The organism is Pseudomonas sp. E6002 (assembly GCF_013385565.1).
Lineage (GTDB): Bacteria > Pseudomonadota > Gammaproteobacteria > Pseudomonadales > Pseudomonadaceae > Aquipseudomonas.
Genome location: NZ_JACAPT010000057.1, coordinates 1 through 49,273 on the forward strand (window position 1 = coordinate 1; position 49,273 = coordinate 49,273).

Annotated in this window: 45 protein-coding genes and 2 riboswitches; of the genes, 23 read left to right on the plus strand and 22 right to left on the minus strand. The window is 61.9% G+C overall.

Going from position 1 to position 49,273, the window contains the following annotated elements; translation table 11 throughout:
- Positions 1–116: 116 nt before the first annotated feature.
- The 5 genes from cobM to fabF form a co-directional block, all read right to left on the minus strand.
- A complete protein-coding gene (gene cobM, locus HX815_RS30805) occupies positions 117–863 on the minus strand; it encodes a precorrin-4 C(11)-methyltransferase (RefSeq protein WP_177029456.1) in 747 nt (248 codons plus the stop codon).
- An 82-nt stretch (positions 864–945) separates the two neighbouring features.
- The gene (locus HX815_RS30810; protein ID WP_177029457.1) at positions 946–1,338 is read right to left on the minus strand and encodes a cobalamin biosynthesis protein; all 393 of its coding nucleotides are present in this window, start codon (positions 1,336–1,338) and stop codon (positions 946–948) included.
- The gene (locus tag HX815_RS30815) at positions 1,335–2,033 is read right to left on the minus strand and encodes a CbtA family protein (RefSeq protein ID WP_008431977.1); all 699 of its coding nucleotides are present in this window, start codon (positions 2,031–2,033) and stop codon (positions 1,335–1,337) included. The genes HX815_RS30810 and HX815_RS30815 overlap by 4 nt, the downstream gene beginning before the upstream one ends.
- An 11-nt stretch (positions 2,034–2,044) precedes the next feature.
- A complete protein-coding gene (locus HX815_RS30820) occupies positions 2,045–2,233 on the minus strand; it encodes a CbtB-domain containing protein (protein ID WP_003217883.1) in 189 nt (62 codons plus the stop codon).
- 96 nt (positions 2,234–2,329) lie between these two features.
- A riboswitch (cobalamin riboswitch) is annotated at positions 2,330–2,546 on the minus strand.
- Positions 2,547–2,582: 36 nt separating this feature from the next.
- Complete coding sequence (gene fabF, locus HX815_RS30825; protein ID WP_177021151.1) at positions 2,583–3,851, minus strand: beta-ketoacyl-ACP synthase II; 1,269 nt, start codon at positions 3,849–3,851, stop codon at positions 2,583–2,585.
- Between the two features lie 113 nt (positions 3,852–3,964).
- Between fabF and HX815_RS30830 the strand changes: the two genes are divergently transcribed.
- From HX815_RS30830 to HX815_RS30850, 5 genes are all read left to right on the plus strand, one after another.
- Complete coding sequence (locus HX815_RS30830; RefSeq protein WP_177029458.1) at positions 3,965–4,483, plus strand: helix-turn-helix domain-containing protein; 519 nt, start codon at positions 3,965–3,967, stop codon at positions 4,481–4,483.
- Positions 4,480–4,682: riboswitch (cobalamin riboswitch) on the plus strand. (Overlaps the previous gene by 4 nt.)
- A gap of 92 nt (positions 4,683–4,774) precedes the next feature.
- Positions 4,775–5,836 (plus strand): cobalamin biosynthesis protein CobW, encoded by a 1,062-nt coding sequence (gene cobW / locus HX815_RS30835; RefSeq protein WP_003217887.1) that lies wholly within the window; start codon positions 4,775–4,777, stop codon positions 5,834–5,836.
- A gap of 3 nt (positions 5,837–5,839) precedes the next feature.
- The gene (cobN, locus tag HX815_RS30840) at positions 5,840–9,613 is read left to right on the plus strand and encodes a cobaltochelatase subunit CobN (RefSeq protein WP_177029459.1); all 3,774 of its coding nucleotides are present in this window, start codon (positions 5,840–5,842) and stop codon (positions 9,611–9,613) included.
- Positions 9,613–10,611 carry an ATP-binding protein gene (locus HX815_RS30845; protein WP_177029460.1) on the plus strand — a complete coding sequence of 333 codons (999 nt, stop codon included), beginning with the start codon at positions 9,613–9,615 and terminating at the stop codon, positions 10,609–10,611. Before cobN ends, HX815_RS30845 begins: the two co-directional genes overlap by 1 nt.
- 53 nt (positions 10,612–10,664) lie before the next feature.
- Positions 10,665–11,267: a VWA domain-containing protein gene (locus HX815_RS30850; RefSeq protein ID WP_032898884.1), complete on the plus strand. Its 603-nt coding sequence runs from the start codon at positions 10,665–10,667 to the stop codon at positions 11,265–11,267.
- On the opposite strand, the gene HX815_RS30855 is transcribed toward HX815_RS30850, so the two are convergent.
- Positions 11,224–12,210: a DUF1853 family protein gene (locus HX815_RS30855; RefSeq protein ID WP_177029461.1), complete on the minus strand. Its 987-nt coding sequence runs from the start codon at positions 12,208–12,210 to the stop codon at positions 11,224–11,226. The two genes, HX815_RS30850 and HX815_RS30855, sit on opposite strands and share 44 nt — an antisense overlap.
- A 143-nt stretch (positions 12,211–12,353) precedes the next feature.
- Here HX815_RS30855 and HX815_RS30860 point away from each other — a divergent pair, with 143 nt between their 5' ends.
- The 6 genes from HX815_RS30860 to pepN are packed head-to-tail and all read left to right on the plus strand — an operon-like array spanning position 12,354 to position 18,861.
- Entirely contained in the window at positions 12,354–13,244 is an 891-nt protein-coding gene (locus HX815_RS30860) for an NAD(+) kinase (RefSeq protein ID WP_003217892.1), read from the plus strand.
- Complete coding sequence (locus tag HX815_RS30865) at positions 13,241–14,215, plus strand: metallophosphoesterase (RefSeq protein WP_161635726.1); 975 nt, start codon at positions 13,241–13,243, stop codon at positions 14,213–14,215. Before HX815_RS30860 ends, HX815_RS30865 begins: the two co-directional genes overlap by 4 nt.
- Positions 14,212–15,087: a rhomboid family intramembrane serine protease gene (locus HX815_RS30870; RefSeq protein WP_008431996.1), complete on the plus strand. Its 876-nt coding sequence runs from the start codon at positions 14,212–14,214 to the stop codon at positions 15,085–15,087. Before HX815_RS30865 ends, HX815_RS30870 begins: the two co-directional genes overlap by 4 nt.
- Positions 15,088–15,102: 15 nt before the next feature.
- Positions 15,103–15,363: a YeaC family protein gene (locus tag HX815_RS30875; RefSeq protein ID WP_003217900.1), complete on the plus strand. Its 261-nt coding sequence runs from the start codon at positions 15,103–15,105 to the stop codon at positions 15,361–15,363.
- Complete coding sequence (locus HX815_RS30880) at positions 15,360–16,190, plus strand: DUF2797 domain-containing protein (protein WP_003217902.1); 831 nt, start codon at positions 15,360–15,362, stop codon at positions 16,188–16,190. The genes HX815_RS30875 and HX815_RS30880 overlap by 4 nt, the downstream gene beginning before the upstream one ends.
- Before the next feature lie 13 nt (positions 16,191–16,203).
- Positions 16,204–18,861 (plus strand): aminopeptidase N, encoded by a 2,658-nt coding sequence (gene pepN, locus HX815_RS30885; RefSeq protein WP_087694365.1) that lies wholly within the window; start codon positions 16,204–16,206, stop codon positions 18,859–18,861.
- Between the two features lie 121 nt (positions 18,862–18,982).
- On the opposite strand, the gene HX815_RS30890 is transcribed toward pepN, so the two are convergent.
- Positions 18,983–20,038: an aldo/keto reductase gene (locus tag HX815_RS30890; protein WP_177029462.1), complete on the minus strand. Its 1,056-nt coding sequence runs from the start codon at positions 20,036–20,038 to the stop codon at positions 18,983–18,985.
- A gap of 183 nt (positions 20,039–20,221) precedes the next feature.
- Here HX815_RS30890 and HX815_RS30895 point away from each other — a divergent pair, with 183 nt between their 5' ends.
- From HX815_RS30895 to HX815_RS30910, 4 genes are all read left to right on the plus strand, one after another.
- Positions 20,222–20,938 (plus strand): YafY family protein, encoded by a 717-nt coding sequence (locus HX815_RS30895; protein ID WP_032898885.1) that lies wholly within the window; start codon positions 20,222–20,224, stop codon positions 20,936–20,938.
- Between the two features lie 52 nt (positions 20,939–20,990).
- Positions 20,991–21,332, plus strand: coding sequence for a nuclear transport factor 2 family protein (locus HX815_RS30900; RefSeq protein WP_008432007.1), 342 nt, complete (start codon positions 20,991–20,993; stop codon positions 21,330–21,332).
- Positions 21,333–21,354: 22 nt separating this feature from the next.
- Positions 21,355–22,488 (plus strand): cell division protein ZapE, encoded by a 1,134-nt coding sequence (zapE, locus tag HX815_RS30905; RefSeq protein ID WP_177029463.1) that lies wholly within the window; start codon positions 21,355–21,357, stop codon positions 22,486–22,488.
- A 91-nt stretch (positions 22,489–22,579) separates the two neighbouring features.
- The gene (locus HX815_RS30910; protein WP_008432012.1) at positions 22,580–23,071 is read left to right on the plus strand and encodes a GNAT family N-acetyltransferase; all 492 of its coding nucleotides are present in this window, start codon (positions 22,580–22,582) and stop codon (positions 23,069–23,071) included.
- Between the two features lie 98 nt (positions 23,072–23,169).
- On the opposite strand, the gene HX815_RS30915 is transcribed toward HX815_RS30910, so the two are convergent.
- From HX815_RS30915 to HX815_RS30930, 4 genes are all read right to left on the minus strand, one after another.
- Positions 23,170–23,385 (minus strand): hypothetical protein, encoded by a 216-nt coding sequence (locus HX815_RS30915; RefSeq protein WP_003217916.1) that lies wholly within the window; start codon positions 23,383–23,385, stop codon positions 23,170–23,172.
- Between the two features lie 150 nt (positions 23,386–23,535).
- Positions 23,536–25,785, minus strand: a complete 2,250-nt coding sequence (locus HX815_RS30920; protein ID WP_177029464.1) for a TonB-dependent siderophore receptor — start codon at positions 25,783–25,785, stop codon at positions 23,536–23,538.
- Between the two features lie 155 nt (positions 25,786–25,940).
- A complete protein-coding gene (locus HX815_RS30925; protein WP_087694370.1) occupies positions 25,941–27,680 on the minus strand; it encodes a phosphoethanolamine transferase CptA in 1,740 nt (579 codons plus the stop codon).
- Between the two features lie 154 nt (positions 27,681–27,834).
- Positions 27,835–28,011, minus strand: a complete 177-nt coding sequence (locus HX815_RS30930; RefSeq protein WP_023658901.1) for a DUF6026 family protein — start codon at positions 28,009–28,011, stop codon at positions 27,835–27,837.
- A gap of 244 nt (positions 28,012–28,255) precedes the next feature.
- On the opposite strand from HX815_RS30930, the gene gnd reads away from it, so the two are divergent.
- Genes gnd through HX815_RS30945 form a run of 3 tightly spaced genes read left to right on the plus strand, consistent with a single transcriptional unit; the run spans position 28,256 to position 31,604 of the window.
- Complete coding sequence (gene gnd / locus HX815_RS30935) at positions 28,256–29,263, plus strand: phosphogluconate dehydrogenase (NAD(+)-dependent, decarboxylating) (RefSeq protein ID WP_256579633.1); 1,008 nt, start codon at positions 28,256–28,258, stop codon at positions 29,261–29,263.
- Positions 29,260–30,783, plus strand: coding sequence for a glucose-6-phosphate dehydrogenase (zwf, locus tag HX815_RS30940; protein WP_003217928.1), 1,524 nt, complete (start codon positions 29,260–29,262; stop codon positions 30,781–30,783). The genes gnd and zwf overlap by 4 nt, the downstream gene beginning before the upstream one ends.
- Positions 30,780–31,604, plus strand: coding sequence for an HAD family hydrolase (locus tag HX815_RS30945; RefSeq protein ID WP_003217930.1), 825 nt, complete (start codon positions 30,780–30,782; stop codon positions 31,602–31,604). The genes zwf and HX815_RS30945 overlap by 4 nt, the downstream gene beginning before the upstream one ends.
- A 137-nt stretch (positions 31,605–31,741) precedes the next feature.
- Here HX815_RS30945 and HX815_RS30950 read toward each other — a convergent pair whose 3' ends face one another.
- Positions 31,742–32,002: a hypothetical protein gene (locus HX815_RS30950; protein ID WP_003217933.1), complete on the minus strand. Its 261-nt coding sequence runs from the start codon at positions 32,000–32,002 to the stop codon at positions 31,742–31,744.
- 343 nt (positions 32,003–32,345) lie between these two features.
- On the opposite strand from HX815_RS30950, the gene HX815_RS30955 reads away from it, so the two are divergent.
- Positions 32,346–33,674 carry a sigma-54 dependent transcriptional regulator gene (locus tag HX815_RS30955; protein ID WP_003217935.1) on the plus strand — a complete coding sequence of 443 codons (1,329 nt, stop codon included), beginning with the start codon at positions 32,346–32,348 and terminating at the stop codon, positions 33,672–33,674.
- A gap of 65 nt (positions 33,675–33,739) precedes the next feature.
- Here HX815_RS30955 and HX815_RS30960 read toward each other — a convergent pair whose 3' ends face one another.
- The 7 genes from HX815_RS30960 to HX815_RS30990 form a co-directional block, all read right to left on the minus strand.
- Positions 33,740–35,053, minus strand: coding sequence for an autotransporter domain-containing protein (locus HX815_RS30960; protein ID WP_043224814.1), 1,314 nt, complete (start codon positions 35,051–35,053; stop codon positions 33,740–33,742).
- Positions 35,054–35,102: 49 nt separating this feature from the next.
- Entirely contained in the window at positions 35,103–35,852 is a 750-nt protein-coding gene (locus HX815_RS30965) for a hypothetical protein (RefSeq protein ID WP_003217939.1), read from the minus strand.
- 37 nt (positions 35,853–35,889) lie between these two features.
- On the minus strand, positions 35,890–36,570 hold the full coding sequence (locus HX815_RS30970) for a C39 family peptidase (protein ID WP_003217941.1): 681 nt from the start codon (positions 36,568–36,570) through the stop codon (positions 35,890–35,892).
- Positions 36,571–36,631: 61 nt separating this feature from the next.
- Complete coding sequence (locus HX815_RS30975; RefSeq protein WP_177029468.1) at positions 36,632–37,327, minus strand: hypothetical protein; 696 nt, start codon at positions 37,325–37,327, stop codon at positions 36,632–36,634.
- Positions 37,328–37,406: 79 nt separating this feature from the next.
- Positions 37,407–37,964, minus strand: coding sequence for an adhesin (locus tag HX815_RS30980; RefSeq protein ID WP_102369254.1), 558 nt, complete (start codon positions 37,962–37,964; stop codon positions 37,407–37,409).
- A 1-nt stretch (position 37,965) separates the two neighbouring features.
- A complete protein-coding gene (locus tag HX815_RS30985; RefSeq protein ID WP_003217947.1) occupies positions 37,966–38,412 on the minus strand; it encodes a hypothetical protein in 447 nt (148 codons plus the stop codon).
- A gap of 318 nt (positions 38,413–38,730) precedes the next feature.
- The gene (locus tag HX815_RS30990) at positions 38,731–39,726 is read right to left on the minus strand and encodes a FecR family protein (RefSeq protein WP_087694374.1); all 996 of its coding nucleotides are present in this window, start codon (positions 39,724–39,726) and stop codon (positions 38,731–38,733) included.
- Between the two features lie 152 nt (positions 39,727–39,878).
- Between HX815_RS30990 and HX815_RS30995 the strand changes: the two genes are divergently transcribed.
- Entirely contained in the window at positions 39,879–40,148 is a 270-nt protein-coding gene (locus tag HX815_RS30995; protein ID WP_003217951.1) for a PepSY domain-containing protein, read from the plus strand.
- 41 nt (positions 40,149–40,189) lie between these two features.
- Here the strand turns inward: HX815_RS30995 and HX815_RS31000 are convergent, their stop codons facing one another.
- Positions 40,190–45,304 carry a dermonecrotic toxin domain-containing protein gene (locus HX815_RS31000; protein ID WP_177029465.1) on the minus strand — a complete coding sequence of 1,705 codons (5,115 nt, stop codon included), beginning with the start codon at positions 45,302–45,304 and terminating at the stop codon, positions 40,190–40,192.
- A gap of 170 nt (positions 45,305–45,474) precedes the next feature.
- Between HX815_RS31000 and HX815_RS31005 the strand changes: the two genes are divergently transcribed.
- Positions 45,475–46,512: an Ldh family oxidoreductase gene (locus tag HX815_RS31005; protein WP_177029466.1), complete on the plus strand. Its 1,038-nt coding sequence runs from the start codon at positions 45,475–45,477 to the stop codon at positions 46,510–46,512.
- 40 nt (positions 46,513–46,552) lie between these two features.
- Here HX815_RS31005 and HX815_RS31010 read toward each other — a convergent pair whose 3' ends face one another.
- Positions 46,553–46,873 (minus strand): YqjD family protein, encoded by a 321-nt coding sequence (locus HX815_RS31010; protein ID WP_003217958.1) that lies wholly within the window; start codon positions 46,871–46,873, stop codon positions 46,553–46,555.
- A gap of 175 nt (positions 46,874–47,048) precedes the next feature.
- Here HX815_RS31010 and HX815_RS31015 point away from each other — a divergent pair, with 175 nt between their 5' ends.
- On the plus strand, positions 47,049–47,300 hold the full coding sequence (locus tag HX815_RS31015; protein WP_003217960.1) for a hypothetical protein: 252 nt from the start codon (positions 47,049–47,051) through the stop codon (positions 47,298–47,300).
- Here HX815_RS31015 and HX815_RS31020 read toward each other — a convergent pair.
- On the minus strand, positions 47,275–48,192 hold the full coding sequence (locus HX815_RS31020; protein ID WP_087694394.1) for a LysR substrate-binding domain-containing protein: 918 nt from the start codon (positions 48,190–48,192) through the stop codon (positions 47,275–47,277). The genes HX815_RS31015 and HX815_RS31020 overlap by 26 nt on opposite strands.
- 92 nt (positions 48,193–48,284) lie before the next feature.
- On the opposite strand from HX815_RS31020, the gene HX815_RS31025 reads away from it, so the two are divergent.
- Positions 48,285–49,211, plus strand: a complete 927-nt coding sequence (locus tag HX815_RS31025) for a carbon-nitrogen hydrolase family protein (RefSeq protein WP_177029467.1) — start codon at positions 48,285–48,287, stop codon at positions 49,209–49,211.
- Positions 49,212–49,273 lie beyond the last annotated feature (62 nt).

The window sequence follows — 49,273 nt, forward strand, 5'->3', positions numbered from 1 at the left end:
CGAGTGGTGGGGCAAGAGCGTTTTGCTTACTTTTGCGCTTTTCAAAAGTGAGCCGCTGTAAGAGCGGAACCATAAGCCGCCGTTACCTAAATAACGGATATGTACCCCATCCCCCCTCAGGGCCGATACAAATGCGCGTGCCCCGCGCGATACAACGACGACTCACCAAAACTGTCACTGGCCAAAACCCGACCCACCAGAATCAACGCCGTACGCCGAAACCCCTTGGCTGCCACCTTCCCGGCAATATCCGCCAGCGTACCAATGGCCCAATCCTGATCCGGCCAGGTCGCCCGATGCACCACCGCAATCGGACAATCCTCCCCATAGTGAGGCACCAACTCAGCCACGATCTTCTCCAGATGACTCACCCCCAGGTGAATCGCCATGGTCGTCCCATGCTGCGCCAAACTACTGAACACCTCACCCTCAGGCATCGCCGTCTTATCCGCATACCGCGTCAAAATCACACTCTGCGCAATGTCCGGCAACGTCAGCTCAGCCTCCAACAACGCCGCACACGCCGCCACCGCCGTCACCCCGGGAATGATCTGAAACCCAATCCCAAGCTCCCGCAAAAGCCGAATCTGTTCCCCAATCGCCCCGTACAAACTCGGATCCCCGGAATGCACCCGCGCCACATCCTGGCCTTTCTCATGGGCCGTCTTGATCAGCCCAATGATCTGCTCCAGATGCAACTCCGCACTGTTGACCACCAGCTCCGCCTGATGCCCCTCAAGCACCGCCGCCGGTACCAGCGAGCCGGCATAGATAATCACCGGGCAACTGCGAATCAGCCGCTGCCCCTTGACCGTGATCAATTCCGGGTCACCTGGGCCTGCGCCGATGAAAAAGACAGTCATGGATACATTCCTGTGAAAAAAGCACGCGAGCAGCCTTCCAGATGAAGATTGCTCATGATCGAGGCTGACGATTATCGGGAATTCAGCCGGCGCAAGCCAATGCAAAGGTGGCCTGGGCGGTTTTTTTGCGGGTGATCAGCAGGGTGGCAGGGCTTTGAGACAGCTGTTCTGCCAGGGCCAGGGCGGCACTTTCAGCAATGCCGTAGCAACCGGTATGAGCAAAAACCGTCTCGGACTTATGGCTCAGTCGATATTCATAGGGCGCCAATTGCTCCGCACTGAAAAATACCAACGGCAAATCCAGAACCTGAGCCAGTGCCAGCAACCCCGGCTCATCCCGCTTGCGATCAAGACTGGCCAACGCAGTGATGCGCTGACGCTCAATGCCACCCTCGACGAGGGCGGCGTTGAACAGTTCACGCAGGATGTCGACAGAACAACCCCGCTGACACCCCAGGCCAACCGCCAGGATCATGCCGAATACTGACCATCACGGTTACGGCGAAACAGCCAGGCACTGATCAAGCCCAGCGCCAGCCAGAAGGCAACGTTGGTCAACTGCGAGGCGATCTTGAATTGAGCTTCCAGAGCCTCCGGCGCCAGCATCGAGTGGACTTCCGGCTGTGGTGCGCCAATCACATGGGGCACAGCCAGGATCGCCACGCCCAGGATTTTCAGCAGCCAGTTACGACCGAACACGATCAGCGCGATACCGGCAGCGGTAGAGGCGGCAGTGCCGATCCACCAGATTTGCCGTTGCGCCAGGTCTGCCGCCGCAGTCCCCGGCAATTCAGGCGGCAAGCCCAGGGTCGGCGCCAACACAAAGGTGGCGTAACCGGCCAGGCCCCACAGCAGGCCTTGGGCCGTACGGGTCGGTGCACGCAGGGTGTACAGGCCGGCAAGCATCAGGGCAAAACCTACGGCGACCACCAGGTTACCGCCCGTAGTCGACAGCACACGCTGCCAGCCATCTTCCGGCTCCCAGGCTTCAGCGTCGTGGGTGTGGGCCGTGGCTTCGGCATGTTCATGCACTTCGGTCGCGGCCGGGGCGTTTTCGAAGGTTTCCGCCTGCAGGATCAGCGGGGCAACCCAGAAGCTTTGCAGCAAGGTCAGCAGCAAGGCGGCCAGGAGGCCGGTGAAACCTGCGGTTTGGGCAATACGCTTGATCATGTCGGCAGGTCTCAGTGGCACGGGAACGCAGCGCTGTGGCGGGTATCGTGGGCGGCGTTGTGCACCGCTTCGATGTGCGAGAAACCGGCGAAATACACCAGGCACGCGCCGAGGATCGACGCGCCTATGGCGGCAGTCAGGCGTTGGCTCAGGGTGGCGGTGGTGCTGGCGGTAGAGGCGGTGCTGCTGATGATCGACATGGCGCGTCCCTTCAGGGTTTCAGGGTGACACGAGCGCATGAAAACCCCGCGAGCCAGGCACGCAGGGTTCTGAACAGCGCCCGCCCACCGCGGGTTTGTTATCTGATTTTTTCGGGCCGGTCTCCGGGCTTGCGAGGGGCCTGGGCCTTGAAAGCATCACCTTCCCATGCCGTAGAGGCACAGTGGTTTTGATGCTTCACTCGCTTACCGTTGCGGGGGCAGCACCGGACTCGTCACGCCCTTGAGTAAAGGAACATGACTCACCGGTTTCCCGTTTCACCCTGTGAAGGGCACCCGAAACAAGATGTGTAGGAGAGCATGGGCGGGCGATGGGCGTCAAATCGCCGGGTTATTGCCAGCGTTTGAACAGCACGCTGGCATTCACGCCGCCGAATCCAAACCCATTGGAAATCGCGTATTCAATCGGCAACGACCGGGCTTGGCCCCGGACCATATCCAGTCCTTCGGCAGCGGGGTCCGGGTTGTCCAGATTGAGGGTCGCCGGGGCAATCTGGTCGCGCAGGGCGAGCACGGTGAAGATCGCCTCGATCCCGCCCGCGGCGCCCAACAAATGGCCGGTCGCCGACTTGGTGGCGCTGATCGCGACGCTGGCATTTGCACCGAACAGCGTATTGATCGCTGCCAGTTCGCCGTTGTCGCCTACGGGGGTCGACGTGGCATGGGCGTTCAAATGCTGGATCTGTGCGGCGCTGATCCCTGCCTGCGCGATCGCCAGTTCCATTGCCCTGCGTGCACCCGAGCCATCTTCCGGGCCCGAGGTCATGTGATAGGCGTCGGCGCTGGTGCCGTAGCCCACCAGCTCTGCGATAGGCGTCGCCCCACGAGCCAATGCATGCTCCAGTTCCTCGATCACCAACAGCCCGGCACCTTCGCCCATCACAAACCCGTCGCGGCCTTGATCAAACGGGCGGGAAGCCAATGCCGGCGTGTCGTTGTAATCGCTGGACAGCGCACGCGCCGCAGCAAAACCGCCGAGGCTGACTCGGTGGATACAGGCTTCGGCGCCGCCACACACGGCGATGTCGATTTCGCCGGCACGGATCATTCGCGCAGCATCACCAATCGCCTGTACGCCGGCGGCGCAGGCAGTGACGGGGGAGCCCAGCGGACCTTTCAGTTGATGCTGGATCGACACGTGCCCGGCCGCCATGTTGCCGAGGAATGACGGGATCGTGAACGGCGACAGGCGGCGAGGCCCTTTGCTGTCAGCCGTACGAACGGCCTCGGCAATCGCGGGAAAACCACCCACGCCGGAGGCGATGATTGTCGCCGTACGTTCCTGCTGCGATGGCGTCTGCGGACTCCAGCCTGCCTGGGCCAGGGCCTCTTGCGCGGCTGCCAGGGCAAACACGATGAACCGGTCCATCTTGCGTTGTTCCTTGGCCGGGATGACAGTGTCCGGGTCAAAGCCGGCTTCAGGGTCCTGGATGCGGTCCAACACTTGGCCGCCGATGCTGATTGCCAGGTCGCCGATCAATGCCTCGGGTAGCCTGCGAATCCCGGATTCACCGGCCAGCAGGCGCTTCCAGGTCTGTTCCACGCCGGTTGCCAGCGGTGTCACTGCACCCATGCCGGTCACAACAATTCGCTTACTCATGATCGCTTAGCTCCGCAAATTTCAGGTTGGTAGCAATGCATGGACGAAACTATCATTATGAAAGTAACATCCGATAGCTGAAATTTCCGTAGCCGCCCCACAGAGGAACTGCAATGCAACGTAAGTCGCTGGTGAATGCCGAATGCCCGGTAGCCCGTGGAGTGGAACGGGTAGGCGAGTGGTGGAGCATCCTGATCATGCGCGACGCGCTGCAAGGTTTGCGGCGTTTTGACGAGTTTTCCCAGAGCCTGGGAATCGCTCCGAATATGCTCACCCGCCGGCTCAACAGCCTGGTCGAGGCGGGGCTGCTGGAGCGCCGGCAATACAGCGAGCGGCCGCCCCGTTTCGAGTACGTACCGACGCCGGTTGGCGAGGATTTCCGGGTGGTGATCATGGCGTTCATCGGCTGGGGCAACCGCCATTTCGCCAACGAAGGTGAAAGCCTGCAATTGGTTGACCGGGAAACCCGGCGCCCGGTGGAAGTGGCGGTGGTGGACGCCGACGGTGTGCGCGTGTCCGTCGAGCAATGCAGCGTTCAAGCCGGGCCTGCTGCCAGCGAGGGCATGCTGGAGCGCCTGGCGCTGCTTCGCGCCAAACGCTCGGACATTGACCCGTCCCCGCGCACTGCGTAGCCTTGCACCTTCGAGGTTCTTCGGCCCAGGCCGAAGCTAAGAAGGGAACGCGGTCAATGCCGCGGCTGCCCCCGCAACTGTAAAGGGTTTATCTGACTGCCACGCCACTGCCTGAACAAGGCGGGAAGGCGCAGCCAGCGCCGGCATCACCGCCGGCAAGCCCCAAGCCAGGAGACCTGCCTCGCAACCGATTTTCTACTTCAACCGGGCGGGGTGATCCGGTGGCGAATTCTGCTCCTGCGCACCCGCGCAGGGCCACTCGTCCCGTATGCCCGCCCCAAAGGGCATCCGATGAAAACACTGGCCAAACTCCCCGTCACCATCGTTACCGGCTTCCTCGGCTCGGGCAAGACCACCTTGCTGCGCCACATGCTGGATAACGCCCAGGGGCGCCGCATCGCGGTGATCGTCAACGAGTTCGGCGAGCTGGGCATTGACGGTGAAATCCTCAAGCAATGCTCCATCGGCTGTACCGAAGAAGAGGCGAACGGCCGCGTCTACGAATTGGCCAATGGCTGCCTGTGCTGCACGGTCCAGGAAGAGTTCTTCCCGGTGATGCGCGAACTGGTGGCCCGTCGCGGCGACCTCGACCATATCCTCATCGAAACCTCGGGCCTGGCCCTGCCAAAACCCTTGGTCCAGGCGTTCCAGTGGCCGGAAATCCGCAGCGCCTGCACCGTTGACGCCGTGATCACCGTGGTCGACAGCCCAGCCGTGGCCGCCGGCACGTTCGCCGCCTTCCCGGACCAGGTTGACGCCCAGCGCAAGCTCGACCCGAACCTGGACCACGAATCCCCCCTGCACGAGCTGTTCGCCGACCAACTGGCCAGCGCCGACCTGGTGATCCTCAACAAGTCCGACCTGATCAGCCCTGAAGACCTGGCCCGTGTGCGCCTGGAAGTGGCAGAAGAACTGCCGCCGGCGGTAAAAATCATCGAAGCCAGCAGCGGTCGCCTGCCGCTGGACGTATTGATCGGCCTGGGCGCGGGCTCGGAAGAACACATCGACGGCCGCCACAGCCATCACGATCATCATCACGAAGGTGAGGACGACCACGACCACGATGCCTTCGACTCCATCTCCATCGAACTGCCCCAGGCCGACGAAAGCCTGCTGCTGGACGCCCTGACCCAACTGGTGGTCAAGCACGGCATCCTGCGGGTCAAGGGCTTCGCGGCGATCCCGAACAAGCCGATGCGCCTGCTGATCCAGGGCGTGGGCACGCGTTTCGACAAGCACTTCGACCGCGCCTGGCGCGCCGATGAGCCGCGCGCCACGCACCTGGTGCTGATCGGCCAGGAACTCGACGCCGCCTTGCTCGAAGCGCAACTGCGCGCTGCCCTCAGCGTTTAAACCATGCATCTGCTCAGGACCCAGCCCGGCGGTTTCGTTTCGGATGACAACATCGCCGACCTTGGGCAAACCCCCGCCGAACTGGTGATCCTGTGCAGCGGTGATTCCAGCCTGGCGCTGCTGGCCGAAGCGGCCCAGCAGTTGCCCGAGGATTACCCGAGCCTGCGCCTGGCCAACCCGATGCAGGTGCAGAACCATGCTTCGGTCGACCTGTATGTGGACGAGGTGCTGCGCCACGCCAAGGTCATCCTGATTTCGCTGCACGGCGGCATCGGTTATTGGCGCTACGGTATCGAGCGCCTGGTGGAGTTGGCCGAGCGCGGCGTGCAGCTGATCCTGGTGCCGGGGGATGATCGCCCGGACCCGGAACTCAGTGGCCTCAGCACCGTGGGTGCCGAGGAACGTGACCGGCTCTGGCACTTCCTGCGCCAGGGTGGTTTGGGGAATGCGCTGGATTTCTATCGTTGCCTGGCCGCCGGCTACCTTGGCCGCGATTACGCCTGGAGCGAGCCGCAAACCCTGCCGCGCACGGCGATTTATCACCCGCATAAAGCCAATGCCCGTCTCAACGATTGGCAGGCTGACTGGCAAGCTGATTTTCCCGTGGCGGCGGTGCTGTTCTACCGCTCCCATTTGCAGGCGGCCAACACCGGCTTTATCGATGTTTTTTGCCAGCGCTTGCAGGCCGCGGGTCTCAACCCGCTGCCGATGGCGGTGGCCAGTTTGAAAGAGCCCGGTTGCCTGACCGTGGTCGAGGATTTGCTGGACGAGGTGCACGCCTCGGTGATTCTGAACACCACCGGTTTTGCCCAGTCCAGCCCCGAAGCGCCACACCTGCGGCCGTTTCGCCGCAATATCCCGGTGATCCAGGCGATTTGCGCCCAGGACAACGAGCCCGGCTGGCAGGCCAGCGAACAAGGCCTCGGCCCTCGGGACCTGGCGATGCACATTGCCTTGCCGGAGCTGGACGGGCGCATCATCAGCCGGCCCATCAGCTTCAAGGACCTGGCCTGGCGCAGCGAGCGCAGCCAGTCGGATGTGGTGTGCTATCGCGCACAGCCGGAGCGCATGGACTTTGTCGCCGAACTGGCGCGGCGCTGGGTCGAACTGGCGCGGGTGCCGAATGGCGAAAAGCGTATCGCGCTGATCCTCGCCAACTACCCGACCCGGGACGGACGTATCGGCAACGGCGTGGGTCTCGACACCCCAGCCGCCGCGCTGAATATCCTGCGGGCACTGAAAATCCAAGGTTATCCGCTGCCGGACGAGCTGCCGGAAAGCGGAACGGCACTGATCCAGGCGCTCTTGGGCGGCGTCAGCAACGACCTGGACAGCCTCGACTTGCGTCCGTGTCATCAGAGCCTGGCGCTGGATGACTACGAGGCGATGTTCAACCGCTTGCCCGAGTCCAATCGCCAGGCCGTGTTGGCACGCTGGGGTACACCTCATAGCGATCCGATGTTCCGCGACGGCCGCATGATGATCGCGGGCCTGCGTTTGGGCCTGACCTTCGTCGGCATCCAGCCGGCCCGGGGTTACCAGGTGGACGCGAGTGCGGTCTATCACGACCCGGACCTGGTGCCGCCCCATGGCTACCTGGCGTTCTACTTCTGGTTGCGCCACACCTACGGCGCCCACGGCGTGATCCACGTTGGCAAGCACGGCAACCTGGAGTGGCTGCCGGGCAAGGGTGTCGGGCTTTCCGAGAACTGCTGGCCCGACGCACTACTGGGGCCGCTGCCGAATATCTACCCGTTTATCGTCAATGACCCGGGCGAGGGCGCCCAGGCCAAGCGCCGCACCCAGGCCGTGATCATCGACCACCTGATGCCGCCGCTGACCCGCGCCGAAACCTATGGGCCGCTGCGCGACCTGGAGTTGCTGGCCGACGAGTATTACGAGGCACAACTGCTCGACCCACGGCGTGCCCGCGAGCTGCAAAAGGACATCCTCAAGCTGGTGCGCGAAACCCGCATCGACCAGGAACTGGCCCTGGACGAAAACCTCGACAGCGACGCCGATGCGGCGATCTGGCTGCCGCGCCTGGACACCTACCTGTGTGACTTGAAGGAGTCGCAGATTCGCGATGGCCTGCACATTTTCGGCGAGTCACCCGAGGGCCGCTTGCGCATCGACACCTTGCTGGCGTTGTTACGTATTCCGCGTGGCGATGGGCGCGGGCCGCAATCGAGCCTGCTGCGGGTATTGGCCAAGGCCTTCGACCTGGGCTTCGATCCGCTGGACTGCGCCCTGGCCGAGCCGTGGACGGGGCGCCGGCCAGTGGTGTTGCAGAAGATCGACACGCAGTTGTGGCGCACCGCCGGCGACACCCGTGAACGCCTGGAGCTGTATGCCGCGCGCTTGATCGAGCAGGCGCTGGAAGGTGCCGTGGAACAGCTTGAAGAGCCCCGCTGGGAAGACGTCAAGGCGGTGATCGAGAGCTTGCGCATCGTCGTCGCGCCACGCCTGGATGCCTGCGGCCCGGCGGAAATGCGCGGGTTGCTGGATGCCTTGAACGGGCGCTTCGTCCCGGCCGGGCCCAGCGGCGCGCCGAGCCGGGGCCGTCTGGACGTGTTGCCTACCGGTCGTAACTTTTTCTCGGTGGATGTGCGCAACCTGCCCACCACCACTGCCTGGCGCATCGGCTTCCAGTCGGCGAACCTGATTCTTGAGCGTCACCTGCAGGATCATGGCGACCACTTGCGCCAACTCGGCCTGTCGGTGTGGGGCACTGCCACCATGCGCACCGGCGGCGACGACATTGCCCAGGCCATGGCGCTGATGGGCGTGCGCCCGGTGTGGGCCACGGGCAGCCAGCGGGTGGATGACTTTGAAATCCTGCCCATCAACCTGCTGGACCGGCCACGGGTGGATGTGACCTTGCGCGTGTCGGGATTCTTCCGCGATGCGTTCGCCAACCTGATCCGCCTGTTCGATGCGGCGGTGCAAGCCGTGGCGGCGCTGGACGAACCCGACGACCTGAACCCGCTGGCGGCCAAGGTGCGCAGTGAGCGCGAGGCCTTGCGCCTGTCGGGCCTGGACGAGGACGCGGCGGCGAAGCAGGCTGGTTGGCGGATCTTCGGTGCCAAGCCCGGTGCCTATGGTGCCGGCGTGCAGGGCGCGATTGATGGGCGCGTGTGGCAGAGCCGCGAAGACCTGGCGGAGGTTTACCTGAACTGGGGCGGCTACGCCTATGGCGGCTCCGACGAAGGCACCGCCGCCCGCGAACAGTTTGCCCAGCGTTTGAGCCAGGTGCAGGCGGTGTTGCAAAACCAGGACAACCGCGAGCATGACCTGCTCGACTCCAATGACTACTACCAATTCCAGGGCGGCATGCTCGCCGCCGTGGAAACCCTGAGCGGCGACAAGGCCGCCAGCTATCATGGTGACCACAGCCAGCCGGACTTGCCGAAAGTCCGCACGTTGAAGGAAGAGTTGAACCGGGTGATTCGTGCCCGTGCGGCCAACCCGAAGTGGATCGAAGGGGTGAAGCGCCACGGCTACAAAGGCGCGTTCGAGATGGCGGCCACCGTGGATAATCTGTTCGCGTTCGACGCTACGACGGCGTTGATCGACGATCATCAATATGCATTGCTGGCGGATGCCTACTTGCTGGACCCGGACACCCGCGCCTTTGTGCAGCAGCACAACCCGGATGCCCTGCGGGATATGACCGAACGCATGCTCGAAGCCCAGCAACGCGGCATGTGGCAGGAGCCTGGGGCGTACCGCGAGGCGTTGGAAAACCTGTTGTTGGATATAGAAGAAGGCAGTTGATGACCGACATTCCACATTTCCCGCTGTCCGCCGTGGTCGGCGCCGACGACCTGAAACTGGCCCTGTGCCTGACCGCCATCGACCCGAAGATCGGTGGCGTGCTGATTGAAGGCCCGCGCGGCATGGCCAAGTCCACCCTGGCCCGTGGCCTGGCGGACCTGCTCGCCAGCGGCCAGTTCGTCACGCTGCCGTTGGGCGCCACCGAGGAGCGGCTGGTGGGCACACTCGATCTGGACGCGGCACTCAGTGAGGGCCGCGCACAGTTTTCCCCCGGCGTGCTGGCCAAGGCCGACGGCGGCGTGCTCTATGTCGATGAAGTCAACCTGCTGCCCGACCACCTGGTGGACCTGCTGCTGGACGTGGCCGCCAGCGGCACCAACCTGATCGAGCGCGACGGGATTTCCCACCGGCATTCGGCGCGTTTTGTGCTGATCGGCACCATGAACCCGGAAGAGGGCGAGCTGCGCCCGCAATTGCTCGACCGGTTTGGTTTCAACGTAGCGCTGAGCGGGCACACCCAGCCGGCCGAACGCGGGCAGATCATCCGTCGCCGCCTGGATTTCGACAGCGACCCTCAGGGTTTCTGCGGGCAATGGGCCGACCGGCAGGCCGCGTTGCGTGAGCGCTGCACCTGGGCCCGCGCCTTGCTGGATAGCATCCCGTTGGATGACCAGGCGCTGGCGCAGATTACCGAGCGCTGCTTTGCCGCTGGGGTCGATGGCTTGCGCGCCGACCTGGTCTGGCTGCGTGGCGCACGTGCCCATGCGGCCTGGCGGGGCGCGACGGCTATCAGCGAAGAAGATATCGAAGCGGTCGCGGAATTTGCCCTGCGCCATCGTCGTCAGGAGCAATCCCCGCCTGCAACGCCGCCCGCTGGCGGTCAATCACCCAAGCCCAATGATGCACCTGAAGACCAGGGCCAGTGGGGCAACATGCCCGCACCCGCCTTGCCGATAGGCGCTCGCCGTGATGTGCCCACCTGGCCAAAAAAGCCCTAGGCATCCGCCCCAAACCTGACGCAGGGGCGGATGCACGGCCCAAGGCGGGTCGACTGAACAAGGGCCGGCGTGGCCAGGCGCGCAGCGCGGCCGAAGGTTCGATCAACTGGCCGGGCACCTTGCTCGGCGGGCGGCCGCAACGCCGCGAAGATTTGTTGTATCAACTGCGTAGCCGTACGCCCCATGAACTGTGGCTGGTGATTGTCGATGCTTCGGCGTCCACCCGGCGGCATCAGGCGCTTAGCGATGCCAAGGGATTACTGGCCCAACTGTTCGACGATGCCTATCGACAGCGGGCGCGCATGGCGTTGCTCACCGCGAGCGGGCAATCGCCAAAGTGGCAGGTGCAGGGATTAAAGGCGGCAAAAGGGCTGGGTCATTGGCTTGATGGCCTCGGTGCAGGCGGTGGCACGCCATTGTTGGCAGCGCTGAACGAAGCGGGGCACTGGTTGGCGGCTCGTCGCAAGCGTTACCCGGTGGAGCAGCAGCGGTTGCTGGTGATCACCGATGGGCGGCTGAAGGATGTGGCGGGTTTGCCGCCGCTGGACTGCCCGGGCTTGCTGGTGGACATCGAGCGCGGCCCGATTCGGTTGGGCCGTTCAAAGCAGCTGGCTATGGGGTTACAGATTGACTATCGGCATATCGATAACCTGTAAGCGCCGGCACGTTCGGCCACAGATCCGCCACCAGAAACAACCGTTCGGCTTCTTCCCATTCGCCTTCGCTGTTTTCCACCAGGCGCACCAGCAACTGCGCGGGCGCCATGGGGTCCAGCTCGGTCAGCCAGTGTTGCATCCGGGCCGCGTCCCAGGCTTCGTTCGCCGGGTAGTGCGCCGGCGCCAGCCATGCGTGGCGGGGCAGCGGTTGCCAGCGTCCTGCCGGGCTTTGCTCGATAAACCTCGACCAATCGCGCTGATGCAGCCAGCGGCCATTCAGGTGTTGGGGATGCGCGCCCTGCGGCGCCTGCGCCATGCCCGGCCATGGGTAGAGCAGATAACCGCCCAGCCACAGATGGGCATCAAAGGTCTGGATATCCAGCGCGGCCAGGACTTCGCGGCTCTCCGGCCGGGCGGAAATCGGCAGTTGGTGCTGGGCCAGGTGGGCCAGCTTGCGGTCGAGCCGGTCGTGGCAGCCGGGGCCGAGCCATTGCGCGGTGTCCCGGCCATCACCGTCCTGGGGCCCGAGGTAGAGTTTGATCGCCAGTTCCAGATGATGCACACCGTCACGGTCGCGCAGCAGCATGTCCAGCTCGCCCAGGGTATGCCCGGCCTGGCGGATCGGCAGGTTGGCCGCCAGCAGCTCCACGCCCGGCGCATGCTGCACGGCGAATTGCCACAGCCGTTCGTAATACAACCCCAGCCGGCGGGTACGTGCCTGGCTCAGCCAATGCAGCAAGGCACTGCTGTCCTGGTCCAGCTGGCGCAGCCACTGCTCCAGCAAATGCGGGGCCTGCACCCAGTCGCTGCCGGTCAGCGGGTGGCGTTGTGGCCACGGCGTTTGCGCGAGCATCGGCGGGGCGAGCATCACCCACGCGAGATCGCGCACCTCGGGGTGACGCAGTTGGCGGGGCAGGTGCTGCAAATCAGGGAACAGAGTCATGGTCCGAGCATAGCCTTTTACAGCCGGGAAGGGGGCTGAGAACCGTTGTCGTCTGGGGTTTGCGGCGACAAAGGATTTTGTGTAACGCCGGCTTTCGCCCATAATCGTTCTTTTTTGCAGAACCCGAACCCCGCAGGAGCCCCATGGAGCAATTTCGCAATATCGGCATTATCGGTCGCCTGGGCAGTACCCAGGTGCTGGACACCGTCCGCCGACTGAAAAAGTTTCTGCTCGAGCGCCACCTGCATGTGATCCTCGAAGACACCATCGCTGAAATCCTCCCGGGCCATGGCCTGCAGACCTCGTCGCGCAAGATGCTCGGTGAAGTCTGCGACATGGTGATCGTGGTGGGCGGCGACGGCAGCCTGCTGGGCGCCGCCCGGGCGCTGGCGCGGCATAACGTGCCGGTGCTGGGGATCAACCGTGGAAGCCTGGGGTTCCTCACCGATATTCGCCCCGACGAGCTGGAAGTCGAAGTGGCCAAGGTGCTGGACGGCCACTACCTGGTGGAAAACCGCTTCCTGCTGCAAGCCGAAGTGCGCCGCCACGGCGAAGCCATCGGCCAGGGCGACGCCCTCAACGATGTGGTGCTGCACCCCGGCAAGTCGACGCGGATGATCGAGTTCGAGTTGTACATCGACGGCCAGTTCGTGTGCAGCCAGAAGGCCGACGGCCTGATCGTCGCCACGCCGACCGGGTCCACGGCCTACGCGCTGTCGGCCGGTGGGCCGATCATGCATCCCAAGCTGGATGCCATTGTGATCGTGCCGATGTATCCCCATATGTTGTCCAGCAGGCCTATCGTGGTCGATGGCAACAGTGAGCTGAAAATCGTGGTGTCAAAAGACATGCAGATCTACCCGCAAGTCTCCTGCGACGGGCAGAACCATTTCACCTGCGCCCCCGGTGACACCATCACCGTGAGCAAAAAGGCACAGAAGTTGCGGTTGATCCACCCGCTGGACCACAACTACTACGAAGTGTGCCGGACCAAGCTGGGCTGGGGCAGCCGCTTGGGGGGTGGAGGCGACTGATGCTCGATCCCGCGCGTAGCTACGACCTGATTGGTGACGTGCACGGTTGCGCTCATACCCTTGAGCACTTGCTCGACCGATTGGGTTACCACAAGCAGGGCGGTACCTGGCGGCATCCGTCGCGAATGGCCGTGTTCCTCGGCGATATCATCGACCGTGGCCCGCGCATTCGCGAGGCGCTGCATATCGTCCACGACATGACCGAGGCCGGCCAGGCACTGTGCATCATGGGCAACCATGAGTTCAACGCGCTGGGCTGGAGCACGCCCGCCGCCCCAGGCAGCGGCAAGCAGTTTGTGCGCGAGCACACGCCACGCCACGCGCGGTTGATCCACGAGACCCTGACCCAGTTCGAACAGCACCCGGCAGACTGGCACGATTTCCTCGGCTGGTTCTATGACATGCCGCTGTTTGTCGACGCCGGGCGATTCCGCGTAGTGCACGCTTGCTGGGACAACGGCTTTATCGAGCCCCTGCGCGCGCATTTCCCGGATGGCTGCATCGACGAACACTTCCTGCAAGCCGCCGCCGTGCCCGGCAGTTTCGCCAGCAATGCCTTCGACCGCCTGTTGCGCGGTACCGACATGCGCCTGCCGGACGGCTTGACCCTGACCGGCGGCGACGGCCTGACGCGCTCGTTCTTCCGTACCAAGTTCTGGGAAGACGACCCGAAAACCTACGGCGATATCGTGTTCCAGCCCGATGCGCTGCCGGAACCGGTGGCCGCCACGCCGCTGTCGTCCACTGAAAAGAATTCCCTGCTGCGCTACGGCGTCGACGAGCCATTGCTGTTCGTCGGCCACTACTGGCGCAGCGGCAAACCGGCGCCGATCCGCCCGAACCTGGCCTGCCTGGACTACAGCGCGGTGCTGTACGGCAAGCTGGTGGCGTACCGGCTGGATCAGGAAACCCGCCTGGACCCGCGTAAATTTGTTTGGGTCGATGTCGAGCGCCCTGAGGTTATTTCATGAGTACCGTTGCTGTATTACGCCTGCCGCTGGCGGTGGATTTGAGTGGTTTCGTCAAGCTTCTGCAACGCATGCAAGTGCCCCATCGCGTCAGCGAAGAAGCCGGGGAGCAGGTGCTGTGGGTGCCTGACTCCATCAGTGAAGACGTGAAGGTCCTGTACCAGCGCTTTCCGGCCGGTGACCCGGACCAGCAACTGGACATTCCCGAGCAGGCGACGTCGACCAGGCGTCCCGGGTTTGCCCAGCAGCTTCGCCACAGCCCGGTGACCGCGTTGGTGTTGCTGCTGAGCATCATCGTCGGCGCCGTTACGTTGCTGGGGGATAACCTGCAAGCCATGAGCTGGCTGACCTTCCTGCCGTTCAGCGTGGCAGGCGAGTACATCCGTTTCACGCCATTGACCGACAGCCTGGCGTCGGGACAGTGGTGGCGCCTCGTCACGCCGATGTTGATCCACTTCGGCATCCTGCACCTGGCCATGAACGGCATGTGGTACTGGGAACTGGGGCGGCGCATCGAGTTGCGCCAGGGCAGCATCAACCTGCTGGGCCTGACCCTGCTGTTCAGCCTGGTGTCGAACTACGCTCAATACTATTTTGGTGGTCCCGGCCTGTTTGGCGGGTTGTCCGGCGTGCTGTATGGCTTGCTCGGGCATTGCTGGATCTATCAGTGGGTGTCGCCGAATCCGGTGTATCGCCTGCCTCGCGGGGTGTTGGTGATGATGCTGGTGTGGCTGGTGCTGTGCCTGTCGGGCCTGGTCTCGATGATCGGCTTCGGCGAAATCGCCAACGCGGCCCACGTGGGTGGCCTGGTGATGGGTTGCCTGACCGGTTTGTTGGGTGGCTTGTACAGCCGCCGCAAAATGTCTCCTATTTAGTTAAGGAAGAGTCTTATGTCCTCTTTTGTCGAAATGATCGAAAACATCACCCCGGACATCTACGAGAGCCTCAAGCTCGCCGTGGAAATCGGCAAATGGTCCGATGGCCGCAAGCTCACCGCCGAGCAGCGTGAATTGTCGTTGCAGGCGGTGATCGCCTGGGAACTGCAGAACCTGCCGGAAGACCAGCGCACCGGCTACATGGGCCCGCAGGAATGCGCCTCGAAGTCGGCGCCGGTGCCGAACATCCTGTTCAAGTCGGATGCCATCCATTGATTGAGATTGGCCGTGGTGCAGTCAGCAAGATGTCGGCGCAGTTGGGTGAGCCGACCGTTCAATACGCGTTTCGCCTGGGCGATACCGAGGTGCCGGTCAATCCATTGATCGGCACTACCGTGCGCCTGGAATACCTCGGTGCGATCCATTGCACCCATTGCGGTCGCAAGACCAAGACCAGTTTCAGCCAGGGTTACTGCTACCCGTGCATGACCAAACTGGCCCAGTGCGACCTGTGCATCATGAGCCCCGAGCGCTGCCATTACGACGCCGGCACCTGCCGCGATCCGGCCTGGGGTGAAAAATTCTGCATGACCGACCACGTGGTGTACCTGGCGAACTCGTCGGGGATCAAGGTCGGCATCACCCGCGCCAGCCAGCTGCCGACCCGCTGGCTCGACCAGGGTGCCAGCCAGGCGCTGCCGATCATGCGCGTTGCCACGCGCCAGCAGTCGGGCTTCGTCGAAGACCTGTTCCGCAGCCAGGTGGCCGACAAGACCAACTGGCGCGCGTTGCTCAAGGGCGATGCCCAGGCCGTCGACCTTGCGCAGGTGCGCGACGAACTGTTCGCCAGCTGTGCCGAAGGCATGCTCGGTTTGCAGGAACGCTTTGGCCTGCAGGCCATCCAACCGGTGACCGACATCGAACCGATCGAAATCCGCTACCCGATCGAGCAGTATCCGACCAAGATCGTCAGCTTCAACCTGGACAAGAACCCGATTGCCGAAGGCACGCTGATGGGGATCAAGGGCCAATACCTGATCTTCGATACCGGCGTGATCAATATTCGTAAATACACGGCCTACCAGCTCGCCGTGCATCAGTAGAAGGACGACAGACATGCGCACCGAACAGCCGAAGATGATTTACCTGAAGGACTATCAGGCGCCGGACTACCTGATCGACGAGACGCACCTGACCTTCGAGTTGTTCGAGGACCATAGCCTGGTCCACGCGCAGCTGGTGATGCGCCGCAACCCCGAGCGCGGCGCCGGCTTGCCGCCGCTGGTGCTGGACGGGCAGCAGTTGGAGCTGCTGTCGGTGAACCTGGCCGACCAGGAACTGACCGACGCCGACTACCAGTTGAGCGACAGCCACCTGACCGTGCACCCCACCAGCGCGACCTTCACCCTCGACACCACGGTGAAGATCCACCCGGAAACCAATACCGCCCTGGAAGGCCTGTACAAATCCGGCGGCATGTTCTGCACCCAGTGCGAGGCCGAGGGTTTCCGCAAGATCACCTATTACCTCGACCGTCCGGACGTGATGAGCGTGTTCACCACCACGGTGATCGCCGAGCAACACAGCTACCCGGTGTTGCTGTCCAACGGCAACCCGATTGCTTCCGGCCCTGGCGAAGACGGCCGGCACTGGGCGACCTGGGAAGATCCGTTCAAGAAGCCGGCGTACCTGTTTGCACTGGTGGCCGGTGATTTGTGGTGTGTCGAAGACACCTTCACCACCATGACCGAGCGCACCGTGGCGCTGCGTATCTATGTCGAGCCGGAAAACATCGACAAGTGCCAGCACGCCATGAACAGCCTGAAGAAATCCATGCGCTGGGACGAGGAAGTCTATGGCCGTGAGTACGATCTCGACATCTTCATGATCGTCGCGGTCAACGACTTCAACATGGGCGCCATGGAAAACAAGGGCCTCAACATCTTCAACTCCAGCGCCGTGCTGGCCCGTGCCGAAACCGCCACCGACGCCGCGCACCAGCGAGTCGAGGCGATCGTTGCCCACGAATACTTCCACAACTGGTCGGGCAACCGCGTGACTTGCCGCGACTGGTTCCAGCTGTCGCTGAAGGAAGGCTTCACGGTGTTCCGTGATTCGCAGTTCTCTGCCGACATGAACTCGGCCACCGTCAAGCGCATCCAGGACGTGGCTTATCTGCGCACTCACCAGTTCGCCGAAGATGCCGGTCCCATGGCCCACGCGGTACGTCCGGACGGCTTTATCGAGATCTCCAACTTCTACACCCTGACCGTGTACGAAAAGGGCTCGGAAGTCGTCCGTATGATCCAAACCTTGCTTGGCGCCGAAGGGTTCCGCAAAGGCAGCGACCTGTACTTCGAACGCCACGACGGCCAGGCTGTGACCTGCGATGACTTCATCAAGGCCATGGAAGACGCCAACGGCGCTGACCTGACCCAGTTCAAGCGCTGGTACAGCCAGGCCGGTACGCCACGCCTGGCGGTGAGCGAGTCCTACGACCCGGTGGCTAAAACCTACAGCCTGACCTTCCGTCAAAGCTGCCCGGAAACCCCGGACAAGGTGGAAAAACTGCCGTTCGTGATTCCGGTTGAGCTGGGCCTGCTGGACGGGAAGGGCGCGGGCATCGCCTTGCGCCTGGCCGGTGAAACCGCTGCCGGCGCCACGTCCCGCGTGATCTCGGTGACCGAAGCCGAACAGACCTTCACCTTTGTCGACATCGCCGAGCACCCGCTGCCGTCGCTGCTGCGCGGCTTCTCGGCGCCGGTGAAGCTGAGCTTCCCGTATAACCGCGACCAACTGATGTTCCTGATGCAGCACGACAGCGATGGCTTCAATCGCTGGGACGCCGGCCAGCAGCTGTCGGTGCAGGTGTTGCAGGAGCTGATCGCCCAACATCAGCAGGGCAAGGCGCTGGTGCTGGATCAACGCCTGATCACTGCACTGCGCAGCGTATTGAGCGACGAAAGCCTGGACCAGGCGATGGTCGCCGAGATGCTCTCGCTGCCGAGCGAAGCCTACCTGACTGAAATCAGCGAAGTGGCGGATGTCGACGCCATCCACGCGGCCCGCGAGTTTGCTCGCAAGCAGTTGGCCGACAACCTGTTCGAGGGCCTGTGGCTGCGTTACCAGGCCAATCGCGACCTGTCGAAGAAAACCCCGTACGTGGCCGAGGCGGAACACTTTGCCCGTCGCGCCTTGCAGAACATTGCGCTGTCGTACCTGATGCTCAGCGGCAAGCCGGAAGTGCTGGCGGCGACCCTTGAACAGTTCGACGCGTGCGACAACATGACCGAGCGCCTGACGGCCCTGGCGGTGCTGGTCAACTCGCCGTTCGAAGAAGAGAAAGCCAAGGCGCTGGCGGTGTTTGCCGAGAACTTCAAGGACAACCCGCTGGTCATGGACCAGTGGTTCAGCGTACAGGCGGGCAATGGTTTGCCGGGCGCGCTGGAGCGGGTCAAGACGTTGATGCAGCACCCTGCGTTCAACATCAAGAACCCGAACAAGGTGCGGGCACTGGTGGGCGCGTTTGCCGGGCAGAACCTGATCAACTTCCACGCGGCGGATGGTTCGGGTTATCGGTTCCTGGCGGACCTGGTGATCCAGTTGAATGGCTTCAACCCACAGATTGCTTCGCGGCAATTGGCGCCGTTGACCCGCTGGCGCAAGTACGACAGCGCGCGGCAGGCGCTGATGAAAGGCGAGCTGGAGCGGATTCGCGCTTCGGGCGAGCTGTCCAGCGATGTGTTTGAAGTGGTGAGCAAAAGCCTCGCTTAACTGAGGCTGAGTACTGCATCTGTGGCGAGGGAGCTTGCTCCCGCTGGAGTGCGCAGCGCTCCCAAGATTTTGGGGCCGCTACGCAGCCCAGCGGGAGCAAGCTCCCTCGCCACAACGGGTCTTAGATAACCGGCGGCCAGCGCAGGTCTTGTGCATCATCGTCCGTATAACGTGGGAAGCGCTCCGCGATCATCTCGTGGGGCACGCCCAGCGGTATCGCGCTGGCAGCATCCAGACGGTCCACTTGCTCAGCCGAGAGTTGCACACTCAACGCACCCAGGGTGCCGTCCAGCTGTTCGCGGGTACGCGGCCCCAGGATCGGGATCAGCGCGGTAGTGGAACGACGGGCCTTTTCCCGCAGCCAGGCGATGGCGATGTGAGTCGGCGTGGCGTCCAGTTCACCGGCAACCGCCAGCAGGGTGTCGAGCACTGCGGTTTCCCGTGCACTTTTTTCAGCGTGGACCAAAATCCCCAGCTTGCTGGCGCGGGTATCGTCCTGGCTGTTGCGGTACTTCCCGGTCAGAAAACCACCCCCCAGCGGTGACCATAAAGTCGCGGCCAGGCCCAGGGCCTCGGCCATGGGCAGCAGCTCGCGGTCAGCGGTGCGTTCGGCCAGGCTGTATTCGGTCTGGATCGCTACCAGGGGTGCAAAGCCGCGCACTTCAGCGAGCAGGTCGGCGCGGGCAATGCGCCAGGCGGGGAAGTTGGACAGCCCGGCGTAGTGGATCTTGCCGGCACGCACCAGGTCATCAAAACCCCGCAGGATCTCTTCCATCGGCGTGACGTTGTCGCTGATATGCGCCCAGAACAGGTCGATGTGGTCGGTGTTCAAGCGTTTCAGGCTTTCTTCGACGGCGCGCACCATGTTCTTGCGGTTGTTGCCAAGCTTGAGGGTGCCTTCGTCTTGAGGCTGGGTGCGCAGGGTGTATTTGCTGGCGATCACCAGGCGGTCGCGTTCCGAGGCAATGAACTCGCCGAGCAGCACTTCCGATTGGCCGAACTGGTAGCCGTTGGCAGTATCGAGGAAGTTTCCGCCGGCCTCCAGATAGCCGTCGTAGATTCGCTTGGACTCGTCGCGCTCGGCGCCGTGGCCCCAGCCTGTGCCGAAATTGGCGGTACCCAGGGCCAGCTCTGAAACCCGCAGGCCGCTGCGACGGCCAAAGACTTTATTGCGCATACCGAAACTCCTGACGCTGTGGTTGGTTTAAATGTTTCGCAACATCTATTAAATATGATGCGAGTCATATATTTCGTCAAGGGGCTTTTTTTGGCGGCTGAAGGGAAGGGTGCCTGCTCCTGACACTTTCTGACGGAGGCCTCTGCTAAGCTGCGCCACCTTTCTTTTTCGAGCATGATCAACGTGTCGCGTACCAGTCGTCTGTTGACCTTGTTGCAAGTCCTGCGGGGCAAAAAGCGCCCGGTGACGGCCGCCGTGCTGGCGGCAGAACTGGAGATTTCCGAGCGCACGCTGTACCGCGATATCGCCGAACTGACCGCGTTGGGCGCACCGATCTACGGCGAGGCGGGCGTGGGCTATGTGCTGCGTGCGGGCCTGTTTCTGCCGCCGCTGATGCTCAATGCCGACGAGACCGAAGCCATCGTGCTGGGCTTGCGGTATGTCGACCAGCGCGGTGATGACGTACTGAGCCAGGCGGCGGCCAATGCGCTTGCAAAGATCGCCGACGTGCTTGACCCGGCTGCCCAGGAAGCCTTGCGCAATCCGACGGTGCTGCCGGGCCCGCCAGGCTTCGGCTACCCGGAAAACCGCGTGCCGTTGAATGTGTTCCGCGAGGCCATTCGCGGCCAGGCCAAGCTGCACATCGACTACGCCGATGCCAGCCAGACCGCCAGCCAGCGCCTGATCTGGCCCCTGGCCCTGGGCTTTCTCAACGAAGTGCGGGTGATCGTCGCGTGGTGTGAATTGCGTGGGGCCTATCGCACCTTCCGCACCGACCGAGTGGCCGCCGCGCGCCTGCAAGGTGAACGTTATCCTGGCCGCCGCAGCGACTGGTTGCGGGGCTGGCGCAAGCTGATGGAACAGAACGAATCCGGGCCGTTCACTCCTGACAAGAACTGACACAACGCTGCTTTAGGATGGCTCCATAAATCACTAAAAAGGAGATGTCACCATGTCCCAACCCACCCCTGAACTGGCCCCGGCTATTGCAACCTACATTGCCGCGGCGAATGCCGGCGACACCTCGCTGGTGGCCGACTGTTTCGCCGAAGATGCCAACGTGTTCGACGAAGGCGAGCACCGGGTCGGTACAGCCGCCATCGCCCGCTGGATGGAAGACACCGGGCGTCGTTACCAGCCCAGGGTCCAGGTGCTGAATGTGCAGCACCGCACGGGCAAGGTGCTGGTCAGCAACCTGATCACCGGCAGCTTTCCCGGCAGCCCGCTGGAGCTGCGCTATACCTTCCGCCTCAATGAACACGGCAAGATTGCCCGATTGGATATTTCCCTGTAGCCGTCATGGCATACTGCCGGGCATGACTTTCGACTCGCCACTTGCCGCCTATCAGCACGCCATCACCGAACAGGGTTTTGTCCCCGACGACGCCCAGCGTGAAGCGGTGCAAGCCCTGCAGGACTGCCATCAGGCCTTGCACCACGGCCATGGGCCCATCACCGGGGTGTACCTGTGGGGCCCGGTCGGCCGGGGCAAGACCTGGCTGATGGACCAGTTCTACCAAAGCCTGGGAGTGCCAGCGCGGCGCCAGCATTTTCATCACTTCATGGGCTGGGTGCACCAGCGTTCATTCCAGCTCACGGGCACCCACGATCCCTTGCAGGCCCTGGCCCGCGAACTGAGCCGGGAAGTGCGGGTGCTGTGTTTCGATGAGTTGTTTGTCAACGACATTGGTGACGCCATCATCCTCGGTCGGCTGTTCCAGGTGATGTTCAAGGAAGGCGTGGTGATGGTCTGCACGTCCAACCAGCCACCGGACCAGCTGTACGCCGACGGTTTCAACCGGGATCGTTTCCTGCCGGGAATCGAAGCGATCAAACAGCATATGCGGGTGGTGGCAGTCGATGGCGGGGAGGATCATCGCCTGCACCCGGGCACCGCACTGCAGCGTTACTGGGTCGACCAGCCCGAAGCGTTGGCCGAGGTGTTTCGCCAGTTAAGCGCCGGACAGGCAGTGAGCAGCGCCCCGATTGCTGTCGGCTACCGCTGCATCGTGGCAGTGCAGTCCAGTGAAACCGTGCTGTGGTGTCGCTACGCCGACCTGTGTGAACAGCCGTTGGCGGCGATGGATTTCATGCTGCTGTGTGATCGGTTCAAGGCCATTTTGCTCGGCGAGGTGCCCAACCTCAGCGCGCAAAAGCGCCCGGGACGAATCGCCCGTGGCACCGAAGACGCTGCCGAACGGGTGGACGCCGGGGACCGGGAACTGCCGGAACTGTCGGTGCATGACGACAGCGTCCGGCGTTTTATCGCGCTGGTGGACGAGTGCTACGACCGCAAGGTGCCGCTGTACATCGAGGCCCGGGTGCCGCTGGAAAGCCTCTACACCGAGGGTTACCTGGAGTTTCCATTCCGCCGCACCCTGAGCCGCCTGCAGGAGATGCAACTGGCACGGTTTGGCGAGCCTGGCGCGCTTTCACGCGGGCAAATGTAGTTAATCTCCTTCATCTAATGCCTGCACCACGCTTACAATCGAGCCCTTTTATGGGGACCGAGTCCCTGTCGCACCGTCAACGAGGAAGGAAATGGACAGCGCAGACATCCTGGTGCTGCAAGCCAGCTACACCAATCCGGTACACGCCGAGGCCATTGGCCTGGTGCTCAATCATTACGCCGAAGACCCCATGGGCGGTGGCCACAGCCTGCCGGCCGACCGCTTGCAGCAACTGCCGGCAGAGCTGGCCAAGCGTGCCCACGCGTTCAGTGTGCTGGCCTTTGTCGGCGGTACGCCGGCCGGCCTGGTGAACTGCTTTGAAGGGTTTTCCACCTTTGCCTGCCGCCCGCTGGTCAACGTGCACGACGTGGTGGTGATGGATCAATTCCGTGGCCTGGGGCTGAGTCAGAAGATGCTGCAAAAGGTCGAGGAAATTGCTCGCCAGCGCGGTTGCTGCAAGATCACCCTCGAGGTGCTTGAAGGCAACGCCGTGGCGCAGTCGGCGTATCGAAAGTTTGGGTTTGATGATTCGGTATTTGATCCGCAACATGGCCGGATGTTGTTCTGGAGCAAGCCGCTTTAATTAAAGTTTATTTAATTAAAGGCAAAAAAAGGCGCCAGCAAGTGGCGCCAAATTGACCTTGGCTATCAGAGCGGAATAGCACAGGTATTGCGGGTAAATCAGCTGTTCGGTGTGTTGGTAGTTTGGTCGGCCGTTGCCGGCTTTTCGGTCTTGCCGTCAGCCATTGCGGTTTGCTGGGCAGCACCGTGAGTCTGTTCCTGAACGAAGGTGAAGTTGTTGTAGAACTCCTTCGAACGCTCTGAGCCGCCTTCTGCAAAGGCGGCTACGGAAGTCATGGTCATCAGGCCGGCAAGGATAACAGTCGAAAATTTCATGGCAGTGTCTCAGTAAGTGTGTTGGGTCCGCGCGTTGTCATCAGCGGCGGGATGGGGAGACTGTGGGCCAATGATATTAAGTAAGGGTTAACCTCGCGCTGACCGAAAGTTAACGATTTCGTTAACTTCCAATCTTTAGCAGCGATGAATTCAGAGCTTCCAGTCCAGTGCAACGCTGATAGAGCGCGGGTCTCCCCAATACACGCCGTTATAGAAGCCGACGCGCTCGTAATATTTTTTATCAAATAGGTTGTTGATATTAAGTGACGCCGACAAGTGGTCATCGAACTCATAGCGCGACATCAGGTTGACCACGGTATAGGCCTGCTGGGTGATCCGGGTGCGCTCCCTGATCAGGGCTCCATTGGTGTCCCGGCCAACCGGGCGATAGGCGAAGTCGTAGAAGTCACTTTGCCAATTCACCGCGCCGCCGACCGTCAGCGCGTGCCATTCGCCGGGCAGGCGGTAGGCCGTGGACACGCGCAACAGGTTCAGTGGCAGGTGGGTGTTGTTGCGCTGCTTGTCACCGTTCAGCGAGTGGGTGTAGGTGTATCCGGCGGTCAGGTTCCAGTCGGGGCGCACCTCTCCGGACACCTCTACCTCGAAACCCTGAACCTTGTTGCCTTTGCCGCCGGATGTGAAGAACTGCTCACCGGTCTCCGGATCCGGTGGGGTCAAACTGTCCAGTTCCGCGACGTTGTCCTGTTTGCTCCAGAAGTACGCGGCCGCCAGGTTCAGGCGCTCTTCCAGCAGGCTGCCCTTGATGCCCACTTCATAGTTGCTGCCTACCACCGGCTCCAGGTATTGCTTGCCGGCGTTGCGTTCTTCCTGCGGGTTGAAGATGTCGGTGTAGCTGGCGTAGACGGTGTACTCCGGGGTCAGGTCGTAGAGCAGGCCGGCGTAGGGTGTCCACATGTCGTTGTGGGTCTGGCTGGATTTTGACGTACCGAGGAACTGGTCAGTGTCCCTGTTGTAGTTGTAGGTGGTGCTCTCGATCTCCCAGCTGCCGTAGCGGCTGCCCAATACCGCATGCAGGCGATCGGTCAGGCTCAGGCGGGTGGCCAGGTAGCCGGCCTTTTGGCGGGTGCTGCCTTGTTCGCCCTTGAGGCCGGTGTTGGTGTCGGGGAATTTGCCGATCCCGCCCATGTGTTTCCAATCGTCGATGCTGGTGTAGTCCTTCGGCACCGTACCGCTGCGCAGGTGTGGCGAAGCGTCACGCTGCTCGGACTCGCCGTAACCCACCATCAATTCGTGCTCACGACCCAGCAGGGCATAGGACCCGGACAGGTTCAAGTCGACCACGTCCATTTTCGAGGTGCCGAGCATGTGGCTGGTCCAGGCGGTCATGCCGCTGCGGTCGGCATTCGGGAAGCCTGAGCCGCCGTAATAGACCTTGCCGTCGGTGTCGCTTTCACGGTGGGTATAGGCGGCCTTCAGGTGCCAGTCACCCGCCAGGCGGTGGTCGAGGGTAGCGAAGGTGGTTTCATCTTTCAGCGGCCAGGAACTCCAGTGGGCCGCGATGTTGGCGGAGCGGGGCAGCCTGGCTTTGCTGCCGTCGCTGTTCCAGTAGGGCAAGGTGCCCCACGCGGTGCCCTGCACATGCTTGTTCTGGTAATCGAAGCCCACCGCCAGCACCGTGTCGTCGGTCAGGTCGCCTTCGAGGATGCCGTAGCCGACTTCCCGTTGCAGCGCGTAGTTGTCGCGGTAGGACTGGCTGTCACGGTAGGCGAGCACCGTGCGGCCGCGCAGGCGCCCGTCAAATGCCAGGGGGCCGCCAACGTCCAGGTAGCTGTAGTAATTGTCGTGGGAGCCGCCACTGACGCCTGTCTTGGCCTGCCACTGTGCGGTCGGGCGTTTGCGCACCATGTTGACCGTGGCCGAGGGGTCGCCGGCGCCGGTGGTCAGGCCGGTGGCGCCGCGGACCACTTCGACCCGGTCGTAGATGATGGTGTCGGCATCGGACTTCATGCGGCCGAAGGTGTTGAGCATGCCGTCAATCTGGAAGTTGGTGATGCCGTAGCCGCGCGAGGAATAGCCGACCCGGTCGGAGTCCAGGTGCTGCACCACCACGCCGGTGGTCTGGCGCATCACTTCGGTCAGGGTGTTGAGGTTGAAGTCGTCCATCTGCTGGCGGGTGATCACCGAGACTGACTGCGGGGTTTCCTTGATGGACAGGTTCAGCCGGGTGGCGGTGCCCATTGAGCCTGTGGTGTAGGCACCGGTGTGTTCGGTGTTGGCGCCAAGGCCTTCGGCGGTGATGCTGGTGCTGCCCAGTTCCAGGGCTTTGGCCGGCGCTTGGGATTCCTGGTCGGGGTCGTTTTCGGCCAGCAGGTCCGGGCTCAGCACCACGCTGAAGAGGCCCAGGGTCAAGGTCATGGAACGGGTAATAGGCGCGAACATCGCGGCGAACTCCTTGTCGTCTATGAAAAATGCCATTGGCTCAAAGACGAAAGGAGGCGGGGAACTTTAGCGCTAAACGAGAATAATTATTATCTTAACGTTGCCGCCAAATCGGGTTTCACCGCTTTGCGCGGATGAAACCCGGGCGATTCAAGCTACTTGACGACCACGTTGACGGCGTCTGGCTTGGGCTTGATCAGGCTGAAATCAATCAGCGGTTTTTGCTGGCGTGCATACGGGTCGCCAATCATCCGTGGCCGAGGCTTGAAGCTGTCACTGACCAGGCTCTTGCTGTGGTCCAGTTCGTCGAAGCTCAACCCGGCCATGTCGGCCCAGGTATGGATCAGCTGCGAGCTGGTGTAAGGGCGCTGCAAGTCACCGGCAAAACTCCAGTCATGGCTTTCACGCCACTTGGGTGATGCGTAGGCCATGAACGGAATGGTGTACATCGGTGCTGTCGGTTTGCCTTCGTTACGGCCCAGGGTGTTGTGGCCGGCCGAATCGAACACGTCTTCGCCGTGGTCGGAAAGGTACAGCAGGAAACCGTTCGGATCGGTCTTGGCGTAGTCCTTGATCAGGCTCGACACCACGAAATCGTTGTAAAGCACCGCATTGTCGTAGCTGTTGTAGGTCGGCAACTGTGCGTCGCTGACCCCCTCAGGCACGCCCTGGCGGTCGGTGAACTTGTCGAAGGTCGGCGGGTAGCGGTACTGGTAGCTCATGTGGGTACCCAGCAGGTGCACCACGATGAATTTGCGTTCGGCGGTGTCGGACATGGCCTTGGCAAACGGCTCCAGCACGTCGCCGTCATACTGGCGCGCATTCTGGTTGCGGTTGTTGTTCAGGTACACCTGCTCGTCGGCCTGTTCGGAGAAGGTCGTGAGCATGGTGTTGCGCTTGGTCATGGTCTGCTGGTTGGTGATCCAGAAGGTCTTGTAGCCGGCCTGCTTCATCACGCTGACGATGGACGGGGTCTTGAGGTACAGGTCCGGGTTTTCTTCGTCGGCGAAGGTCAGCACCTGTTGCAGCGCCTCGATGGTGTACGGGCGCGGGGTAATGACGTTGTCGAACACCGCCAGTTGGTCCCGCAGCTTGTCCAGTTCCGGCGTGGTGTTGCGCGGGTAGCCATACAGGCTCATGCGCTGGCGGTTGGTGGACTCGCCGATCACCAGCACCAGGGTCGATGGCTGGCCGGCCATGCTGTCCTTGAGGTTGGTCAGGGGCGGGATCTTGCTGGCGCTGGTCAGCATGCCTTGCATGTTATCCAGTTGTTCGGTGTAGCGGCGGTAGGCGACGATCATCTGCCATGGCACTGCCGGCTCGATACGGGTTTCGAAGCGGTCGATGGCCAGTTCCATGGTCTCGCTCTTGGCGATCTGCTTGACCAGCGGGTAGCCGACGATGGCAATCACGATTGCGGCAGCCGCCAGCATGGCCTGGCCACGTGGCAGGTAAACCGGGCGTACGCGGGTCCACAGGAAAACGGCCATGGCGGTGTGGGCAATGAACGCCAGCACGATCCACCAGGCAAAGTATTGGGTGGCGTATTCGCCGGCTTCAGAGATGTTCGACTCGAACATGATGAAGATGACGCTTTGAGAGAATTCCTGCTGGTAGATGAAGAAATAACCCAGGCTGGCCATGGAACAGGCCCACAGCACCACGCCAATCAACCCCGCCACCAGGCGCGCGCGACGTGGGAACAACAGCATCGGCGCCAGCCACAGGGCGCTCATGAAGAATGCCTGGCGGAAACCACTGAAGCCGGAGGTGCCGGTCAGTTGGATCAGCAGTTGGGTAATGCCCGAGAAATACCAGAAGAACAGAAACATCCAGCCGAGGCCGGCCCAATCAAAACCTTTCGCAGACGTAGTGCTGCGTTTGAACATCGCCATCCAGCGCTCCAACCCGATAATTTCAGTGTCAACGCGCAGGGATGCACGCAAACAGAGGGCCTGCGCACGTAGCGCGGCCCTATTCGGCGGGAGTATCGGGAGGGGGATGTGAAAACTTCGTGAGTTATTCCTGAACGGTTCGTTCAGCCCACGTTCAGCAAAGTGCGGGCTGGGTGCCGGACGGCTGATTGAGCTGGCCCTGCAGGTGCGAGCGCAAACGCATGACTTCCTGCTGCAGTTGGTCGCGCTCGTTTTTCAACTGGCGCAATTCATCGCGGCGAATGGTGACGTAGAGGGTCTGTGGCGGACGGGTCATGTGTGCAGTGCTCATTGCTTACCTCGCAAATAGCCGGTCTATCGCGGTGCCAGAGCGCTTGAATCGAGGCTCTCGGCAACAGTCGGGGCAATTCTGAATTCTTTTTTTAATGAAGGGAACTTTTTTATTTTTGATGGTCGTTGTGACTTTTAACCCACTGAAGGCGAAAGGATGGCCACTTTTTGTCATGAAACTATGCCAATCCGCTCTGGACTAACCCTCATTAGCCTCATTGCGCTATAAACTGTGACACACATTTATTCGTAGTAAGGAGCATCAGCACATGCAACTGGGGATTATTGGACTAGGCCGCATGGGTGGCAACATTGCGCGGCGCCTGATGCTCAATGGGCATACCACCGTGGTTTACGACCGCAATGAAGCATTCGTAAAAGGTCTGGCAGGCGAGGGCGCCACGGGCGTTGCTGACCTGGCAGGCCTGGTGGCCGGGCTGCAAAAGCCACGGGCGATCTGGGTGATGCTGCCGGCAGGCGACCCGACCGAGAACACCATTGAAGAACTGAGCCAACTGCTTGAAGACGGTGATGTGATCATCGACGGCGGCAACACCTTCTATAAGGATGACATCCGTCGGGCCAAGGCCCTGTCGGAAAAAGGCCTGCACTATGTCGACGTCGGCACCTCCGGCGGCGTCTGGGGCCTGGAGCGCGGCTACTGCATGATGATCGGCGGCGACGCCGAGACCGTTAAGCTGCTGGACCCGATCTTCGAAAGCCTGGCACCGGGCCTGGGCACCATCCCGCGTACCAAGGACCGTTCCGCCGCAGCGGACAGCCGTGCCGAGCGCGGCTATATCCACGCAGGGCCTGCCGGTTCCGGGCACTTCGTCAAGATGATCCACAACGGCATCGAGTACGGGATGATGCAGGCCTTCGCCGAAGGTTTCGACATCCTCAAGACCAAGAATTCGGAGAACCTGCCGCAAGACCAGCGCTTCGACCTGAATGTTGCCGATATCGCCGAAGTCTGGCGCCGCGGCAGCGTGGTGTCGTCCTGGCTGCTGGACCTGACCGCCGACGCCCTGGCCACCGATCCGAAGCTCGACGGGTATTCCGGCTCGGTCGCCGACAGTGGCGAAGGCCGCTGGACCATCGAGGCCGCCATGGAACAATCGGTACCGGTTCCGGTGCTGTCGAACTCGCTGTTCGCACGCTTCCGCTCCCGCCAGCAAAGTACCTACGGTGACAAAATGCTTTCTGCCATGCGCTTCGGCTTTGGCGGCCATGTGGAGACTCCCAAAAAATGACCGCCAACGGCAAGAAACCCAAGGCCGAACCCGCTCCGCCCACCACACTGTTTCTGTTTGGTGCCCATGGTGACCTGGTCAAGCGCCTGCTGATGCCGGCGCTGTACAACCTCAGCCGCGACGGGCTGCTGGGCGATGGCTTGCGCATTGTCGGCGTTGATCACAACGCCATCAGCGACGCCGATTTCGCCAAGAAGCTCGAGGACTTCATTCGCACCGAGGCCGCCAGCAAGGTCAAGGGCAATGCCGAGAACGCCCTGGACCCTGCATTGTGGGAACAGTTGGCCAAAGGCATCAGCTACGTCGAGGGTGATTTCCTCGACGACGGCACCTACGCCGATATCGGCAAGAAGATTGCCGACAGCGGTACTGGCAATGCGGTGTTTTACCTCGCCACTGCGCCGCGTTTCTTCGCCGAAGTGGTGCAGCGCCTCGGCGCGGCCGGCTTGCTGGAAGAAACCCCGGAGGCGTTCCGCCGGGTGGTGATCGAAAAGCCGTTCGGCTCCGACCTCGCCACCGCCGAAGCGCTGAACGCCTGCCTGCTCAAGGTGATGAGCGAAAAGCAGATCTACCGCATCGACCATTACCTGGGCAAGGAAACCGTCCAGAACATCCTCATCAGCCGTTTTTCCAATGTGCTGTTCGAGGCGTTCTGGAACAACCACTACATTGACCACGTACAAATCACCGCCGCCGAAACCGTCGGCGTGGAAACGCGTGGCAGTTTCTTCGAACACACCGGCACCCTGCGGGACATGGTGCCCAATCACCTGTTCCAGTTGCTGGCGATGGTCGCCATGGAACCGCCGGCTGCCTTTGGCGCCGACGCAGTGCGGGGCGAGAAGGCCAAGGTGATCGGGGCCATCCGGCCCTGGTCGCTGGAAGACGCACGGGCCAACTCGGTGCGTGGCCAGTACACCTCGGGTGAAGTCGGCGGCAAGCAGTTGCCGGGTTACCGCGAAGAGGCCAATGTTGCGCCCGACAGCAGCACCGAGACCTTCGTTGCCCTCAAGGTGTTGATCGACAACTGGCGTTGGGTGGGTGTGCCGTTTTACCTGCGCACCGGCAAGCGCATGAGCATCCGCGACACCGAGATCATCATCTGCTTCAAGCCGGCGCCTTACGCGCAGTTCCGTGATACCGAGGTCGATGAACTCAAGCCGACGTACTTGAAGATCCAGATCCAGCCGAATGAAGGCATGTGGTTCGACCTGCTGGCGAAAAAGCCCGGGCCGACCCTGGACATGGCCAACGTGGAACTGGGGTTTGCCTACAAGGACTTCTTCGAGATGCAGCCGTCGACAGGTTACGAAACCCTGATCTACGACTGCATGACCGGCGACCAGACCTTGTTCCAGCGCGCCGACAACATCGAGAACGGCTGGCGTGCGGTGCAGCCTTTTCTCGATGCGTGGAAGCAGGACGACGGCATCCAGGCCTACAAGGCGGGTGAGGACGGCCCGGCGGCGGCTGATGCGTTGCTGGCCCGCGATGGCCGTACCTGGCACAGCCTCGGATGAGTGACTTGCCGAGTCAACCCATCCGTTTTGTGTTGAGTGATATGGATGGCACGTTGCTGCATCCGGATCACAGCCTCAGCCAGCGCACCATTGATACGGTTCGCGCCTTGCGCGCGGCCGGGGTGTTTTTCAGCCTGGCCAGCGGGCGACCGCCCAAGGCCATGCGTCAGCAGGTCGAAGCACTGGGCATCGATGTGCCGATTGCCGGCTTCAACGGCGGCACGCTGGTCAATCCCGACGGCAGTATTCTGGTGGCGCATCACTTGCCGGCAGAAGCGGCGCTGGTGGCGTTGGCCTTGTTTACGCCGCAGCCGGACGTTGAAGTCTGGCTGTTTGCCGACGGGGACTGGCTGCGTCGCGATCCCGGCGGACCGATGGCGGTTCGCGAGGAGCACGGCCTGGGCTATGGGGCGATCGTGGTGGAGAGCTTCGAGCCGTATCTGGATCGGGTCGACAAGATTGTTGCTGCCAGTACCAATACCCAGCTGCTGATGGAGCTTGAGGCGCAGTTGCAGCCCAGGGTCGAGGGATTGGCCCAGGTGTCGCGTTCGCAGCCGGTGTTCCTGGATGTCACCGCCATGAAGGCCAACAAGGGTGAAGCATTGAGAACCCTTGCGGCGCACCTCGGTGTGCCACTGCAACAGACCGCAGCCATCGGTGATGGCGGCAATGACCCGGCGATGTTTCATGTGGCGGGGTTGTCGATTGCCATGGGCCAGGCAGAAGAGGTGGTCAAGCGCCAGGCCAGCGTCGTGACCGGCAGCAATGTCGATGACGGTGCGGCGGAAGCCATCGAGCGGTTTATTCTATCGGCCTATTGATCGGTAACCACACTAATAAGTAGTCAGCTATGCAAAGTTGCAACTTGCATGGCTGACTGTCCACTTGAGTTAGTGCGGGTCAATATATTGCGCAGCCGGGCGGCACACTTTCGGGTGCCGTCTCACTCACGCTTCAGTTACTTGGGCATTGCCCAGGATTGCAACTGGTAGCCATCTTTGTCGAGTTCGGCACGGGCCTGCAACAGCAAGTTCTCAAGCTGTGCCGGGTCGGTATAAGTGCTGGAAGACAGCTGCTTGCTACCGATACGGGTATTGGTGCGGTCGATGACGCTCAGGCTCAGGGCGCCGTTGCCGTCGTGCCAGGCCACACATTGAAAGGGCTGGAAAGCACGGTCTGCGATCAAAAGAGCTTCGTTGATGCGGAGCGGGGCGTTCATGGGGTCTTCTCTCTAAATGCCCATTCAAGTGGAAGCCGTTGGTTGGGCGTGCCTAACGACTGGTTACTTGTACTGATGCACGATCACCGGGTGCGGGTCACATGTTAGAAGAAGATTTTTTAACTTTCCCTGATTAAAGTCATGTAAGGGGCTATTTTGAAAGCCTCATGAAAGTTACGCCGCGGCAATTGACCGCACCCGACTGACATAAAAGACCCGGTTCGTTCGCGACTTATAGCGAATCGGTACAAAGGGTGCGTCAAGATCTTGCTAGGGTTACCAGCAGACTTTGCAAATATTTGTTTTTAAATAACTTTAACGATTTTGACGCCAAGGAATAGTCATGATTGTTACACCTGCCCCGCGCCGCCTGCTTGTGGTCGATCCCTGTGATGACTGCCACCGGCTATTGCCCGGTTTGCGCGCAGCGGGGTGGGACGTGGACAGCTGCGCCCTCGAGTCGGTGGGTGAGCGCTCCTGTGACGTGGGTTTGTTGCGCCTGCAGCCGTTTCACCTGGAGCGACCCGAAGCGGTCAAGGAACTGATCAGCCGCAGCGGCACCGAGTGGATTGCGGTGCTTAACCAGGAAGTGCTGCGCCTGCAGAATGTCGGCGATTTTGTCTGTGAGTGGTTCTTCGACTTCCATACCTTGCCGTTTGACGTGTCGCGGGTGCAGGTCACCCTGGGCCGCGCCTTCGGCATGGCGCGCCTGCGGGGCAAGGGCAACAACGCGCCTGCGGGCCAGCCGGAACACGAGTTGCTGGGGGACAGCCGTCCGATCCGGGAATTGCGCAAGCTGCTCGCCAAGCTGGCGCCCACTGAATCCCCGGTGTTGATCCGTGGCGACAGCGGCACCGGCAAGGAATTGGTCGCGCGTACCTTGCATCGCCAATCCCAGCGCCATGCCAAGCCGTTTGTGGCGATCAATTGCGGGGCGATTCCCGAACACCTGATCCAGTCCGAACTGTTCGGCCATGAGAAGGGCGCCTTCACCGGCGCCCATCAGCGCAAGGTGGGGCGGATCGAGGCGGCGCACGGCGGCACCCTGTTTCTCGATGAGATCGGCGACTTGCCCATGGAGCTGCAAGCCAACCTGCTGCGTTTTCTCCAGGAAAAACAGATCGAGCGAGTCGGCGGCAGCCAGCCGATTGCGGTGGATGTACGCGTGTTGGCGGCCACCCACGTCGACCTGGAAGCCGCGGTCGCAAAGGGCACTTTTCGCGAAGACTTGTATTACCGGCTCAACGTCCTGCAAGTGGTCACCGCGCCGTTGCGCGAGCGCCACGGTGACGTGGCGATGCTGGCCAACCATTTTTCACACTTCTACAGCCAGGAAACCGGCCGCCGTCCCCGCAGCTTCAGTGAAGACGCACTGGTGGCCATGGGCGAGCACGGTTGGCCGGGCAATGTGCGTGAGTTGGCCAACCGCGTGCGGCGGGGCCTGGTACTGGCGGAAGGGCGGCAAATCGAAGCCGTTGATCTGGGATTGCAAAGCCAGCAGGCAATCGCGCTGCCGATGGCTACACTGGAGGATTACAAGCACCGTGCCGAACGCCAGGCATTGTGCGATGTGCTCAACCGGCACAGCGACAACCTGAGTGTCGCGGCGCGTGTGCTGGGGGTTTCCCGGCCGACGTTCTACCGGTTGCTGCACAAACACCAGATCCGCTAGGGCGGGTAAACCGAAAAGCCCCGCAACGACCCTTATCGTTGCGGGGCTTTTCCCGTTGTCATGCCTTAAAAGTAATACGGGAACTTCAGGCTGAAGCTGAACGACGGCGCATCCGGTGTGATCCCGATGGCCAGGTTCGGCACGATGGTCAGGTTGTCGCTTGCCGCAATCGTCATGCCCACATTGAAGTAACCCGCGTTGGCATCGCTGGAAACCACTGACTGCCAGTCGCCGCCATCCGGCTTGAGCTTGCTCTTGCGTTGCACCAGGTCGGACACCGAGAACGACATACTCATCTTCTCGTTCAACGCAAACGCCACGCCTGCGCCGATCTGGAAGCTGTCGCCCAACTGCACTTTCCCCGGGGTCTTCTGGCCGACCTGGGAGCTGATATCGCTGAACGAGTCTTCGAAGTTGTGGGTGTACGACAGCGAGCCGAACAATACCGCCGGGTCGAAGGTCTTGACCAGCGAGATACCCGGCGTGATCGACCACACACCGTTGCCGGTGGGCAGGCTTTCCGGCACGAAGAGGTTGGTGTTGCTGGATGACTGGACCAGCTTGATCCCAAACGGATCTTCGCCGGTGGGTGCCTTGACCCGCACCGACACCACGGCATCCGGCAGGTTGACGCTCTCGTCGAGGAATTTGTAGGCAATCCCGAAGTTGACGTCGCCGATAGTCGGGTCACGCGTGACCGATTGTTCCGAGGTCGCGGTGCCGCTGCCACCGTTGGCACCACCGGACTGATAGGTCGACTCGCGGTACACCACCGGCACGTTTATATCGAACTGCCAGCGGTTGTCGAGGTTGTAGCGGCCCGTGAGGTCGACGGTCCAGTTATCCGACTTGATCCGGTCCAGGTTGATGTTGCCGAGGAAGATCGAGTCCAGCGCCAGGAAGCCGTTGAGGGTCAACTGGCGGGCATCGTAGCGGGAATAGGTGACGCCGGTTTCAAAGCTGAACTTGCCGTTGCCAAAGAACCCGCTGGCCTCGTTATACAAGTTGCTCACGCTCTGCGCCGGGGCCGAATCATCCTTGAGGGACTGGCCGTAGGACGCGCCACCGGCTGCGCCGCCCGAGGCCGCCGCCGCGCCGACTCCCGGCGTGTTGCCGGCCACTGTGGTGCCGCCTTTCTGGAAGTCTGCCGGGGATTTGGCCAGGCGTTTGGGCGGCGGCGCCACCGGTTGTTCTTCCACCTGGCGTACCCGTTGCTCCAGCACCGCCAGTGCTTTTTGCTGCACTTCGTAGCGTTGCTTGAGCTCCAGCAATTCCTTTTTCAATGTGTCTATGTCGGTGTCCGGCGCGGCATACAACATGGATGCGGGCAGGAGCGTGCTTAAACAAATTACGGCACGTAACGATAGCGATCGATGCATGGAATAAGCCGTCCCTTTCTAATGCGCAAGTGTCGAGGCACAGCGTAGTTCAATAACCGTTAGGGCGTAGGCCCCTGAGTTGATTCAGGTTCAGGTTCTGCCCCAAATTGTTCAAACCGTTGTTGCCCAGCACCACATTGAGTTGGGTCATGTTGCTGACGAAGTTGCTGTTACCCTGCAAAACCGTGCCTTGCAGGACATTCCCGGCGCCGATCTGCTGCAACGAATTGCCCTGATTGTTGTTGGCCAGGATCGCCATTTGCAGCCCGCCATTGGCGGCCGACACCGTGACCTGGCCGGCACCCGTGCTGCCGGTGACCGACTGGCCAGCCACCAGGGCTTGTCCGGACTGGACGACATTGGCCGGCGACAAGCCATTCTGGTTCACATTGATATTCACGTTATTGCTGGCGGTGTTGCCATCGCCGGCGGCGCGCACGCTTTGGGTCACGCCCTGGCCGCTGCCCAGGCCGGCACCACCGACCACCGTGCCGGTGCCATTCGGCTGGTTGGGCGAGACTTTGGTGGGGCTGTCGGTTACCTGCACATAAAACTGCGGGGTGACGGTCGACGCGTTGACGTTCATGCTGGCCGAGCCGGTCACGCTGTCGCCGGCGGCATTGGTCCAGGTACTGCTCATCACGATGCCAAAACTGATGATCCGCCCCGGCATCACGTAGCGACCACGCAGGTCAGCCAGTTCCGAGTCCTTTATTTCAATCGGTTTGAACACCGATGACGCATAAGCGGGCATTGAGGCTGCCAGGCACATGACCGTCAGCCAACGGTAAGTGTTCATCGTTTGCTCCTGGAGCGTCCTGCCCCTTATTGCGCTTCTAGAAGAAGTCGCTCTGGATAAAACCGAAGTCCATCAATTCACTGTCCCGCACCGGACTGAACTCATTGATTCTGTTTTTCGCCGTCAGTGGGGTGGGCGGGTCGAGCAGCACGTTGGTCTTGTCATAACCTTCGCCCAATACCGCGAAGACGATGCCATTCCAGCCTTTGACGAAGTCGTCGCGGGCATAGCGTTTATGGCCCAGTACCGGGTCGCCGATGTACACCCAGTCCTTGTCGGCGCGCTGCATCACCACGAAGTGCTTGTAGCCGCGAATCTCCAGCAACACCACCACCGGGATCTTCACCGTGAGCAGGGTGTCTGCATTGATCCGGTAACCCCGGGCGCGCATGCCGATGCTTTCCAGGTAGCGCTTCATGTCCAGCATCGAAAAGCCCTGGGTACGCACCAGGTCCTGATCGGCGTTGACCAGCATGCCCTTGATGATGTGGTCTTCATCCACATCCATCCAGTAGGCCTGGCGCAGGATGGTGGCCAGGGCGGCGGCACCGCAGCTGAAATCGGTTTTCTGTTCCACCAGGTTGGCGAACTTGCGTTCACGGATGCTCTCGACCTTCTTGAAGATCACGCCACCGCCGGGCATGGCAGCAATCGCCATTTGCCCCGCCCAAGTCGGGCCGGTGAGCAATAACAGGAGGGTGAGGGCGATGATCCGCATGATCGAATGGCCTGGAGGACACTGGAATAAAAAGGGGCCTTGTTGCCAAGGCCCCGTTGCATCAGAAACGTACGCCGGAGGAAATCACAGTGGTGTTGCCCTGCTGATTGCCCACGCCTGCAGCAATGTTGGCGCCCAGGTTGCCCGAAGAGCCATTAAGCGAGTTGTTGGCGCTGGCGTTGTTCACGACAGGCAGGTAAGTGTGGCTGCCCCATGGGCCAGACTGAGTGGCCACGGTATTGAGGAAGGTGTTGTCGACGCTGGTTTGAGTGGTGTTGCTCGAAGCAGCGGCGGCGGCACCACTGGCAGAAGCAATTGCCAGTTGGTTTTTCTGTTGGTTGAAGTTACCCGCGGCAACGCTCACACCCAGGTTGCCGGAGCTGCCGTTGGCCGAGTTGTTGAGCGAAGCGTTGTTGTGGGTAGCCACTTGCACCGAGACGTTGTTGTGGTTGTCTTGGGTAATGGTACCCAGGGCAAACACGGCATCTGCATCACCGGCCGCGATGGCGGTCTGGTTGTCTTGTTGGTTGCCATCACCGGCTGCGATGTTGGCCTGGGCGTTGCCGCTGCTGCCGTTCAACGAGTTGTTGGCCGACGCGTTGTTCTGGGTGCCCAGGTTGAGCACGCCATTGTGGTTGCTCGATTGCGCATCGGAAACGGCGGCTACTGCAGCGGTAGGCTGATGAGTAGGTGGGTTGGCATGTGCGGCGGCAGCCATGATTGCAGCGAGAGCGAAGGCCAGTGGTTTAAGAGCCATTGTAGTTTTCATGGTATTTCCCCTTGCTTCTAATTAGTTGGTTAAGTGTTGGTACGGTCCAGCTTCGAGCTCCAATGAATCATTGGATCTGTACGTTCAGGGCGTTAGCCATGCGGTTCCCCACCCCGGCACTCTGATTCACCTGTACCACTCCACGGCTGCCGGTGAAGGCCTGGTCGCTTGTGACGACCTGGCGGCTGCCAGTGGTAGAGGTGAACCCTGAGTTTGGTGACAGCGCCACGTTCTGTTGCGACATGACGCTGTCGTCGATGCTTTGCGGGCCAGCATTCACGCTGATCCGCACGGCATTGATCATCTGGTTGCTGGCCCCGGCCGACTGGTTGACGCCCAGTACACCGCTGCCATTGCTGAAAGAGCTGCCCTGGATCGCCACCCTGGCGTTCTGGGAGCGATCGGCCGGTGCGCCGCCGATGGTCTGGCTGAGGGCGCCGCCCGCCTGGGAGTTGCTGCCCGCCGAAATCGCGCGGCTGTTGAGCTGTTGTTGCTGACTGCCGGCCGCCTGGTTGATCGAGACGATGCCGTTGTATTGCTTGCCGGAGTTGTCGATCACTGCGCTGTTGTCAGCCATGGCCGCCGAGCAGCCCAGGATCGCCAGGAACAACCAGGAATGGTTCATCTCACTGGCCTCCCATCAGGCTGCCGATATTGTTCAAAGGCGCCATGCCGCGGGAGATTGAGCCGTTGATCTGCCCCGAGAGGCTGGAGCCGCCACCATGGCCGGCCGCTGCGCCGCCACCAAGGCCTACGCCACCCCCGTTGTTGGTCAAGCCGGGAAGGTTGCCGCCAGGCAGGATGGCGCGAGTGATGCTGGAGCCGCTGCTGATGTTGGCGTAGTCGTTGTCGCTCAGCTCGCTGGTGGCCCGCAGGATCTGTGGAGAAGAATTGGCATTGACGGTGACCGGGTTGGGGTCGACGCCAGCGGTGCGGCCAGCCATGTGGCCCTGGACGGTGCGCTGAATCACGATCACACCGTCGCCTGCCGCGAGCACCGGGAGGCTCACGCTGGTACTCAGTACACAGCTGATCAGCAGAAGGCTCAATGAGCCTGGATTAAGTGTCTTCACGACGGCATTCCTTATTCTTGGCGCTGACCCTAAACAGCGCTGTCAGGAAGAGAGCAGGAGCTGTGCCGCTTTTGAATTTGGGATGACATTCATGGGGTTATGAGCGCGGGGGATAGAATGCACAGTGGATGTGTTTCAACTGTGAGACAGCGGGCCTTTGTCCAGCCCGCCTGGCAGGTGTCTCAGGGATGAAACACTGCGCGCCGTAAACCCGGCACTCCGCAGCCGGCTGTCAGCTCAGCCGGTGCAAGTGTTTCAAAAATGGACGATTTGACGCAGGCAGCATCCGGGAGGAGGGCGCAGGCCCATGACCCTGGCTCAGCTCTTTGGGGTTTTGCGCGGAATGGAATTGAGCACGGGGTTGCCGTCCTGGTTCTGGGTCAGGTAGACCGGCAGGACCTTGGGCAGGGAGGGGACGAGGTTGGACACCTCGTTGATGTTGTAGATGCCACCAATGCGGATCGCGCCGGTGCCGGCGTCGGCCAGCATCACGGGTTTGCTCAGGTAGCGATTGATCAGCGGCAACGCGTCGGCCAGGGCCAGGTTGTCGAGGATCAGCTTGCCTTCACGCCAGGCCAGGGCCGTGTCGCCCGGGGCAATTGGCTGGGCCTGGGGGCTGGCGTCGCCACGGTTGTAACTGGCCTGCATCCCGGGTGACAGGCGCAGGCCGCTATGGGCGTCGTCGCTGCTCACCAGCACCGAGCCTTGTAGCAGCATGACCCGCACATGGTCTTCGTATTTCCAGACATTGAACTGAGTGCCGGTCACTCGAACCTGGCCGTCCCCGGCGTGGACGATAAACGGATGTTGCGCGTCATGGCTGACCTTGAAAAACGCCTCGCCTTTTTTCAGGGTAACCCGACGCTGATCCTTGAAATTGCTGTAGACCAGTTCGGTGCCCAGGTTAAGTTCAACCTGGCTGCCGTCGTCAAGGGTGACCTGGCGCAAGCTGTTTTCAGCTTCGTAATGGTTGTACGAGCTGGGCAGCCAGCCTGCTTCCCAGCCGGTAAAGGCCGCCAGTGGCAAGGCCACCAGGCATATCGCCGCCGCTACCGCGTAGTTCCTCAAACGGCTGCGAGGTTGTCGTCGCGCCACGACGGGGGCCGGCTCGCTGCGGGGCAAGTGATCGGCAACGTCCCAGATTTCCAGCATCGCGGCGTATTCGAAGGCATGCAGCGGATGCGCATCGTGCCACTGCTCGAAGGCCTGACGCTCCGCCGTCGTGCAATCGCCAGCGTGCAGACGCATGCACCAGTGCGCAGCGGCATCGGTGATGGCGTCGTATTCGGCTTCTGATAGGGACTTATCTGTCATTAACTCATCCTGATTTCCGACATTCTAACCTCCACAGCAGGACGGCGAGAACAGCCATCATGGCGAATGCACATCAATTGGAACTAATTCTCGTCTGCAGGGCCCTAAAAAATTCAGGACAGGTAACACTCATTCCCTAATGGAGCACGAAAATGCTTAAGAAAACCTTAGCCGCCGTTGTCGCAACCACCGCCTTGCTCAGTGCTGGAGCCGCCCTGGCGGACAAACCGGGCGCAGGCTGGATCACCATCGAAAAAGCCATCGAGACCGCCAAGACCAAGGCTGGTTACGTCCAGATCTACAAGATCGAAGCCGATAACGATGGCTACTGGGAAGGTGAGGGGCGCAAGGCCGATGGCGTGGTCTATGAGTTCCGCATCGACGGTGAGTCGGGCAATGTGTTGCGCGATCAGAAAGACTGAATGAACTGACAGGTGCGGGCGTTCGGCCCGCACCCTGTCTGTTACGGTGTGGCTTCGGCAATCGAAGGCACGGGGTCCAGCTGGCGCCCCAGGGTGGTGATCAGCAAGGTCAGTGAGTCGGCGTTATCCATCTGTGTGTTGAACCGCCGCGTCAGGTTGGTTTTGAAAATTCCCCGCGCGTTGCTCAAGTCCACGCCTCCGGTCGTGGCAAGAATCTGCTGCTTGATGTAGTCATCTTCCGGGTCGGTCCCCAGGTCGAATCCGGTAGGCCCCCACGCGTCCGTTGATTTGAACAATTGCCCAACAGGCGTGTTGATCGAGTACGCATTCTCCTGCACGTTGCGCAGCCAGTCCTGAAGATCGCGACCGGCCTGGGTCTGTACCTCGATCAGGTCGGAAAAAGGTGATGTGGAATTGAGGTAGGCGACGTCGGCGGTATTGCTCACGATATGAGTCAACTCATGAATCAAGGTGGCCGCGCGGGCATGGGCTCTTTGGTCGAAGTGATTGATCAGGCGCCCTTCGAAATCGGCCGTAGGCGGGTTGAAGAAGTTTTCAGTGAGGTAAATGCGTCGATCCGGGTCGCCGTCGATGGTAAACGCCCAGTGCCGTTCGGGTTCGGCAATATGCGCACCGGAGACGAAACGCCGGGAATTGAGCGAGTAGAGTGTCGGCTCCAGCGCCTCATCGAGGAGGGCGGTCACCGTGTCCATGAGTTTTTGCGCGAGGGCTTCCGGAAACTTGGCCGGGCCGGTGTCGGCGTCTATCGGGATGCCGAAGAAGCGGTTGATAAAGCGATGCACCCGGGTCACGGGCGGATACTGGTGGTCGAGCAGCTTCAGGTTCTGCTGGCAGTTGTGCAGGTAGAAGGTTGCCAGGTCCAGTGCCTCGACGATCGCCTGGGCCCTGGAGGGCGACACACGCCGAATCTCGGCCAGGCCGCGGGCCTCGACGTTCATCACCTGGTCCACGGCTGTCCGCACCTCACGGCGGTCCATCATTGCACTCCATCCGGGGCCGTGGCGGCGAACCGATGCGCCCTGGTCCAGGGTCCATTTGCGGTTGGCATCCAGGCGCACAAACGGTCCTTTGGACCGTGCACTGAAAAGCCGCCAATGGCCTTCGACCTGCCTGGCGCGGTAGACCTTGCCTGCGCACGGCAGGTAATGCCGGTTGTCCGTCGCTGTGTAGACGCCCGTGTTGCCTGCCGTCAGGCCCTCCAGGCTGATGTCGCAGGCTTCGTACGCTTGCAGCCGGGTTCGGGCCCGGGCGGTGACGTCGATGTCGTGCCAGGCACTGGCCGTTTGCGTCGGCGCGGGTTGCGCGGGGGCGGTGCCTGGTGTCGAGGGTTCATCCATCAATGCGCGGATCGAAGCCATTTGCGCGACACCGCCGATGAAGGTTTGCAGCGCCTCGCGCCAGCGGTGTTGCTGCAAGTCTTCGGCAGAGGCCTGGAACAGTTTGTAACTTTGCCAGATCACCAGCGGCACCATCAGCTTGCCCGGCAGCAACGCCTGCGCGTGCTGCAGTCCGCTGCTGAACAAGGCTTTGAGGGTGTCCCAGGCTGACCGGCCGTTGGCCTGGGATTGCTGTTCAAACAGGTTCGAGATCAATCCGATGTTGTCGCGGTACAACTGCTTGAGCGCGTGGCCCTTGATCGGATTGGCCCCCAAGGTGATTTCCGAGGTTCCCCCGACCGTGCTGGCCCAGAGGTGTCTATACGTGGCTTGCTCAGCCTCTGGCAGGCGACCGATCACCCAGTCCTGCAAGGGGCCGGGCAGGTTGAGCCGGCGAATCAAATCCGCCTCGTTGTCGAACTCCTGGAACGCCTGTTGCGGCCCATAGGGCGCATACATCACCAGCGGAGTGCTTTCGACGGCACTGATCAAGTAGACCCCAAGGGCCTTGATGGACCGGGCCCCCGCCGTGGCGATCAACTCCAGCGGACGCACTGTCGAGGTCGCGCGCTCGACCGCTGCGCGGGCGAGCGCGTCCGGCATGTCGAGGACCTGTTCGACCAGGCTCAGGCCCGCGGGTGATAACAGTTCCTGCAGCCTCAGCGCGTGGGCATTTTGCAACAGTTGCCAGGGCAGTTGCCGAATAAACCGGCGCTCCCGCACGTCTGCGCCGGGCTTGCCCGGGGTGAGTTTTTCGACCAGGCAAGCCTGGTGGTCCTGCTTGAGGGGCAGGCGCGCGAGGATCTGGCGCACCACAGCAGGTGTCAGGCCGGCGGCTGTGGACTCGACATCGAATGCAGCAGCTTGCTGGCTGACGTGATTGAGGGCGTAGTCCACCAGGTTCTGCCGCTGGCCGGCCAATACCAGCTTGGGCAGGATGTAGACGTCTTGCGGGCGCACGTCATAGGGCTGCAACAAGTCGATGAGCTTGCTGCCGAGATACGCTGGCAGCGGCAGGAAATCGTCAAGGTAGTCCTTGTCATCCGTGAGGCTGTGGCGGTATTGCTCAAGGATTTCGACATGGCGACGCTGTTGGCTGACAGACGCCATCCCCAGCCAGGCGGGCAGTGATTGTTGTGCCATGAAGGTCTGGGCGATTTGTGAGGCATGGCCCAGGTCGTTGGCCGGCAAGGCCTTTTCCAGCCCCCCGAGACGCTTCAGCAAGGTGTCCCCTGAGAGCGTCAGGGTGAGGCAGTGAGCCCGTTGTGCCCGGTAATGATCAATCCAGGACTGCTGGCAGTGCTGTGCGACCGCGCCGTTGATCAGCATGAACTGACCGAGTGCGCAGGCCTGGTGCGGTTTGAGATAGCGCGGGTCGAGATTGGCCAGTAGCTGCCTGCGAAGGTCCGGGGCGGCCAGTCGTCGTTGCAGTTCTGTCTGCAACTGGCTGACATTGGCGAAACTCTCCAGGCCGCGCGCCGGCGTCCACAGCACGGCCCGGCCTGAGTGGGACGGGGCCAGGCCACCGCGTTCGGTGAGCATCAAGCAATGCGCCAGGGGCACCCGTTGCGTCAGGCCCTCGGGTTCGACGGTCAACGCATAGGCATCCGGGATGAATCCACCCAGGCCCTGGCGCCGGCGGCGATCAGGGTGTTGAAGATCAAACACCGTTTGCACGATTGACTCATCTCGGGCGTCCAGGCTGTTGTTGAGGCGCCTGAGCCTGGCTTCGCCCTGGATCGCCACCGCCATCGCATGGGCCATCGGCGCCTTGAGCTGTTCCAGGTATTCGCGGGGAATATCGGCAATGTTGGAGTGATGAAACTTGACCAGTGCGGCATCGAGCGCCGCGTTGGCTTGCGCTATGTCCAGGCCGCCCAGCGGTGTGACAGCCCCATCGCCCTGGCTGGCGTAAAGGCCATAGTGCGGCGTTTGCGGAATCGGCCCGCGCTTGTGTATCAGGCGCGCAAGAAAGTAACTGCGCAGGCTCTGGCTTTCCAGGGGCGCAGTGGCGGGTGTCGCGCTTGCGCTGGCGGCGTAGCGATTGACGTAGATCTTGCCGGGATCGTGGCCAGCCAAGCCGCGGCGGTTGAACTCGGCGGTGAGCGCCTGATTGACGGTGTTGGCCAATGTGGGTTGCGCTCGCACCTGGGTTGCCAGCGTGTCCTGGATATCGGTCATCTGCTTTTGCAGCAGGGCGGCACGTTCGGCGGCCAGCGACACCGGGCGAGTCGGGTCGGCCAGTACCGAATGAGGCGTCCAGCGTCCCGCGGTATCCAGGCCCGGGAGGTGGCTGTCGATCATGTACCGCACATCCAGCGCGTAGTCGAGCAAGGCCGAGGGGTCAATGCCGGCGCGGGTGCGTCGGTACAGGTCGAGTGCGTAGCGTAGGTTCTGTTGCTGCTTGCCGATGATGGTTTCGAGCACCTGCTCAAACAGATTGCCGGCGATGGGAGTACCGGAAAACTGCGGCGTCTTGAACCCCACAAACAGCGCCCGCTCCTCCAGGGACATCAGGTTGTAGAGGTCGTCTTCATAGCCTGGCGCCTTGACCATGGCCTTGAGGGTGTCCATCAGGTCGTCGTAGGTCCCGAGCACCTGCAGGCCCTTCTCGGGGGTGTAGAGAAAGGTCTGCGAATTGCCGATCATCAAGGTGCTGGCCAGCTCGACGGCGTTGCTCGGCTGCTCCCAGATCCGTACGTTCTCGACGCGCAGCGTCTGGCTGTTCGGGGGGGCCTCGTTACCCCGGGAAGAGTACAGCGCTGCCAATGCGCGGCTTTGCTCCGGACTGATGATGGATTGCTGGCGCTTGAACAGCAGATCCAGTTGCGCATTGGCGGCCATGGCCCGGGCGAACCAGGCCCGACGCGACACGCCCGGTGCGATCTCGCTGTTCCAGAACGTCTCCAGTGCACTGTGCAGGAACGGGATCAGTTGGCCGGCTGCTTGTTTGATCGCGGTTTCCCAACGCTGCGTGTCGCGGGCCTTGGCGTCGGCAGGCCGCTTGGGGTGGAAGAACTCCCGGGTTTGCCCGGCGGGCCAGGCTTGTTCACGGTAGTACAACAGCACCGCGTCATTGAGTTGCAGCGAGTCGAGCCAGCGAGGCACCGTGTGCCCAACGGGCTGTATGGCGAAAAAACTCACGTGGGCTTCGCCGGGGCTGAGCCCGGGGAACAGTGGGCGGCAGACGCTTTCGAGCAGTTTTGAAAGCAGGGCGCCGAGGGCGGGCAACTGTTTCAACGCCGCCAGCAGCGCCTGGCGATTATTCTCCTGATAGCGCCTGAGGGTTTTTTCCTGTTCACCCAATACGTCGTCGAGCATGGCCTCCGGTGTCAGCACCAGTCGGTTGTCGAGTAGCGGCGATGGTTGTTGCTGCAAGGGCAGGAAGTACAGCAGTTGCGTGGCGCTGTCCGGGGTTTTCAAGCGCTCGGTCAGTGCTGTCAGCAAGTGGGCGGGGCTGTCGAATTTTTCCAGGCCGCCGTACGGGGTGTAGAGCCAGGCATGTGGGTAGGCGCTGGTTGAACTCATCATGAAGCTGCCGGCCAGTTCGACGGCATTGGCAGTGCTTTTATTCAACCAGATGCGCTGCGCGATCATTGGCGGCGACTGTTGGCGACGGCCTGCATCGCTGGCAAAAAACACCTTGCCGAGAAACTCGATGTCCCTGCTGTCGATGTTCAGCTGGCGCTCACGGTCCAGCGCCCTCCAGCCCACGCGCATGGCTTCGGGGAAAAAATACGGGAGAGGGGTGTGGCTCATCATCCTGATCCTTGAAGAGTTGCGTGCCTGCAACCTATCCAGGCCTGGCGCCACGAGGGGCTAGATATGTCTGGCGCTCCCTGTCGACAGCCATGGGGCAAACCCTGTCTAATCGACGGACCGATTCTTGTACGCTGTTGCCCATTCCAATAATTAAACGGGAGCTTCAGATGTCTGCATCGCCTTTGGATGTCGAGTCTTCATCAGAGCGACTCAGTTATGCGCAATTGACCGACCTGCTGCGCCAGGTGTTTGTCCGCCACGGTACGTCGGCCGATGTGGCCCAGGTGCTGGCCGAGAACTGCGCCAGCGCCGAGCGCGACGGTGCCCACAGCCACGGTGTATTCCGTATTCCCGGTTACGTCTCGACCCTGGCCAGTGGCTGGGTCAACGGCAAGGCGGTGCCGGTGGTCGAGGATGTGGCCAGCGGGTTTGTGCGGGTGGATGCGGCTAACGGCTTCGCCCAGCCCGCACTCCAAGCCGCCCGTGCGCTGTTGGTGGAAAAGGCCCGCAGTGCCGGGATTGCCTTGCTGGCGATCCATAATTCCCACCACTTCGCGGCGCTTTGGCCGGATGTCGAGCCTTTTGCTGAAGAAGGCCTGGTGGCCTTGAGCGTGGTCAACAGCATGACCTGCGTGGTGCCCCACGGCGCCGACCGCCCGCTGTTCGGCACCAACCCCATTGCCTTCGCCGCGCCCCGCGCCGATGGCCTGCCGATCGTGTTTGACCTGGCCACCAGCGCTATCGCCCATGGCGACGTACAGATTGCCGCGCGCAAGGGCGAACGCCTGCCACCCGGCATGGGCGTGGACAGCCTCGGCCAACCGACCCAGGACCCCAAGGCGATCCTCGAAGGCGGCGCGCTGCTGCCGTTTGGCGGGCACAAGGGGTCGGCCCTGTCGATGATGGTCGAGCTGCTGGCCGCGGCCCTCACGGGCGGTAACTTCTCGTTTGAGTTCAACTGGTCCGATCACCCCGGCGCTCGCACCCCATGGACCGGCCAACTGCTGATCGTGATCGACCCGAGCAAGACCGCCGGGCAGAGCTTCGCCGAGCGCAGCCAGGAGCTGGTGCGACAGATGCATGCGGCAGGGTTGCGGCGTTTGCCGGGGGATCGGCGCCATCGCACACGGGCGAAGTCGCAGGCAGGCGGGATCGAGATCGAAACGCAGGAATTGAGTCGGTTGCGGGTGTTGGCACAGGCGTGAAGCGAGCTGCGCCCGGGGAGGGCGCAGCCGTTGCATCAGATCAGTTGCGGCGGCCCAGCAACAGGCCGACTACCAGGCCAAACCCGGCGGAAATCGCCACGGTCTGCCATGGGTGGCCACCGATATAGGTTTCGGTGGCATCCACCACCGGCTTGCTGCGCTCGCGCACGTTGGACACCGAGTCCAGCGCCTGCTTGAGCTTGATGGCGACCTGTTCACGCAGGGTTTCACCTTCTTCCCCCACCAGTGACGCGCTGCTTTTGAGCAGCTTGTCCGATTCTTCGATCAGTGCGGTCAGCTCACTGAAGGCTTGGTCCTTGATTTGGTCTTCGACGGCTTGGGCGGCAGATTTGCGAGCCATTGGGTTAACTCCTTGCGGGTGAATGTGGCAATGAATGCGCTTGATGAAGAATGGAGTGTTTGAAGCGGGCAAAAGTTGCAGTTTTTTTCCTGTGGTCAGCTTAGGAGAAATCCAGGCCAGGAAATTTCAACCTACAGTGTAAGATGTCACCTATTTGTGCAGCAGGTAATTCAACATGAGCTTCAATCTGGCCAACAAGCCCCTCGCCGAGCGCGCCGCGCTGGAAGATGAAAAGTCCCGTCTCTACGACCTCTGGCAAAGCAACCTGGGCAAGGCCAAGGGCGAGGCCGCCCGCCTGTTTGGCGAACGCGCCAAGCGCAAGGGCAAATGGGCCGAATGGGTGCGTGCAGAACTGGACGGCATGTCACCACCGGAGTTCTCGAACATGGTGCGCAGTGAAGTCAATCGCCTGATGGCGGCGAAGTAAAACAAGCCTCGATTGCCTCGCGCACCTTGAGCAGCAACGGATCCAGTTGCGCCTGGGTGCGCCAGCCCAGCTCCACCGGGTAACGCGGCAGCGCCAGCGGGCAAGGCAGCTCCCTCAGTCCGGTCATCTGCGCGATGGCCTGGGCCGCATGGCCGGGGATGGTCGCCACCGCCTGGCTGCCCTTGAGCAGGAACGGCAGCGCCGCGAAGTGTGTGGTCGAGGCACCTACGTGGCGGCTCAGCCCCTGCGCGGCCAGGCCCTCGTCGGTGATCCCGATAAACCCGCCGGATGACACCAGCACATGCTCGCGCCTGACGAACTCGTCGAGGTCGATGGCCTGTTGTCCCGGCGCCAGGCTGTCGGGGTCCACCAGGCACGCGTAATGGCCTTCCCCCAATACCTGCCGGCTCAACCGGCGCTCTGCAAACCCGCCGGCGGTGATTGCCAGGTCCAGGCTGCGGTCGAGCAGGGCGTCGGCAACGATCTGGCTGTGGGTCTGGCGGAACATCAACCGCAGCTTTGGCGCACGCCGGGCAATCTCTTCAATCAGCCGCCGGCCGTAGGCGATTTCGAAATCATCCGATAACCCCACCACCACCGAACGACCCTGATAGTGATTGCCCAGGGGATCCACCATCGCCAGGCTCTGGCGGCAGCGATCCAGGGCTTCGCTGATCACCGGCTTCAACTGATTGGCCCGCAAGGTGGGCGCCAGGCCCCGGCCGGTACGCACGAACAACTGATCGCCGTACACATCGCGCAAGCGGCGCAGGGCTGCACTGATCGCCGACTGCGTGACGCCAAGGCGCAGGGCGGCACGGCTGGCACTGGATTCGTCGTGCAGGGCCTCGAAGGTTTTCAGCAGGTTGAGATCGACGTTGGCGATATTCATATGGCTCATATCAGTTAGCAGCGAAGCGGGCTTTATTCATGATTGCCGCTGGCCGGAGAATGGGCAACCCCCATTGATACGGAGTGATCGTGATGCCTGTTTCTACCGTGGCTGCGCTGCAAATCGGTTCCTTGCCGGGTGGCAAGGCTGAGACCCTGGAACAGATCCTGTCCTACGAGGACGAAATCCTGCGCAGCGGTGCGCAACTGGTGGTGATGCCGGAAGCGTTGCTCGGGGGTTATCCCAAAGGTGAAGGCTTCGGCACCCAGCTGGGGTATCGCCTGCCTGAAGGGCGCGAGGCCTTTGCGCGGTATTTTGCCAATGCGATTGATGTGCCGGGTGTGGAGACCGAAGCGCTGGCCGGCTTGTCGGCGCGCACCGGGGCGAGCCTGGTGTTGGGTGTGATTGAGCGCAGTGGCAGCACGTTGTATTGCACGGTGCTGTATTTCGAACCGGTGGGCGGGTTGGTGGCCAGGCATCGCAAATTGATGCCTACCGGCACTGAGCGGCTGATCTGGGGCAAGGGTGATGGTTCGACGTTGCCGGTGGTTGATGCCGCGGTAGGGCGCATCGGCGGCGCCGTGTGCTGGGAGAACATGATGCCGTTGTTGCGCACCGCGATGTACGCCAAGGGTGTGGAAGTGTGGTGCGCGCCGACGGTGGATGAGCGGGAAATGTGGCAGGTGAGCATGCGGCATATTGCCCATGAGGGGCGGTGTTTTGTGGTGAGTGCGTGTCAGGTGCAGGCGTCACCCCAGGCGTTGGGCGTGGAGGTGGCGAACTGGCCGGTGGATCGGCCTCTGATCGCGGGGGGCAGTGTGGTCGTCGGGCCCATGGGGGACGTTCTTGCCGGGCCATTGCTCGGTGGGGCGGGGTTGCTGGTGGCGCGGATTGATACGGATGATTTGGTGCGGGCGCGGTATGACTATGATGTGGTTGGGCATTATGCCCGGCCGGATATTTTCGAATTGACCGTGGATGAGCGGGTTAGGGCGGGGGTGCGGTTTATTGTTGACTGAGTACATATCCGTTTCTTCGGTAACGGCGGCTTATGGTTCCGCTCTTACAGCGGGTCACTTTT

Excerpts from the sequence above, each read along its gene's own strand:
- cobM (WP_177029456.1), bottom strand. The coding sequence starts at position 863 with ATGACTGTCTTTTTCATCGGCGCAGGCCCAGGTGACCCGGAATTGATC.
- HX815_RS30810 (WP_177029457.1), bottom strand. The coding sequence starts at position 1,338 with ATGATCCTGGCGGTTGGCCTGGGGTGTCAGCGGGGTTGTTCTGTCGAC.
- HX815_RS30815 (WP_008431977.1), bottom strand. The coding sequence starts at position 2,033 with ATGATCAAGCGTATTGCCCAAACCGCAGGTTTCACCGGCCTCCTGGCC.
- HX815_RS30820 (WP_003217883.1), bottom strand. The coding sequence starts at position 2,233 with ATGTCGATCATCAGCAGCACCGCCTCTACCGCCAGCACCACCGCCACC.
- fabF (WP_177021151.1), bottom strand. The coding sequence starts at position 3,851 with ATGAGTAAGCGAATTGTTGTGACCGGCATGGGTGCAGTGACACCGCTG.
- HX815_RS30830 (WP_177029458.1), top strand. The coding sequence starts at position 3,965 with ATGCAACGTAAGTCGCTGGTGAATGCCGAATGCCCGGTAGCCCGTGGA.
- cobW (WP_003217887.1), top strand. The coding sequence starts at position 4,775 with ATGAAAACACTGGCCAAACTCCCCGTCACCATCGTTACCGGCTTCCTC.
- cobN (WP_177029459.1), top strand. The coding sequence starts at position 5,840 with ATGCATCTGCTCAGGACCCAGCCCGGCGGTTTCGTTTCGGATGACAAC.
- HX815_RS30845 (WP_177029460.1), top strand. The coding sequence starts at position 9,613 with ATGACCGACATTCCACATTTCCCGCTGTCCGCCGTGGTCGGCGCCGAC.
- HX815_RS30855 (WP_177029461.1), bottom strand. The coding sequence starts at position 12,210 with ATGACTCTGTTCCCTGATTTGCAGCACCTGCCCCGCCAACTGCGTCAC.
- HX815_RS30860 (WP_003217892.1), top strand. The coding sequence starts at position 12,354 with ATGGAGCAATTTCGCAATATCGGCATTATCGGTCGCCTGGGCAGTACC.
- HX815_RS30870 (WP_008431996.1), top strand. The coding sequence starts at position 14,212 with ATGAGTACCGTTGCTGTATTACGCCTGCCGCTGGCGGTGGATTTGAGT.
- HX815_RS30875 (WP_003217900.1), top strand. The coding sequence starts at position 15,103 with ATGTCCTCTTTTGTCGAAATGATCGAAAACATCACCCCGGACATCTAC.
- pepN (WP_087694365.1), top strand. The coding sequence starts at position 16,204 with ATGCGCACCGAACAGCCGAAGATGATTTACCTGAAGGACTATCAGGCG.
- HX815_RS30890 (WP_177029462.1), bottom strand. The coding sequence starts at position 20,038 with ATGCGCAATAAAGTCTTTGGCCGTCGCAGCGGCCTGCGGGTTTCAGAG.
- HX815_RS30900 (WP_008432007.1), top strand. The coding sequence starts at position 20,991 with ATGTCCCAACCCACCCCTGAACTGGCCCCGGCTATTGCAACCTACATT.
- zapE (WP_177029463.1), top strand. The coding sequence starts at position 21,355 with ATGACTTTCGACTCGCCACTTGCCGCCTATCAGCACGCCATCACCGAA.
- HX815_RS30910 (WP_008432012.1), top strand. The coding sequence starts at position 22,580 with ATGGACAGCGCAGACATCCTGGTGCTGCAAGCCAGCTACACCAATCCG.
- HX815_RS30915 (WP_003217916.1), bottom strand. The coding sequence starts at position 23,385 with ATGAAATTTTCGACTGTTATCCTTGCCGGCCTGATGACCATGACTTCC.
- HX815_RS30920 (WP_177029464.1), bottom strand. The coding sequence starts at position 25,785 with ATGTTCGCGCCTATTACCCGTTCCATGACCTTGACCCTGGGCCTCTTC.
- HX815_RS30925 (WP_087694370.1), bottom strand. The coding sequence starts at position 27,680 with ATGGCGATGTTCAAACGCAGCACTACGTCTGCGAAAGGTTTTGATTGG.
- HX815_RS30930 (WP_023658901.1), bottom strand. The coding sequence starts at position 28,011 with ATGAGCACTGCACACATGACCCGTCCGCCACAGACCCTCTACGTCACC.
- zwf (WP_003217928.1), top strand. The coding sequence starts at position 29,260 with ATGACCGCCAACGGCAAGAAACCCAAGGCCGAACCCGCTCCGCCCACC.
- HX815_RS30945 (WP_003217930.1), top strand. The coding sequence starts at position 30,780 with ATGAGTGACTTGCCGAGTCAACCCATCCGTTTTGTGTTGAGTGATATG.
- HX815_RS30950 (WP_003217933.1), bottom strand. The coding sequence starts at position 32,002 with ATGAACGCCCCGCTCCGCATCAACGAAGCTCTTTTGATCGCAGACCGT.
- HX815_RS30955 (WP_003217935.1), top strand. The coding sequence starts at position 32,346 with ATGATTGTTACACCTGCCCCGCGCCGCCTGCTTGTGGTCGATCCCTGT.
- HX815_RS30960 (WP_043224814.1), bottom strand. The coding sequence starts at position 35,053 with ATGCATCGATCGCTATCGTTACGTGCCGTAATTTGTTTAAGCACGCTC.
- HX815_RS30965 (WP_003217939.1), bottom strand. The coding sequence starts at position 35,852 with ATGAACACTTACCGTTGGCTGACGGTCATGTGCCTGGCAGCCTCAATG.
- HX815_RS30970 (WP_003217941.1), bottom strand. The coding sequence starts at position 36,570 with ATGCGGATCATCGCCCTCACCCTCCTGTTATTGCTCACCGGCCCGACT.
- HX815_RS30975 (WP_177029468.1), bottom strand. The coding sequence starts at position 37,327 with ATGGCTCTTAAACCACTGGCCTTCGCTCTCGCTGCAATCATGGCTGCC.
- HX815_RS30980 (WP_102369254.1), bottom strand. The coding sequence starts at position 37,964 with ATGAACCATTCCTGGTTGTTCCTGGCGATCCTGGGCTGCTCGGCGGCC.
- HX815_RS30990 (WP_087694374.1), bottom strand. The coding sequence starts at position 39,726 with ATGACAGATAAGTCCCTATCAGAAGCCGAATACGACGCCATCACCGAT.
- HX815_RS30995 (WP_003217951.1), top strand. The coding sequence starts at position 39,879 with ATGCTTAAGAAAACCTTAGCCGCCGTTGTCGCAACCACCGCCTTGCTC.
- HX815_RS31000 (WP_177029465.1), bottom strand. The coding sequence starts at position 45,304 with ATGAGCCACACCCCTCTCCCGTATTTTTTCCCCGAAGCCATGCGCGTG.
- HX815_RS31005 (WP_177029466.1), top strand. The coding sequence starts at position 45,475 with ATGTCTGCATCGCCTTTGGATGTCGAGTCTTCATCAGAGCGACTCAGT.
- HX815_RS31010 (WP_003217958.1), bottom strand. The coding sequence starts at position 46,873 with ATGGCTCGCAAATCTGCCGCCCAAGCCGTCGAAGACCAAATCAAGGAC.
- HX815_RS31015 (WP_003217960.1), top strand. The coding sequence starts at position 47,049 with ATGAGCTTCAATCTGGCCAACAAGCCCCTCGCCGAGCGCGCCGCGCTG.
- HX815_RS31020 (WP_087694394.1), bottom strand. The coding sequence starts at position 48,192 with ATGAATATCGCCAACGTCGATCTCAACCTGCTGAAAACCTTCGAGGCC.
- HX815_RS31025 (WP_177029467.1), top strand. The coding sequence starts at position 48,285 with ATGCCTGTTTCTACCGTGGCTGCGCTGCAAATCGGTTCCTTGCCGGGT.